35 protein-coding genes and 1 pseudogene (1 of these 36 only partly in view) are annotated in these 57,671 nt (G+C 42.0%); 14 read left to right on the forward strand and 22 right to left on the reverse strand.

Going from position 1 to position 57,671, the window contains the following annotated elements; all coding sequences use genetic code 11:
* The first annotated feature begins 781 nt into the window (after positions 1 to 781).
* A complete protein-coding gene (locus tag DP117_RS02330; RefSeq protein ID WP_169216725.1) occupies positions 782 to 1,087 on the forward strand; it encodes a hypothetical protein in 306 nt (101 codons plus the stop codon).
* An 808-nt stretch (positions 1,088 to 1,895) separates the two neighbouring features.
* Here the strand turns inward: DP117_RS02330 and DP117_RS02335 are convergent.
* The 11 genes and pseudogenes from DP117_RS02335 to DP117_RS02385 all read right to left on the reverse strand — a co-directional run bounded on the left by DP117_RS02335 (position 1,896) and on the right by DP117_RS02385 (position 19,363).
* Positions 1,896 to 2,867, reverse strand: coding sequence for an MvdD family ATP-grasp ribosomal peptide maturase (locus DP117_RS02335; protein ID WP_169216726.1), 972 nt, complete (start codon positions 2,865 to 2,867; stop codon positions 1,896 to 1,898).
* 174 nt (positions 2,868 to 3,041) lie between these two features.
* Entirely contained in the window at positions 3,042 to 3,365 is a 324-nt protein-coding gene (locus DP117_RS02340) for a microviridin/marinostatin family tricyclic proteinase inhibitor (protein ID WP_169216727.1), read from the reverse strand.
* A gap of 403 nt (positions 3,366 to 3,768) precedes the next feature.
* On the reverse strand, positions 3,769 to 4,092 hold the full coding sequence (locus DP117_RS02345) for a hypothetical protein (RefSeq protein WP_169216728.1): 324 nt from the start codon (positions 4,090 to 4,092) through the stop codon (positions 3,769 to 3,771).
* 199 nt (positions 4,093 to 4,291) lie between these two features.
* Complete coding sequence (locus DP117_RS02350) at positions 4,292 to 4,570, reverse strand: hypothetical protein (RefSeq protein WP_169216729.1); 279 nt, start codon at positions 4,568 to 4,570, stop codon at positions 4,292 to 4,294.
* A gap of 496 nt (positions 4,571 to 5,066) precedes the next feature.
* Positions 5,067 to 5,840 (reverse strand): peptidylprolyl isomerase, encoded by a 774-nt coding sequence (locus tag DP117_RS02355; protein ID WP_169216730.1) that lies wholly within the window; start codon positions 5,838 to 5,840, stop codon positions 5,067 to 5,069.
* Between the two features lie 90 nt (positions 5,841 to 5,930).
* On the reverse strand, positions 5,931 to 7,502 hold the full coding sequence (locus DP117_RS02360) for an HlyD family efflux transporter periplasmic adaptor subunit (RefSeq protein ID WP_169216731.1): 1,572 nt from the start codon (positions 7,500 to 7,502) through the stop codon (positions 5,931 to 5,933).
* A 126-nt stretch (positions 7,503 to 7,628) separates the two neighbouring features.
* The gene (locus DP117_RS02365) at positions 7,629 to 10,709 is read right to left on the reverse strand and encodes a peptidase domain-containing ABC transporter (RefSeq protein WP_169216732.1); all 3,081 of its coding nucleotides are present in this window, start codon (positions 10,707 to 10,709) and stop codon (positions 7,629 to 7,631) included.
* A 2,367-nt stretch (positions 10,710 to 13,076) separates the two neighbouring features.
* Positions 13,077 to 13,600: pseudogene (locus DP117_RS02370) on the reverse strand (HetP family heterocyst commitment protein).
* Positions 13,601 to 13,777: 177 nt separating this feature from the next.
* The gene (locus tag DP117_RS02375; RefSeq protein WP_169216734.1) at positions 13,778 to 14,437 is read right to left on the reverse strand and encodes a hypothetical protein; all 660 of its coding nucleotides are present in this window, start codon (positions 14,435 to 14,437) and stop codon (positions 13,778 to 13,780) included.
* Between the two features lie 2,215 nt (positions 14,438 to 16,652).
* A complete protein-coding gene (locus DP117_RS02380) occupies positions 16,653 to 19,106 on the reverse strand; it encodes a GH116 family glycosyl hydrolase (protein WP_211175868.1) in 2,454 nt (817 codons plus the stop codon).
* 65 nt (positions 19,107 to 19,171) lie between these two features.
* Positions 19,172 to 19,363 (reverse strand): hypothetical protein, encoded by a 192-nt coding sequence (locus DP117_RS02385; RefSeq protein ID WP_248277494.1) that lies wholly within the window; start codon positions 19,361 to 19,363, stop codon positions 19,172 to 19,174.
* A gap of 498 nt (positions 19,364 to 19,861) precedes the next feature.
* Between DP117_RS02385 and DP117_RS02390 the strand changes: the two genes are divergently transcribed.
* The gene (locus DP117_RS02390; RefSeq protein ID WP_169216736.1) at positions 19,862 to 20,047 is read left to right on the forward strand and encodes a hypothetical protein; all 186 of its coding nucleotides are present in this window, start codon (positions 19,862 to 19,864) and stop codon (positions 20,045 to 20,047) included.
* A 42-nt stretch (positions 20,048 to 20,089) separates the two neighbouring features.
* On the opposite strand, the gene DP117_RS02395 is transcribed toward DP117_RS02390, so the two are convergent.
* The 7 genes from DP117_RS02395 to DP117_RS02425 form a co-directional block, all read right to left on the reverse strand.
* The gene (locus tag DP117_RS02395) at positions 20,090 to 20,500 is read right to left on the reverse strand and encodes a hypothetical protein (protein WP_169216737.1); all 411 of its coding nucleotides are present in this window, start codon (positions 20,498 to 20,500) and stop codon (positions 20,090 to 20,092) included.
* A 397-nt stretch (positions 20,501 to 20,897) separates the two neighbouring features.
* Complete coding sequence (locus DP117_RS02400; RefSeq protein WP_169216738.1) at positions 20,898 to 21,443, reverse strand: GIY-YIG nuclease family protein; 546 nt, start codon at positions 21,441 to 21,443, stop codon at positions 20,898 to 20,900.
* Between the two features lie 183 nt (positions 21,444 to 21,626).
* A complete protein-coding gene (gene bcsA, locus DP117_RS02405; protein ID WP_169216739.1) occupies positions 21,627 to 24,224 on the reverse strand; it encodes a UDP-forming cellulose synthase catalytic subunit in 2,598 nt (865 codons plus the stop codon).
* Positions 24,225 to 24,331: 107 nt separating this feature from the next.
* Complete coding sequence (locus DP117_RS02410; RefSeq protein WP_169216740.1) at positions 24,332 to 26,743, reverse strand: cellulose biosynthesis cyclic di-GMP-binding regulatory protein BcsB; 2,412 nt, start codon at positions 26,741 to 26,743, stop codon at positions 24,332 to 24,334.
* Positions 26,744 to 26,907: 164 nt separating this feature from the next.
* The gene (locus DP117_RS02415) at positions 26,908 to 28,161 is read right to left on the reverse strand and encodes a glycosyl hydrolase family 8 (RefSeq protein WP_348982989.1); all 1,254 of its coding nucleotides are present in this window, start codon (positions 28,159 to 28,161) and stop codon (positions 26,908 to 26,910) included.
* Between the two features lie 131 nt (positions 28,162 to 28,292).
* Positions 28,293 to 30,674: a tetratricopeptide repeat protein gene (locus DP117_RS02420; protein ID WP_169216742.1), complete on the reverse strand. Its 2,382-nt coding sequence runs from the start codon at positions 30,672 to 30,674 to the stop codon at positions 28,293 to 28,295.
* Positions 30,671 to 32,728 carry a porin gene (locus DP117_RS02425; protein WP_339381262.1) on the reverse strand — a complete coding sequence of 686 codons (2,058 nt, stop codon included), beginning with the start codon at positions 32,726 to 32,728 and terminating at the stop codon, positions 30,671 to 30,673. The genes DP117_RS02420 and DP117_RS02425 overlap by 4 nt, the downstream gene beginning before the upstream one ends.
* A gap of 318 nt (positions 32,729 to 33,046) precedes the next feature.
* On the opposite strand from DP117_RS02425, the gene DP117_RS02430 reads away from it, so the two are divergent.
* From DP117_RS02430 to DP117_RS02455, 6 genes are all read left to right on the forward strand, one after another.
* Positions 33,047 to 33,805: a hypothetical protein gene (locus DP117_RS02430; RefSeq protein ID WP_169216744.1), complete on the forward strand. Its 759-nt coding sequence runs from the start codon at positions 33,047 to 33,049 to the stop codon at positions 33,803 to 33,805.
* 902 nt (positions 33,806 to 34,707) lie between these two features.
* On the forward strand, positions 34,708 to 35,013 hold the full coding sequence (gene rpsT / locus DP117_RS02435) for a 30S ribosomal protein S20 (RefSeq protein WP_169216745.1): 306 nt from the start codon (positions 34,708 to 34,710) through the stop codon (positions 35,011 to 35,013).
* A gap of 70 nt (positions 35,014 to 35,083) precedes the next feature.
* A complete protein-coding gene (locus DP117_RS02440) occupies positions 35,084 to 35,869 on the forward strand; it encodes a TatD family hydrolase (protein ID WP_169216746.1) in 786 nt (261 codons plus the stop codon).
* A gap of 704 nt (positions 35,870 to 36,573) precedes the next feature.
* Positions 36,574 to 39,900, forward strand: coding sequence for a DNA-directed RNA polymerase subunit beta (gene rpoB / locus DP117_RS02445; protein WP_211175869.1), 3,327 nt, complete (start codon positions 36,574 to 36,576; stop codon positions 39,898 to 39,900).
* Between the two features lie 154 nt (positions 39,901 to 40,054).
* The gene (locus tag DP117_RS02450; RefSeq protein ID WP_169216747.1) at positions 40,055 to 41,932 is read left to right on the forward strand and encodes a DNA-directed RNA polymerase subunit gamma; all 1,878 of its coding nucleotides are present in this window, start codon (positions 40,055 to 40,057) and stop codon (positions 41,930 to 41,932) included.
* Positions 41,933 to 42,106: 174 nt separating this feature from the next.
* Positions 42,107 to 46,192 carry a DNA-directed RNA polymerase subunit beta'' gene (locus DP117_RS02455; RefSeq protein ID WP_169216748.1) on the forward strand — a complete coding sequence of 1,362 codons (4,086 nt, stop codon included), beginning with the start codon at positions 42,107 to 42,109 and terminating at the stop codon, positions 46,190 to 46,192.
* Positions 46,193 to 46,228: 36 nt separating this feature from the next.
* Here the strand turns inward: DP117_RS02455 and DP117_RS02460 are convergent, their stop codons facing one another.
* Both DP117_RS02460 and DP117_RS02465 read right to left on the reverse strand, forming a co-directional pair.
* A complete protein-coding gene (locus DP117_RS02460; protein ID WP_248277495.1) occupies positions 46,229 to 47,686 on the reverse strand; it encodes an AAA family ATPase in 1,458 nt (485 codons plus the stop codon).
* A 428-nt stretch (positions 47,687 to 48,114) separates the two neighbouring features.
* The gene (locus tag DP117_RS02465) at positions 48,115 to 49,743 is read right to left on the reverse strand and encodes a cellulase family glycosylhydrolase (protein WP_169216750.1); all 1,629 of its coding nucleotides are present in this window, start codon (positions 49,741 to 49,743) and stop codon (positions 48,115 to 48,117) included.
* A gap of 952 nt (positions 49,744 to 50,695) precedes the next feature.
* Between DP117_RS02465 and hisD the strand changes: the two genes are divergently transcribed.
* The 3 genes from hisD to DP117_RS02480 all read left to right on the forward strand — a co-directional run bounded on the left by hisD (position 50,696) and on the right by DP117_RS02480 (position 53,106).
* Entirely contained in the window at positions 50,696 to 51,997 is a 1,302-nt protein-coding gene (gene hisD, locus DP117_RS02470; RefSeq protein WP_169216751.1) for a histidinol dehydrogenase, read from the forward strand.
* Between the two features lie 181 nt (positions 51,998 to 52,178).
* A complete protein-coding gene (locus DP117_RS02475) occupies positions 52,179 to 52,601 on the forward strand; it encodes a universal stress protein (protein ID WP_169216752.1) in 423 nt (140 codons plus the stop codon).
* 88 nt (positions 52,602 to 52,689) lie between these two features.
* Entirely contained in the window at positions 52,690 to 53,106 is a 417-nt protein-coding gene (locus DP117_RS02480; protein ID WP_169216753.1) for a GNAT family N-acetyltransferase, read from the forward strand.
* A gap of 29 nt (positions 53,107 to 53,135) precedes the next feature.
* On the opposite strand, the gene DP117_RS02485 is transcribed toward DP117_RS02480, so the two are convergent.
* Together DP117_RS02485 and DP117_RS02490 are read right to left on the reverse strand one after the other, a co-directional pair.
* On the reverse strand, positions 53,136 to 53,609 hold the full coding sequence (locus DP117_RS02485; protein ID WP_169216754.1) for a cobalamin biosynthesis protein: 474 nt from the start codon (positions 53,607 to 53,609) through the stop codon (positions 53,136 to 53,138).
* Entirely contained in the window at positions 53,581 to 55,263 is a 1,683-nt protein-coding gene (locus tag DP117_RS02490) for a hypothetical protein (protein WP_169216755.1), read from the reverse strand. Before DP117_RS02490 ends, DP117_RS02485 begins: the two co-directional genes overlap by 29 nt.
* A gap of 599 nt (positions 55,264 to 55,862) precedes the next feature.
* Between DP117_RS02490 and hpxO the strand changes: the two genes are divergently transcribed.
* The 3 genes from hpxO to uraD form a co-directional block, all read left to right on the forward strand.
* The gene (gene hpxO / locus DP117_RS02495; protein ID WP_169216756.1) at positions 55,863 to 57,020 is read left to right on the forward strand and encodes an FAD-dependent urate hydroxylase HpxO; all 1,158 of its coding nucleotides are present in this window, start codon (positions 55,863 to 55,865) and stop codon (positions 57,018 to 57,020) included.
* Between the two features lie 10 nt (positions 57,021 to 57,030).
* A complete protein-coding gene (gene uraH, locus DP117_RS02500) occupies positions 57,031 to 57,387 on the forward strand; it encodes a hydroxyisourate hydrolase (RefSeq protein WP_169216757.1) in 357 nt (118 codons plus the stop codon).
* A gap of 89 nt (positions 57,388 to 57,476) precedes the next feature.
* On the forward strand, positions 57,477 to 57,671 hold the 5' end (the start) of the coding sequence (gene uraD / locus DP117_RS02505) for a 2-oxo-4-hydroxy-4-carboxy-5-ureidoimidazoline decarboxylase (RefSeq protein WP_169216758.1). It continues 303 nt past the right edge of the window; the window shows 195 of its 498 coding nt (coding positions 1-195); it begins with the start codon at positions 57,477 to 57,479; the stop codon falls past the right edge of the window.

The raw sequence follows: 57,671 nt of genomic DNA on the forward strand, positions 1-57,671 counted from the left end.
GCTTTTCATACCATTTCTTTAAGAAGATGCGTTTAGCCTGCCTCTGCAGGCTTTCTTTGTGTAGCTCTTGGTAGTACGTTGTTAAGAGTTGTTGCGTGCTCCGATCTCTGCCTTGCCACTCTACCGCTCATCCCCAGAAAGCTAGAGATCCCCAGACACATCAGCCTCCCAACGCTGCGAACTGCCCTCTAGCCTTGCAGGTTGAGAGTGATAAAGTGCAGCCTCATATAAAATTAGTTTGATAAAAATTCTCAGAAAGTCTTCTTGTAGATGCAAGAGAACGCAGCAAGCTGCGCTCTAGGGTGACAAGTGGTGTATCAAGGAAAACAACAAATCAATAGCGATCTTTTGACAGAGTAGAGGCAGTTGCTGAATTGTTATCCATATTGTTTATGACTATAAGTAGCCGTCATGAACTGCTTACAATGAAATCATTGTCTTTTAGCAAAGCACAAATTAATGAAAAATGATTAAAAATAGGACGAATAAGAAGCCTGTTAAATAATAATAAATAATATTTATTCATCAATAAATAAAGTCGTTTGATTTAGTTTGAAATTTTCCTCTTGTGTAAAAAAGACGATACAATCAAATTAAAAAAAATATATAAATTTTTCGTAAATCGCTTGTAAAAATAGCTTCAAGATCATTTGCATTCTAGTAAAACTATAGCATTTACAATAAAAAGAAACTATACATTTACAGTGAAATATGAATCTAAAACTAAGTAATTATTGTTATAATATAGACAAGTTTTGTATGAATTTGATAGGTAAAGACAATGGTTGTTTCTGACTTAGAATTTTGTCAGTTAATAAAACTCGAAAGCAATATCATTACAGGAGGTGCATCGACTAGTGCTAGTACTCAAACGTACTCCTCTCAAGGATTTGGTTATGCACAGGGTGACGCTATTGCCTATGGAGATACTACTTTTTCTTCTGCCGATACTAACACCAATGTTGTGAATACTTCTACTTACTATTCTACCGTTTCCTTGGCAAATGCAAATGCTGTTGCTTGGGACAGTAATGGCAGTTCTAGGTCTTCAAGTACTAGTCATTCATACTTTTATGGTGGTGTGTAACCAATTCACAACACACACCAAGTTGATTTTACTCTGACCTAGTTTGAATCAGTGGTTCAGGTCTGTTCTAAGAAGTGTATCGTTGCACAGATACTAGTTTGAAAAATATTTGCTGTACATAGTTCCCCCTTGCTTTCTAGTGAGGGCAAGGGGCTTATGCTATATAGTAGTAAGCTTTTGAGCAAAGCTGACTAACATAAATAGATAACATACTGTTTAACAGTCTTAAATATGACTTGAGTGCAGACTGAAATTAACAGTATTTATATCAAAGTTATTGTAGAAAGATGACAGTAACTGACATGAAAATTAGAAACAATCTTCTTACAAAGCCTCAGTATAATTTTAGGAAGCACTGACCACTGAGGGTGACTTGGAACTCATAGTGAAACTCAAACAAATCACCATTGCTAAAAATAATGTAGCGAATATTTTGCCAATGCAGAAGCTGTTTTTATAACTGTTCCACCGCAAGCAACCAAATCATCTTTAAGCTTAGCCTTGGGTAAAGGTAAAAAAGACTTAGATCTACTAGCATAAAGTGAAGCTTCAGTTATCAGTTACTTTGATATAGACTTTTTTCTTTTGAGTTTATTGCTGATTTAAGATTAGTAACATTAATAGATAGTTCTATGATAGAAAAAGCAAGAGCAGCTGGAGATATATTTTTTGCATGAATTGACCTGACTAATTTCTTTCGTCCAATATAACTGCTTTGTTGTACTGGCTAATAATGAATAGTAAGTAAATGTGAATAAATCTCGTGTTTGCTGATTTTGTCTCTATGGTTAGTAGAATGAAGTGTATTTTAAGAAGTCAGCAGAACTTCAGCAATTGCTTGGGAAATGGGTAAACCAGGACAGCACTCTAGCCAGAAAAATTCTCCAACTGGGTTAACCTCTAGGAATACATGCCGCCCATCCGGCGTCAAAATGATGTCAATTGCTCCATAGTTTAAGCCGAAGTATGACATCAGTTGCAAAAGTTTCTTCTCCACGTCTTCTGGCAAGTTATAAAACTCCCAGGCGTTGAGTAAAGCAAGCCCTTGTCGTCGCCAGTCGTATTGAGCTTTCTGATTGCGTTGGGAGTTAACTGCTGCGGTGAACACACGCTGTCCTACAATTGTTGTGCGCAACTCTAGCGTCTTTGACAGTTTCTCCTGAAACGTCATTGGGCACAAACGCAGTCCTTCAAGATTTTCTAAATCTTCGTCTTTGACTAGATTGGTGAAAACAACTTGTTCCTGCCCTTTATCGTCATAGATAGCGAAAGAAGAAAGCATTTTCACAATCATTCCCTGTTCGCACTCCTGAGCAAATTGCTTCACTGCTTCTGGATTGTTTGTTGTTAAGGTGCGCGGGGTGTCTAAACCAAGTTCCTGTGCGACTTGCAGCTGTAGTTGCTTGTTTTCAGCCAGACGGATATTTGGCAGAGGATCCAGGTGAAATCCCTTTATACTGGTAATCATGCCTTGAATAGTGACGCGAGATTCCTGGATAGAGGCTTGTCTAAGTTGTGAGTCCATGACTCTAGGAATTCTTGAGCCAATGGCAATCCGTCGATACCAAACTGCAGATATCTCACTCAAATCAAGTTTTTGCTTATCAACTGTAAGAATGTTCTGTTTACATCCTTTGCTGTAATAAATATCTAGCTGAACTTCTGTCGGAAATTGGTCTGTGTTAAAACGAAATGCTTTTCTTCCTTGAGCTTGGATTGCGTTTATTACTAGAGGAATGCTCTCGTTATCTTGACTATGAGTAATGATTAAAACAGTCATCTAGTCATTGTCAGTAGAAAATCAATGGCAAAACTGTACTGAACCTCTTGCATAAATGTTTTTTGTCTCACGCAAAGCATGCCTTTTCGCGAAGCGTAGACACCCGGAGGGCGGCGTAACCGTTGAGTAGGGATGCAAAGAAGAGCACCCAAAAAATAAATGAGTGCAAAAAGTCTACTCTACAGTAACAGAGTAATCGTCATCACTGTTTGATGGGTAGTTTTGCGTGACAGTGTATTCATCATTGTCTGATGGATACTTTTTAGTGGCTATTTGACTAAAGCCATCTTCTTCATCTGATGGATACTTCAATGTATAAGCTATATTATCTGGGCTTTCATTATCTGAGGGATAAGCCAAGGTTGTTGCGTATCCAATACCCCCCTTAACTTCTTGCATTTCTTCTTCAGTCAAGTCCTCACAGAATTGTCCTTCTAAGTAGCGGGCGAAGAAAGGAACTACGTTTGCATTTAAAGCAGGCTTATTATTATCAGACATATTATATTAGTGCTCTCCCTTTTTAAGTAGATTCAGTAGATCACAAACTTTCACAAACTCAATGAAAAATCAGGGTTTCAGCTTAGATGAACAAAAAGCCAAACAGCATTTGTTAAGAGCGATTGCAAGACAGCAACAGACGCAATCATGCGTATCGCCTTCAGGGTAGTTAGCGGTATTGGCGCTCAATGCTGATTAAGGAATACTTTCTTGAAGTCCCGGTGTTTTACTGAAACCCTCAAACGGAAGGACTTCTAAAAAACTTTGTGATCTACTGAGACTGCAACTTAAGATAAAACGACAGAATTCACACCTATCGTTGTCTATTCAAGAAACACCAAAAAACCATTAAGTAGAAGCTTGACAGAACAGCTTAATAGTTTTTTCTTAAAGGCTAGTTAAATCAGATAGAGGCTGCTATTGAAAAAGCTGAAGAATACTTGGAGTTACCAAAACTACCTTGTTCTGTACCAGATACAACCATCCCAGTGTTGGTTCTCTTTAAAACTAAAGTTCCAACACTACCAGTTTCTTCATCAGAGTAGTAGCTTGTCTCATCGCTTTCAGTCACAGACTCTACTTCTTGCGTCAAACCATTTTTGTAAGTAGGACTTAACAAGCTTAATAGATAGGAATATCTTGAGAGGGACAATCCACCTTGTACTTGCCTATTACAAGGAAGATCTGTTTCAAAATAACTGAGATCAGAAATCTTGAATGCGCTCATAAAAAACCCCTTCAGATCAAAATATCGCTGAAAACCTTTTAAAGGTAAAACTTTTTAGAGGTTTTCAGCGATATAAACAACATTACCTCTCAATCGGTCAGTTGATTAACTTCCGCCTAAGACACATATGTATGAGAGGAAGAACTAAAGGTGGCATAATAGCCACCGTCTAAATCACAAGCTAAATCAGAAGTTGATCTTAGTTGCTTTGAGAAATTGATGTCGCGTTAGATTGAGAAGAGTATGGAGTGGTATAGGTGTAGCTCAAACCTTCAGAAGAAGAATCATTACCATATGCGTAAGCATCTGCTTCAGCAAAGGCAGAGTTGCCATATACATAAGAAACTGTATTAAATTTCTCATTGGTATTGACATACTTGTTGAAATACAGGTTTTCACTAGCATAGCGGTTAGTGATACCACCAACGATAGCAGCGCCTTCAACAACTTCCAATTGATTCAAATCTGAGATAATCATGGGGTTCATCCTGGGAATTAATTGTACTTTAGTTTTGGGAATTTTTTTGTAAGCTTTTTGTTTTCGCTTACATTTCTAATATACAAGATTAAATTTAAAAATCAATAGTTTTTTGCGGGTTTTTCGATAATTATTTTTTATGTTTTTTCGGAGTACAGATTATTTAATATAAATTCTATTTATCATGTTTTTCTCAAGTAATTAATCATGAAAAAATAGTCAACAGAAAATCATTTACATTGACTTTGATATTTTTTTTATGAAAACTTATTTAAGTAAGTGTATTTGCCATAAACACCTCATTTTATTGATGTCAAATATTTTTTTATAAAACAGATAACTTAATCAACATAAAAAAATCTTGCTGCTTGTCTTGAAAAAAGCAGTATCTGTTGTGTGGTAAGATAGAAGCCTTTATCTTCATTTTTTATCTCAGGAAGATCAGCGGCTATTAAAAATCAGAATGTTTTTTTGTCAAGAAAAACATGAAACTTGTTTATGCAGTTTTTTCAGATGCTTGAAAACTAGTATCTGAATGAAAATGAGTAGTTATTTCCATTGCCTCAATTTGTTGCTTTAACCAAATAGAAAACAATTCTTGTTGGATATTTGCTCGCAATTGCTCATCCAATATAGGTTGAATAATTTCTTCTACCCAAATGAAATAAACTCCTTTGGAAGTCGTAATTGGCTTGAGAATCTCTGGTGGATTAGCGGCAAAGACTGCAGCAGCAATCTCCGGTCGAAAATCTGTGCGACGTCGGACTCCTTGATATCCTACAGCACGTCGAAGTTCAGGAATTTGAATATACTCACGAGCAATTTCTTGGAAAGTTATTTCACCTTCTTGCAGCGAATAAAACAGTTCCAAAGCTAAGTCTCTGTCATTCAAGATGACTTCATAGGTGACAGCGGCAAAGTAATTGAGTTGATGTTCATAAAAAAACTGCTCAACTTTATCCGCAAAGAGATGATGAGCTAATTTATTGGCAAGTATATTGTTATGGATTAATGCTTTAAAGTCATCTAGAGAGAGATGATTTTTTGTGAGCCATTCCCATGTGTCTTGAGCTTTGACAAGTTTCTTCGCAAACCGTAGCCTATCTCCTTCTTGTTGAAGTTCTTCTTCTGAGACTTGAATGCCTGCTTGTTGGGCAGCCTCAGTCATAATTTTGTGAGTCGCTATAGTTTCTACAACACTACGCATTTGACAAGAAAGCTTAATACTGCGAATGATGTCTTCGCAAGAAATGGTCAAAGGTGTTGACATAACACGATTCTCCTAGGAATTTTGGATTTGAGATTTTTGATTGAGAACAAATAAAGTTTTGACTCTTGATTTTTGAGTCTTAACTTTTGACTAAACATCTAAACCGCCTTTGTGCAATTTCTTAAATGGATCTAGGATGAAGTCGATAACACGCCGCTGGCGGATAATGACCTCAGCAGTTGCAGTCTGTCCAGGCGTGAGTTGAATATGTTTGTCACCATTCTGGATATACTGCTTATCCAAAGCGATTTCTAACTCAAAGTTTTCTACATTACCTTGAGGTGTTTGGTTCACTTTGGAGTCTGGGGAAATCCAAGTCACTTTCCCTGACACGATGCCATACTCTTGGAAAGGATAGGCATCAAACTTGAGTTTGACAGGCATACCCACTTTTAAGAAACCACTGTGCTCGTTAGGCATTTGAGCTTTGAGGATGAGGCTGGCTTGTTTGGGTGCAATTTGAGCAACCCTTTGACTGGCTTGTAGTACGGCTCCTGGTTTGGTAACAGGAAACTCAAAAATGACACCATCAATAGGCGATCGCACGATTCGTTGCTGTAGCTGAATCTTGAAAGATGTGATTTGACTTATAGTTTGGGCAGTTTCCGATTGCACTGAGTTGATTTGTGTTTGCACTTCTTTGAGTTGTTCTTCTGTTTTGAGTTGTGCCAGTTGACCTGTATGAATTAAGCTTTGATAATTGCGTTCTTCTTCTTTCAAGCGAAGTTCAGCTTGTTGAATCTCAGACTGAGCTTGCTGAAGAGTCTTCTCATAACTGCTTTGTTGTTGTTTGACGCTAGACTCAGCTTGAGCCATATCAGAACGAGCTTGCACAAGGCGTTCGTAGTTTTCTTTGGCTAACTGTTCCACCTCCAGGAAACGATCTTGTGACATGACACCCTCTTCATAGGCTTTTTGATAGCGTGGAACTTTTTCCTGAGCAGCTTGGAAACGAACTTCTGCTAACTGATACGCTGCTTTGTTAGAGTCTAGAGCTTGCTGCTTCTGGTTGACTTCAGCCAGTTTTTCTTGTTTCTGTAAACTATAAACAGCTTTAAGAGTATTAAAGCTCTGTCGCGCCTGCTCTACTTGAGATTGTTTTGCTAATAGTTGAGCTTGATTTTGTTGTTGTTGAGTACGCAAAGAAAGCGCCACTTGATTTTTGAGTAGTTCTAAGTTTTGCTGCCGATTCTGTAGTCCGTCTAGCTTTGTCTGAGCTTGCTTGAGTTCAGTTTTTAAGACATCTGAGTCTAATTCCAACAGAACTTGACCTTTTCTGACAGTTTCGCCTTCTTTGACTTTCACAACAGTGACACTACCATCCACTGGACTATCCAATTTTTGGGTTGCACCTTTAGGTTCAATACGTCCTCTGGCGCTTCCTGTCTCATCAACTTTGAAGAGCATCGTCCAAGGTAACACAGTCGCTGCAAAGCCTACAAGCAAGTACAGTAAAGAGCGCGTCCAAACTTTAGGTAAAGCATCTAACAGTTCTTCGGTTCCGAAAAACCAATCTTGCCCCTCATTTGTTGCTTCTGTCTGATGAATTGAGTCAGAAGATTCTGCGAGTTGTTGTGAATCTTGTGAAGAACGGTAGTTTTTATGCTCATCCGGCTCCGATTTTGCAAGTGCGGATGACGGATGACGAGATGTATTTGGCATAGTTTTCAAAGGAAGTGAGCAAAGATAACCCAACCAGAGAACCCAACGGCACAGAGAGCTAGTTGCCGGGTGTGGTCGCTCCCAGACTACAGCACAGCTTCACTGTTAACTGATAACTGTGAAAGCTCAACCTGCATGAGCAAGTTGTTGCTGATTGAGGTAATAGTAATGTCCTTTTTTGGTGATTAATTCGTCGTGTGTTCCACTTTCCACCAAGACACCTCGATCTAAAACGAGAATTAAATCAGCGTTTCGCACTGTGGAAAGGCGATGGGCAATAATTAGACTCGTGCGTCCTTTGAGAATAGTTTTTAGGTTGTCCTGAATAATTCGTTCAGATTCTGCATCCAGGTTACTGGTAGCTTCATCAAAAATTAAGAATCGGGGATTACCCAACAATGCACGGGCAATAGCTAAGCGTTGGCGTTGTCCACCAGAAAGCATCCCACCGCCTTCACCGATTTGGGTTTCATAACCTAATGGCAGCTGCTGAATAAATTCATCTGCCCCAGCCAAGCGTGCTGCTTCGATAATCTCTTCTAAAGAGGTTTCTGGATGAGCAATGCTGATGTTTTCTCGAATCGTACCACCAAACAAAAAGGTGTTTTGGTCTACCACACCTATTTGTTGTCGTACCGACTTCAGAGATATACTGCTGAGATCGTGACTATCAATTAAGACCTTGCCTTCGGTTGGAGGATATAAACCCAAAATTAATTTTGACAACGTTGTTTTTCCAGAACCACTGCGTCCCACCACTGCGACTGTTTGTTCTGGCTGGATTTCAAAACTGAGATTTTGCAGAACGTTGATGTCGCTTTCTGAGTGATAGCGGAATGTCACATTATCAAAGCATATGTGACCACGTATACGACGCAAAGGCTTGCGGGGTTTATGTTGCAAATCTTCTTCTGGTTCTGCTTCTAGGACATCGTTAATGCGTTCAACAGAAATGATGATTTCTTGGAATTGATTCCACACTACCGAGAGTCGCTTGAAAGGGGCGATCGCTCTACCCATCAACATATTGAAGGCAATCAACTGTCCGATGGTGAGTTGGTTTTGAATGACTAACCATGCTCCATACCACAGCAATCCCGTATTCATTACGGTATCGATAACAGCACTAGTAATTTGCAAATTGTTGCCAATCACTTGTGCTTTAAAAGACTTTTTAATCAAGTTATTGAGCAGTTCTTCCCAATGCCAGCGCACTGTCTGCTCAATAGCCATTGAGCGGACAGAACGAATGCCTGTGAGGGATTGAATCAGATAGCTATTTTGTTCTGCTCCAGCATTGAAAATCTCTCTCGACATCCGGCGTAAGATATTTGTGGAAGCCACCGTCAGGATAAAAAATGGTGGTACAATCATCAGCGCCATTAATGCCAGACTCCAGTTGTACCAGAACATCAATCCCACATAAATAAACACTGTCAGCAAATCAAGAATGATTGACAGCGTTTCACCTGTCAGGAAGCGCTGGATTTTCTCGTTTTCTTGGATACGAGAAACAATGTCTCCGACATAGCGAGACTCGAAGAACGATAAAGGTAAGCGGAAGGTATGTTTAATGAAACCCACCAGCAGTGCAACGCTGACACGATTAGCGGTATGAGCCAAAAGATATTGGCGCACGCCATTAACCGCGATGCTGAATAAGCCAAAAATGACCAACCCTGCACCGACGGCGTGTAATGTAGAGACGCTACCCTGCACAATCACACGGTCTAACAACAGCTGGGTAAATATTGGCGTCACCAGCCCAAAGACCTGAATCACCAGCGAAGCACAAAAGATTTCCAGCAAAACCCGTGAGTGGGGTTTGAGTAACTCATAAAACTTCCAAAAGCTTGAGCTCTCTTCCTGGGCTTCTTTCAGTAGGACTGTGGGTTGTAGTAATAAGGCGTATCCAGTCCAATTTTCTTTGAATTCGGCGGGAGTGAGGACGCGTTGACCAATGGCGGGATCGCCTACAATGACTTGTTTTTTGTTTATTTCATAGACAACAATGTAGTGTTTGCCTTCCCAATGAGCAATTGCTGGCAGGGATTGTTCCGCGAGTTTGTCGAAGCTGGCTTTTACAGGTCGAGTTACAAAGCCAACACTTTCTGCCGCTGCGGCTAAGGCGCTGAGTGATGCACCAGAGCGGTTGACGTTAGTTAACTCCCGTAGCCGATTTATACTTAGGTGCTTGCCCCAATAGCGTCCAATCATCACAAGACAAGCAGCTCCACAGTCTGAGGAACTTTGTTGTGCATAAAATGGATAGCTTTTGGTGAGGCGTCCCCAAACTTGCCCTAGTTTAACTTTGGGAGTTGGAAAGTAAGCGCGTAATTTCTTTTGCTGGTGTTTTGACGCCGACTCGCGTTGGGGAAAGGGGATGACGTTTCCAGCAGGAGGAGCGATTCGTTCTGGTTTTGATTTGCTTGGACGTGGCTTTGGGTTTTCAATGACGGGTGGGCGTTGTTCGGGTTCAACGAACTCTGCCAATTGCTGCCAGTGTTGCAAAGCTGTTTGCCAATGCAAATCTCGAAGAATGTAAACAACGCTTTGCTGGGAAGCCTGCCAACTTCCATGATGTGAGTGTGCAACAATTTTCCCTGGTGTCAGACTTTCCCCATCTGTATGTTGCAGTTGTCCTTTGTGCAGGAACCACAACTTAGTATCTTTGGGTGGCGATATTTTCTCGTTGCTGTCTAGAGTATGCCGTTCAAATAGCGATAAGGCTTTTAGAATCTCTGGTACGTCTGATGGTTGGCACTCTATTTGCGAGCGATGCCTCCATTGCAATACTAAGTTCCACAGTTGAGCACGTTGCAATAGGCGTGAGCCAATACTGGGATATTTCTCTATCAATGCTTGCAGTATCTGTTGTTTGAGATAGCAAAGCTTGAGGTTGGTTGAAGCTTTGGCGATATATGGCACAAAGTCTTGTTCTGGAAACAAGCTGGCTTCTCCAAACAACGAGCCTGTACCGTAAGTCGTGATTAAGTTCTCCGCGCTATCCAACAGTCTGACTTTGCCACGAACAACGAGATATATTCCCGAAAGACTGTCTGTTGTTTGCCAAAACTGCTTTGTGGGGGCTGGTTCTACGATTTCTACCTGTGCTACGTACTCTGCCAGTTCCTGTGGTGAAACAGTTTGGTCAAAAACCACAGCAAGTTGTTGACACAGCTGCTGTTGTGAAAACTCTGATGGCATTAACTTTCCTCCAGCACAAGAATTAGTTTTTGGTCTGAACTAGATGAGTGGACCGTAAACTACACTCCCGTCGGATGACTAATTGCTTAGAGAAATGTCTGCATCTGTCAAAAGTATTATTCAAGCTTGCTAGAGCTTGCCCTTGGGTTACTAGGTATAGCATAATATTACTAGTTGCCGTCATAGAGGTAGAGTGGATGAATAAGTCTACTACAGCTGTTGCAAGTCTTGCGTCAAACGACAGACAGCTGCATGTTTAATTAGCCCTGGGAAGCTAATTAATCATGTACATGACGTGTAAGTGACCTTGGAAGTTGTCTCCCTATTGTTATGGGGTTTAGGGAGACTCTTTCTGGGTTAATGGACACTTTGGCTGATCTATCTTCTCTGACGAGAAGCCGCTAGGCGTCTACAGGTTTTATGGGATTAACCTGAATCGATCAGATAGCCAAGAGTTGCAGACACATCAAAAAATTAAAAAAGTTTTTATTTTTTCTTCAAATAAAAATTTTTCAAAGATTTGTTGACTAAAAAAGATTAGTGGAAACACGTGCTTAATTTTATGAGTAAACGGCAGTAAACATCCCTGAGTAAAAACACTTAAAAGCATGGCTGTTGAATCCTTTACGAACAACAGTATGTTGTTAACTTTACCTTGAGCAGTATACAACTATTTACTTTGCCACTAGCTCCAAAGAGTCTTTTTAAGTCTGCTGCAATAAAACCACTGTATCTCGAACCATATTAAGACTTGACGAAGACTTTAAGAAGAACTAGTGAAGTTATGGCAGTGCCAAGTTGTGAACTCTATGAAATTTTACCGAACTCTGTTTCAAGGAACTTCCAGCTAACAATAACTTTAAAAGATAGTTAACCTTGGTTTAAAAACAGTTTTAATACAGCTTGACAGTTGGATAACTAGAACCTAGTCAGCAAAGTTGATATTGCAGTTCACACTGACTGGCTAGCTTACTGCTAGTTTTCTGAAAATCAAGAGTATGAGTTGTCATACGCCTGAAGTTGCACAAAAACAACTTCCATCACTAAGGTAGCACACTCCTTTACATTGAAGTCCTAAGTCTTTAGATAGTAAATTTACATAGGTCTTGTCAAGAGTTTTTTATAAAAAATTCTTTTTTTATTTGTTCTTTTTAAAAACTTTATATTTGATTTATCAATTTATTAAATTAAGCTTTGTATCAAAAGTTTGATTTATGTAAATGTGTTAAGTTTTCTGTGATTTATTAATGATCTTAAATCATCACGAAATATGTATAAAGTAGTTAATGTTACAAAAACACTGATAATCAATCAAAATAGAAAAACTTGTCACAGTTAAAACTCCATAAAAATATAAATTTATCTTATGTAACTATCTAAAGTATGAATCTGTTTTCAAACTTTAGAAGTATTGACAAAATAAATACTTAAAAAAAGTCATATACTAATTAGATTGGATACATGATTGACCTAAAATTATTGTCAAATTTATCAACACTGATGTTGAGAGGTCTTTTTTTAGCTGTCTTTCCGCAGAAGCCCCACACTGTACTTGTACTCAAGTCAGTGCTGGGATGAACTATCGTCCTTTTCATTGAGAGGACCTACTAACAATGTGGGAGACTCTGGTGAGTCAAACTCTCATAAAATTTGAAAACAAAAACTGGAAGCTCAATCATTGTTTAAGCTTCCAGTAAGTTCTGCATAAATTGCAAGTCAACTTGCGTTTCGGACAGTCCTATTTTGGGAGGAATAGGATGACAATAATTTAAGAGAGAAGCGAAAAGGCTACAAATGTTACCAGCCAAGATAACAGCTTAGTGTTGCTTTTTCTTTTTCCAAATAGAAAGCTGTGTTAGTGTTGCTACAGTCCACCATAGATTAAGTAACAACCATAGATATTTGGATTGGACAAAAGACCACTCCAATTTTTCTTTGCTTAGACTTTTTAGGAAAAAGAACCACCATAAGCAACTTTAAAACTGTTGGTCTACGTGTAAGAGCTATCAATTCTACGAGGTACTGACGACTTCAGCAATAGATTTGACATAATATTACACTTAAGAATAATTATTTATGTATAACCATTTCTTAATCTCCTTGAGAACTAGCTTTAAGCATCAATCAATTTTTTGATGTTATTTATAATTTATACAAAGTAGATTGTATAAAAATGCCAAAATGGCATTTTTAAAATAAAAAGTTTTAATACAGCGCATTGCAAGTCATTGAGGTACAGCACTCTTGTCTAAAAGCCAGACAGAAAACCGTTTTTACTTCTGAATTCTGCTGTCATTATCAGTCAGTTGTCAATCAAAAAACCGCCATGCTGTAGAGATAAAATCAGCATGGCAGATACTAAGCCACTCAATGAAGTGTCTTTGCGAATCTATGAACTCCAGAAAAGTTACCAGAAGTTTTGTAATTGAATTCACAGAATTTTAGGGAAAAATATTGATTTGTTCTGGAGTTATTTCAGGATTGGTGGATTCATATTCGTGAACTTGTGTCGTTAACCACTGATCTAAATTTCCACTACGGGTTTCTCTTTTTTTCTTACCAACGACCTCAAGATAAGCTAAGTCTTTAATCTTACTGAGGCAGTTTGCTGGTGTCATCTGTCTTTCAGACTTTTTGTCGGGGGATATATTAGCAATTTTGATATTTTCGCTTTGCTGTTGATTTGACCTGCTGACATGAGAATTTTCTTTGAGCAATCGGTTGTAGGTGCGATACGGAATATAATGTAGAGGATTGTAGCCTGCAAAACGCAGCATGAGAACACAAGCCCAGGAATATTTACCAGCAAGAATCGCCTCGACGACTTGGTCAAATTGTTCTGGAGGAAGTTTTTTATCTAAGTTGTGACTAATAGACATATTTTGGTTCATGATCTTCATGTTGTGGTGGAAGTGAATGAGGTGTCAGTTTTTGGTTTTTTGTAGCTCAACTGCTTTTAAGCATTCTGACTGGAGTCAAATACAGCAACCTTGGTGTCCGCCCCGAGGACGGACACTACCTCAAAGAGCTGCTATTGGATATAACTAGTTGATAAAGGTTGCTACATTTCATTTTGTCCTGATCTCTAAGCTAGGTTTGTTCTCTTCTGCTTTAAGCCGCGCACGAGTTTGAGCAAGCATTCGAGTCCTAGCCATGAAATGTTTGATGTTGTTGAAGTGGATTTGATCGTCTACTAAATCTTGCTTTTGCACTTCAACTTTCGGAACTAAGAGTTCTGTGTCTAATTCTGCAACCACTTGACCTGTTTTGAACTCTTGAGCTTGTTTGAGAGCAGTATTAACGACTTCACTCAAACCTTGTAGCTGAATTTTCTGAGGCTCATCTGGTGCTATAAACTTTGCTCGAACATGGTTGACTTGTTCAATCTTTCCTGTCCACGTCCAAACAACAACAGCTGTAAAAAAAGTCATGCTCCTCAATGTGACTAGATGAGCAATGGTTGAAGGTAGTTGCTCAAGCAAAGCTTGTAAGGATATCGACCAATCGCCCGTATCTTTGTTTGTTATCTGAGGTTTTGTAACTGTATCAGTGTGTGTATTTGTAGCTGCTTCTGGTAAAGCTTCTTTGCTTGAAGTGACATGATTTTTGTAGATGAATGCTGTTTGAGAAACCAAATCACAGTCGGGATATAAATTATGAAAATTCATCCCAGTATTCTCTGTTTGGTTTAAGGTTTTGACTGCATTTGACCTGATGATGCTGTTCATGAGCTGTCCTGATGATCTCAAACCTGACTTTCTATTCAAGTCTTTTTGCTGCTAAGCCGGATGATGTTATGTCCTTATGAAATTCAGCAGCTAGTTTGTAAAAAAAAGCAATTTATACAGACGCACACTACACAACAGAGGGTTATGAAAGTTCCAAATGTTTTTAAAAACCACTCAGTTGCTGGGTGACTGATCGACTGTAACTTTTGCTTAGGATTGGCAGAGAATTGAATTCACTTTCTCTATGTTATATGTCTGACATGAAAAAGTCTCCTCTTGACTTTCAGTAGATGCAATTTTATCTTTTTCAAATTTCATTCTCTCCTAATTTAACTATTTATCTCTGTTACATGGCTATTCTAATTTTATACTCAAAAATTAGGAGTCATTAAGTAAAATCGCATACTTTTTAGGGTTGAAGAGAAAAAATGACCATTCCTAATAGTTAATAACAATATTCGTATTTATACTATTTTTTTGAGTAAATGTCATCTCCTAAATGAGAATTTATTAAGATTTTGACTAATGATGTTTTTATGTTTACTCAAGTATTATTCTGTTTACGTTTTGTCCCTTAATTTATGAAAATGTAGGGGGTAAGACCCCTCATTTTACGTGATTTTAAGGCTTTTGAGTTCCCAAGAGTTAGTTACTTTTTCAGTGTAACTAAATGTTCTCACCTTCTAAAAATATATCAGCAAAAGTAGCATTTAGACAATATTTACCAAAATTGAATCGTGAGCATAATTTTTACTGTTTCCGGAAAATGTCTAGTTTCCATTATGTTCAGTTGATATCCAAGTCAAGTCAGACTTTGATTTTAATAGGTGAGTGGAAATTCATAATGAATCTGTTATAGATTTCGCACAACTCTAATTTCTTTCATACTTACTTTTCATTTTGAAAGACACTTGTATGGTATAATTTTTAAGAATTTATCAGTAGCATGTCTTGGTGACAACAAAATCTCTGTTGAAAGTTACTAACAAAGAAAAAGTATTATATTGCAACTGTGTATCTTTCTTGAATTTTAAAAACATAAAAAACTTGTACAAGGTGTTCCTCAGTAGATTGAAAAAATACTTGCATTTCTTTGAAAATTTCACTGACACAGCTCAGTCGTTTTTCAAAACCGAGTAGGATATAGGACAATACGCTAACTGTTAGGACAATACGCTAACTGTATTGGGTTAGGAAGAAAAAAAGAAGATCGGTAATCTTTTAAGAAACACAGGGGTGTAGGGAAAAAAGGTGTTTCTTTGATTCGTAGCGGATAGCTACAGCCGCCAATCGGACGCTGACTGGAATGCACTTTTCTCAACAAGACCTAAAAAACTGGGTTTATGAACGGAATATTAAGGTTTTGAAATGTCATCATTCTCAAGAAACCTGGTTTTTGGTCCTGGTGCAAGATATCACTCATCTTAAGATCATCGAAGGGAGTAACAAAGCGATAAATTCTTCAAATATGTTCTAAACCCAAAGCTAATGGTAATGGCACGGCTGCAGGAGGTACACTCCCGCTACGGGTGAGTCTTAGAGGGCTGCGCATATCCTTATGACTAGTAAGTCCTGCTGCGGAGGCTTGCGCCAATGCGTAGCGTCTGTGGGCGGGTTTCCTACCGTAGGGAACTGACGAAAAACTGAGGATGCACAGAAATACGGCGTCATTATTTAAATCCCCGCGCATTTATTTATGGGGATGTATTTCTCGCTGCAGAATTCTGACAACTGATACCAAGCGTGAAAAATGATTAAGACATGAACCACTAAAAGCGATGATCTGTAACTCTTTGACAATCACGCGCTTGTACGGAACTGTGAAAGAGTGCTTTCTTTGCACTGGATCCAAAATCTAAAATCTAAAATGGTATGAGTTGTTCTTCAAAGAATTTTGAATTGAAATAAACTCATTAGCTGAAAACTTATCAGTAGTAAACATGACTCTACATTACTAGTTGTCTATGTATTTAAAGTGACTAGTATTGAGATTTTTCAACAGCAACTCCTCATCCTGATTTGTTAAACTTCAGCGTGAATCGATATATTTCAAGGTCAGTCCTAAATAATACTTCTGAAGTTAGTAGCTTAAGTCCGGAAAAGAGATGAAAAAATATTCTGTGACAGATAAAAACGAGTTGAATTGTTAGGTATAAAATCTTAATTTTGTATAGGAAATAGGGAGTCGAAAAAATCCCTAACCTGTCATTTATGACTAACTCATGAGCAAATAAATTGCCCAAATAGCCATAGCCCGGAGATAAGTACTAGCGCGGAAAGTCCCCACAGCAGTAATGGCTTCAGGTGTGCGGAATTGTAGCCCATTGTCATAAATTTGCTGCACCACAGCGTGTGCAATCCTAAAAGCCTCGTCCTTCATTCCCATTTGCACAAGAATTGCCGCCAACCCGAAATTTATTCCTGTCCAAATCTCCAACGGATGAGTTGCATTGGGATTTTCAGGAAAACCATCAGGGCGAACACCGTTAGCAGCACCAAAGTTGCCATGATGAAACTTGAGAAAGCAAGCATCGTACACAGTTTTTAAAGCAGAGAAGGCGCACTCAACAGGTACAATATCTGGCAACCCCAAAAGACGAGCATAGAATTGCCCACATAATTGATCTGCCATGACGACATCAGATCCACTCTCACTATCGAGTCGATAGTATTGCCCATTCCAGAGTTTTTCTTGGTAAATGGGGCGAGACTGTGCAAGCCAAGTTTCGTAGATAGACTTTTGTTGGACTAATTCTTCTGTGTTCTCAGAGTTTGTGCGGTTTAAGAGAATATCACAAATGGCGATCGCCGCCTCTATTGCTGCTAACCACAACCCACCACAATAGGCGCTGACTCCTATTAAACGCCAGTCATCAAAAGTTTGGTCTGGTGCGCCAGAATTTTCTGGAATCCCATCTCCATCTTTGTCAAACTTCTTGAGGTAGTCTAGAGTTTGCACAATCGCATTCCAACAATCTGTCAGAAATTCCACATCCTCAGCACCTGTTAGCAGAAAGTCTCGGTATACTTGCAACACAAAATCACAGCCTAAATCTTTCCAAAGGTTGCAATCTTGGTAACTTGTATAATTTGTTTTCTCCCAGACGTGTTCATTTGGCGCACCTAAGTCGTGAGGAGTTGCACCATATGCTTTACGGACTGCAATTGGACTTTCCACACTCATAGTATAGTAGTAGCCAATAACACGACGAGTCTCATCACAACTAGGTATTGCGCGTGCAAAAGCACGAATCACCGCTTTCTCCAGTTCTGGAAACAGCATCAACAGGGCAAAAGAACCGTAAAGCCGCACGTCCAAACTTTCATACCAGCGGTAATCTAAGCACTCCAACACAGCAAACTGACCAACAGGATCACTCTTTGTTGCTGCACTCCAGAGAGTTCCACCACTCGTGAGGTCGTAAAGCTCATTAAATAGAGCCATTTTAAACCAGTCTGGCAAGTCCTGACGGTCGAGAATTGGCTGTTGCCAAGATTGAATCTGTTGTTGCCAGTTTTGGTATTCTCTTAGGGCAGTGGATGCGATCGCCCAAGCATTCTGACCGCAGTGCCCAAAAAAGTCAGTATATCTGCGATCATATGTAACCCCGGCTGCAAATTCTGTGATTGGGAAATCCCACGCCAGCGCAAAGGGAATTTCGAGATTTTCGCCTGGTTGGAGAGTAAAACGTAGTGCAAGTGCGATCGCCAGTTGTTCATTTTGAACTGCTGGCGTATCGTCAACAGAATTAGGTAACGATCCATCTTGGGCAAAGCTTTGCCAGACATCCTCACCCGTGCCTATGGGATTCCAGCGGCTATGGTAAAACACTTCCACTTTAGGGTGTTTCCGCGTAGCAATACACCACTGTCCCTCTCCTTCTTGGACTGGTTCACTCACACCAATTTGATTCAACTCCCAGCCGATATATTCGGAATTTTCAACCAGTTGATTGAAATTATCTAGACTTTCGCCTAAACGTGGTTGATACTCATAAACTGGGCTTCCATCATCCCGCACCCTAACCTCAGGAGATTTCAAAGCATTAGTAAACCAGCCCACCATATTTTGCCAGGTAAGCATGATACTGAGAGTGATAGGTGCATGAGTCGGGTTGTGTGTAGTCCAGACAAACATTGCGACTGGGTAGCTTGTTTGTTGATAATTTCCCGCCCAAATCGGAGAGAATTGTTCGCAGGTTAACTCGGCTTGAAACACACCTTGATAAGCAAACCAGCTGCGAGGGTACAAAGCGTGATATGTTCCCGTTTGGGATGAGAAAGCTATTTCTCCCCTTGCTTCCTCATCTCCTCCTACTCTCCTACTCGCCGGATACCATTCCCATGTTTTGAGGCTTCCATCTTCAGGAGGTTGAGTACACAAAGCGTATGCTTGCGAGGATGCGCCGAAAGATTCAAATACACTGAATTGACAGGCGGGAATATTTTTGAAGACATGTTCACCGCCGTCAATGTGCCACAAATTAAAATCTCCTCGCGAGGAACGACCAATGCAACCTGCACCAAAGCCGCCCAAAGGCATACCGTGCCAAGGACCATCATCAATATTACTGGCGTAGCGGACTGTGTAAGGTTTGTCCCAGCCTAAACCGATGGGACGACTCCAAGTGCAAGAGGGAATAATCACGGAAGATGGTAATTTCATCATCGTTTGATTATACAACGTTGTGTGTATTCGTTCCTACATCCGTAAGTGATGCTCAAATCTCTGAGTTAATCTTGCTCTACGTCAACAATCACTCGTAAATCAGCTTCTGGCATCAGCCGCTGTAGAACTGTAAGATGACCATCAGCATCACTGCGGCTACGGAATCGATGAATCACAGTTCGCTCTTTTGGTGAAAACCATTGGACAACAGCCCAGGGAGCAAGTGCTGTACGGTATGTTTTAGTTTGTCGCTTCAACAAGAAAACCTCCTATGACATCCATCGATTGATGTCTGCTTCTTTTGTAATGTGTAGATACTGTCGTTGTAACCAGCAGATGCTCATTCCTAAACACAAGCCTAATCTCTGCACTTAGTGGTAACAAAACGCAAGAAAAAGGCTTCCCTTTACTCATGCAATTCATACTTGCGCGAACAAAGCGATTCGCATAGAAATTTCAGGAAAAAGTTAAGGAAAAAGCAAATATTTATGCAAGGCGCGAGTTGATAGCGCTTGCCTGATAATTATCTTCTCACTCACACAAAGAAGTGTTAATAATTTTGTTTTTAAACACTACAGTGTGAACATTTTCATGCTAATATATGCGTCAACAGGCTGAGCATAACCAACTTTGAAAACTTCAGGCAAAAAACACCAATCTAACTGATAAAAAGTTGCTCAATTGGTTGAATGTAAGTTTTCTTATAATTAGCAGTTGGCAACCGGGAAAAAAGCCTGGAATTTGATAACGCAACTATGCTAGCTCGTGAGCTAGGAGTTTTCTTTAAAACTCTTACTAGAGCTTTTCAAGCTTATGTGAATGGCATTCCCGACGAGTCACAATCAAGATGGTTCCTCGCCTTCAGCCTATCTACCTGCATCAAACAAAAGGGAATCCAATACCAACCAGAAAATGAATTCATAGCTGGTGAAAAAATATAGATTTTTTAGCCACTTGCAAATACAAACGCTCCAATGAACTATCTAAATAGATTCTAGACCTAGATCGCTTGTATAAGAAAGAGGGGTTTGAGCCCACATTTTCTGCAAAAACTCTGGAACGCTTGCTAAAGTCCCTAAATAATCTATCAACAGGGCGGAAATTGCCGCAAAATTTTGTTTCATGCTTTGCCAACCAGAGAATATGATTCCCGGTTGTTGGAGTCGCAAATCATTTGAGATAAAAATTTGCTTGTTTATAGGTTGAGGGAATGATGTTTGCAAGTTGCGAGAAAAAGGAATGTCCTTCATTGCAAAACCGCAATCCCACACAGATACTTTTTTGGTGAAATATTGATTAGCTGATGTCAACATTTCTTGGTAGAATCTACCGCTACCGCGTTCATCACTCATGTTCACATGATGCTCCCCGATGATCTGAATTCTCTTGTTCACATTTACATCCCTAAAAAAGAAGAACAGGAAAAAAGAAAGTCAATTCAAAATGTAACATCGTTACTAGTTAAATTCCGATAGGTGAAGTTGACCAAAGAAATCCCCAGGTGATAAGCCTGGGGAGGATGCAAACCATGAAAGCATAACATTTAGTACTGATTTCGAATCGTACAGTACTAGATCCGTCATTAACCGAAAAGAGGAGTTTTTGCTTTGTGAGGTGTGCTTTTTGGTGCAATAACCTATTAACAGCTACAATACTCCTCACAAAATCAAAGTAGTTGCCAAAATGCCAAATGAGGACAGAAAAAGGCAAGAGGACACATTTTTAAAAATGTGGGTAATGACCCCTCTACCCGATACCTCTACACTCAGTTAAACTAAATGTGCAATGGTCTTATTTCAAATCTAATAAGCCATTTTCTTTTAATTTAGGATTGAAGCGAATTTCTGTTTGTAAACCACGTAATTCTAAAACTGCTATGATTTCACCCTCGACTCGCCGTGCCACATTTTTAATGATTTTAGTTTGCATTATTTCATCATTTGTAGGATTGTTATAATTAGCCTGTTCTTCAGGCGTCATAACTGCTTTGACATCTATCGGCTGCGTCCATTTATCTTTATTATCTGCATTTCCAGCAGGAACACTACCATTTTCAACAATCCAATTCTGCTCAATATTTTCTAAAATTGTCCGGTTAGGACGTTCAATTGTTTGAGCTTTTACCCAATAACAATTTTGTGGTTGACGTACTAAGTGCTGTTTTAAACTGAGATAAACATCACGAGAATAGCCCACAAACTGTAACACTTTTTCTTGGTCAAAAATTGCGTATACTCCAATTTTTCCCTGCAATTGTTCAGGAAATTGACCGTGATCGTCAATATATGGAATGTACTCTAGATTGGCTAAAGGAATAATATCCGTTTCTGATGTCATAGATGAAGTTCAAAAATGAGTTTTGATAATTTTCCGCTTCATGCAAACCGGAAATGGTTATTAGTTAGTATACAGATAAACAATAAATGAACACAGACATTTCATCTGTGTTCATCTGTGATTCCAAATATCTTTTGTTCTTTAAACTGAGCGCAAGCTCATGACCTTGTGAATGATTACGCTTTACAACACTTGCAAAAGTTGCCTAATCTTGGGACTTTGGTGTTGCTTGAATTCTAGCGGGAAATTTAAATCAATAACAAGCTTGTTCTCTGTCTCTTCTTTGACCGCAGAAATTTCAGCAACCAACTTACTCGGTGAGGGATTCCCCTCGTCTCGACTCAAGAGCAAACCAACAAGTGGTTTCACATTTCGCATCTGGTGCAAGTCCTCTTGTCCAAGCAGCCTGTTACTGGATTTAGCTTTTTTGCTCCGCATTTCCAATCGTAAACCTGTTACCCCCAGTTCCGTAGCAATTCCAGGGAAGAAATGACCATCCCAGTAAAGTTCACCAACAGCGCTCACCTGTTTACGCACCTGGCTACGAGGAGTTGGTTTAATATCGCGTAAGGAGCGATTCAGACTAGTCGCAAGAAACCCAAGGGAAGCCGCTGGTTGGTCTATAACCTCCCGCTTCTGCGAATACCATTCTCGCACATCAGAGTACAAAATCAGGATTAAATTATCCATTTGGGCGCGGTTAGGTTTGACATAATCAATTGCCAAAAATACCTTAGAATCACTTATGGGAGAAATTCGCACAACCCTTGCTGTTAAGGAGACGCGAGTCGTAGAATCTCCCATAATTTCAACATCAACTTCATCCGATAAATTCGGCCAAGATTCTAAAGCAATCAACGCTCCAGTTTCTGAGATATTAACTGTTTCGCCCCTAAATGTTTGGTTATTAGCAGACACAAGGACACGAAGGCGTCGCTGCAAACGGTGAGAAGAACGGACTTGCGGCTGTTCAAAGCCAACCACTAATGCTGCTATGAGCAAAATCAAATTAAAACCTGACCACAAGGTGTTCACCAAGACTGCTTGCCAATCCTCTGGACGAAGCAGCAACCAGTAGGGAACCGCAAATAAGGAAGCAACAATAAGCGTTGTTACCACTATTAGACCACGCATTGACTGCCAGTCAAAAGTACGTCTGGTAACATTCACGCCTTTATCAGTGACGTTAAACGAACCAAGTTTGGGGTTAATCAGCGCCAACATCGTCACCCACCCCGCTTGGAAAGCCATAACAAATTCAAAAACTTCGTTCCAAAAAGAAAAACGGACACTTTTGTAAATAATATGGTTAGTGAATAAGGCCAGAAGAATGTGTGGTACAGCATATGCCAGAGTTTCCAAACCTAGACCTCGGATGGGATTGACACCAAACAATAAAAACAAGGTTGGAACAATTGCATACACCAGTCGGGGATATCCATACAAGAAGTGCGAAGTCGCACTAAAATAACAAATGCGTTGAGGAATCTTTAGTTTCAGCCAGGGATTAAACAGGGGGTTTTCCAATCGGAGAATCTGCGCCATACCCCTTGCCCAGCGCACTTGTTGACCAACATAGGAAGAGAACGTATCTGGCGCTAAGCCAGCGATCATGATTTTGTCATAGTAGACAGACTTGTAACCACGAGAATGCAACCGTAGTGCTGTGTGACAATCCTCTGTTACAGTTTCAACCGCAATTCCCCCAACTTCCAAGGCATGAGACTTACGAATGATCGCTGCTGAACCACAGAAAAAGCAAGCATTCCAAAAATCATTACCTTTTTGCAGCACCTTATAAAAAAGTTCATTCCCCACCGGAATTTTACCGCGAGTCAGCAAATTACGCTCGAAGGGGTCAGGATTATAGAACCAGTGAGGGGTTTGGACAAACGACACCTTTGGATCATAGAAAAAACCTACAGTGTGCATTAGAAATTGACGCGATGGGATATGGTCGCAGTCTAAAATCAAAACTAAATCACCCTCAGTTCTTTGAAAGGCGTTGTTGATATTACCCGCCTTTGCGTGCTTGTTGTTGTCCCGCGTCATGTGGATACAACCAATTTCTTCGCACATTTGCCGGATCTGTTCTCGCCTAGCCCGGAATGTTTCTCGACGAGGATCGTCTTCCTTGTACCTTTCTGGACGACCATCATCTAAGACATAAACCGTTTTTTTACCAGGAGCATAATCACAAGCCATTGAGGCTAACACTGTCTTGCGAACAATTTCAACATCTTCGTTGAAGGTGGGAATGTAAATATCAACATTGAACCACTCTTCTTGAGGAATGTTGGAAAGATCAACCGGCTGACGCTCTTTAATTTTTAAGGTCTGAAAATAAGCCAGTGTCAAGGTGAGAATAGCATACAGCTCTGCTGCGTACAGCACTACACAAAGAATGCTATTGAGCCAGCCATCAAAGTTCAGAGTGTAGCTTGTGCGGTAATACAAATAACGTAGTGTTGTTACCATACTCAGCCACGCCATGAACAAGTGATAATACTGGCTAATTTCAGGAGAAGACTCTCGCTCCTCGGCGTGCATAATCCATTGACCAAGTATCACTAGAAACAAGCCAATGACCGCCTGCTGCCAGATTCGTACCGGGGCAATCATGAGTGGAATTGACAGAAACAGAAGCAGCAAGACAAGCCACTTAAACTGTTTCATACCTAATTTTTCTAAAGTACGGTCAAAAAATCGAGGTGTGAGATCAACGAGCCATTTAGTTAAGTTGAAAGGCCCTCTTGGAGGCGAACTTGATGAAGAAGACATTTTTCGATTTTGGGGTATAAATTTTCAAATTGGGACTTGAAGCGCAGATCAACGGGTAAAACTGTCTGTGCTACCTACGTGTATCTGCGCAGAAAATAAAGTTACAATTAATTCCTGTCAATACTAGCAAGGCGCTTTAGATACAACTGGACAATTCCATAAAGTATGAGCGACAGACCTATAATACCAACAGGTAGTAGGAGCCAATTTTCTTGTAGCAAGCGCGATATTTTACTCAAAAAGTTAGTATTTTCCACACGAGCTTTTGAGGGAGCACTACGGAAAAACTCTAGTTGATAGTCGCTGGCATCGTAGGGAGATGGATTGCTCTTATCGCTACCAACAAGCACTGTGTCCTGTTTTAATTGGAAGAACAACGGGTCTTGCTTGACCACTTGCCGAACTCGCTCTAAACCAGTTTCTGTCTGAGATGTTAAAGCTAGAATGACTCGCTCATTGCTCCAAGGAGAGATAATTTGCTTAATCAAGCCTTGTGAATCCCGTGGAGTTTGAATTGTGCCTTGAGCTGATACGCGGGAGAATGCTTGACTCAAATTAAAGCCAGTGGACTTAAAGACTTCCGGAAAAGGAAACTTATCCCGTGTACCAATTCCGACAAGATGGTAACCCTTGCGAACTGAGTCAGGAATTGATTCTGGCGTATAAACCGGAAATTTGATGGCTTCTGCTTGACTCAACCGCCCTAGGCGTTCACTCAAGGCGAGCAAGGTGAGTATATCTGTATTAGATGGGTTTTGTGGCAAGACGATCGCCATTTTAGAGAGATCTTGAGGTGCAGCAAACGGAAAACCAAATTGCAACAACTTTAAATCTGGAAGTTGTACAGAAGGTTCCCGTTTTAAATCGAAGTTTGTTTCAGCATGAAGTGTACCTACTAATTGTTGATCTGCGGCACTCAGACATTTTTGTTTGTCAAACGGTTCTTTGGGATTCATCCGAAAGAACACTTGGAGTTTAGACTCAGAGTTCAACAAACTTGCTGGTAAATCCACTTTCAAAGTTTGGCGGGTTTCTCCAGAATCTGCAGTTAGACGTGTCCCCCCAATGTATCTACCGTCGAGTAACACATCAATCGCAGAAGTTCTCGGGTTCATTTGTGGACCATAGCTGTAAACCAAGTTCATGGTACTGCCACGCAAAAATCTGTCATCTGGTAAAGTGCGGAAATTAATTTCTACTGGCGGTGCTTCTGAACCACGTACAGTCACATCACTAAATGGTTCACCATTGATTGGAGTTCTAATATCGCTGAGTCTAAAATTATTGTCTTCAGGAATATAGCGAGGCCATTGTCGAGGTTCTGGCGGTGCCACATCTTTGACTTGATTGACAAAAATGACTGGACCTGTTCCCATTTTTCGCAAGTCTGGCTGCACCAAAAACTGTACTGCCTTTGCGACACCCCTTGGTCCATTACCAGTTGCAATTAAGACAGGTGTACCACCTTTTTCTTTAGTTCTCGTTGCAATCAATACCCCTGTATCTTCTGAGACGGGTCTTTTATTGATATCGAGAATTTCAGTACCACTAATAGAAAGAGGTAATTTCAAAGAGGTTAAAGCTGGCTGTTCGCTGGGAGTTCCAATAATCACCAACCGCTGTTCAGGTTTGACATTCTTAATATTAGAGACCAAGCTTGTCTGTATTGGGCGAAAATCTGCAAATCTACCAAATGCTGCTTGCAAACGAGCTGTTGTTGTCAACCAATTTTGACTCAGCTGATTTGGTTGCACGTAAACAATATTGTTCGTTTCTAAGCCAAGCTGATCAAAGAAAGGATAAGGATAGCGGCTAAAGTTGAGGGGAATTGGTTGCCGTTGGAAACCGAATATTAATTTAGAATCTGGCAGAATCTCCGTCCATAAATTGGGATCATGCGGATCAGTACATTGTTGTGAGGTATTTTGCTGAGCAACAAACTTAATTTCGTTGTAGTCTTGAAGCAACCTAGGGTTAATATTTATCCGTACTTCACTGATTTGGGACTGCTTGCTTTTGAGCGGTACGCTACCGACAGCAGTATCGTTGATCAGGACCGTCAGGTTAGAACGATTAGCATACAGTGATGGTGAGTGCTGAAACCGAATTAAAGCTTGAAGCTTTTCAACTTTCCAACCACGAGGACGGTTAAAGCCAAGACGACCTTCTCCATTAAGTCCTCGTAAGCGCATCCGATTACCGACAATTGGACTGCGGCTAAAGTCTAGGGTGTACGGTATCAGATTCTTCGGCTCATCAGCCTCGGATTCTGTCTCTTCGCTTTCGTCTTCGCTGTTAGCGTTGCGTCTAATTGCTTGAGCTAACAAGAGAGTTTGCTGTTGTCCAGAATACTTTGGTTGCTGAGAAATTTCACGGTATTGTTGTGAATTTTCGTGTGGCAAATCGTCTTCTTGATTACGAGCTTGAGCGCTTTGTAATGAGTTCGGAACCAGTAACAAGCAGAAAGTAAAAATAATTGCTTTTGTACTGACTTTAGAAAGATGAAACAACGGCTTCATATGACGGTGTGATGACTAGATATAGTGGGAAAAGTTTTGGCCTTTGGTTGTAATTTGTGTGAGTTTTTTTAGCGATATATACAAATTGGAATTTTGTTATTTATATAACTCAAAACTGAGCACAATGATTGATTATTTTTTGAATAATCAATCAAAATCTTTGGCTACTTCGCTTTCAAGAGTTGCTGGGGAATGACAGAAGGAGACAACAGACCTAACCAAGCCAAATTCTGTGTATAATAAGCAGACTTATCATCCCAAACTCCTTGTTTGTATTGAAGTAAAATTTTTTTCTCAAGTAACTCCTTTGCTAGTCGTGGTTCTACTACTTCCCAAGCGGCGTAAAGCATAGCGTATTGTGCTGTTGATTCATAATCGACTAATCCTTTGCCTTGTAAGTCGATGCGTGCTGGTAAACGGGATCGCTCGCGCCACTGCTGTTGCAGATATCTACTGTTTGTTTGGAGATAGCGTCGGGCTTGTGGTGAATTAAACCACGCCGCATCCAGCGACAAGCGCCACCAAATTCGATAAGCATCAAAACCATACACAGTCTGAAGTTGGCTTGTCTGTGGCAAGGGTTGATATTTTCCTGTTTTGGTATCTTGAGCAATCCAATCGCTTGGTAACCCGACAGCAGAAACTGGCGCAGATTTTTCTAAGACTTCATAACTTGTATTGACTAAACTCAACCAATCATGTTGTGGATCAACTTGAGCAAATAGCCGAAAAGCATAGGGAGCCAAGTAAGAAGGATTGAGGTAAATGGTAGAAGCATTGGGAACAAATGCCCCCGTGGGACCAGGTAGCAAATAGAGCTTACCTTCGTGTCCTACCATAGTGGAAAGATTCCACAAATCTTGCAGTTTCGCTTTTGCCAAATTTAGATATTCAGGACGATTCCAACGCCTTGAGGCCAGAATCAAGGCAGTAATCGCATCAATATCGCTATCACTGGCAAAGTTATTATCGATAGTACCCCAGTTCCCATCTGCATTTCGTCCCCATTTCCATGCCCACAAGTTGTCTGTCCGTTTGCCATCCACTTGTCGTTGGAGGTTGTTTTCTCCCCAGTTCAAAGTTAGAGCAAAAGTTGCAGGATCATTGATTAGAACTGCTCGCAGCATCGCATATGCTTGACCTTCACTGGTAGAGCGATCGCCTGCTTCATAATCGATCACTCTACCATCACCCTGAATAAATCTCTTCCGGTATATTTCCCAGCTTTGAGCCAGTAACTCTCGGTTCCGAATACTTTTAGGTAAATTCGCGATGGTTGTTGAGTTACTTTCGCTACTCTTTAAAGGCATTGCTGTTGTTACCGGATTCCTGCCATCCGATACTTTTGTCTTTATTATTGAGTATCCTAAATGACAGGAATTGAGAACGACCATACTAACAATAACTGCTAATTTCACTAGATGCCGCATGCTTAAAAGAGGACAAAGACGGACAAAAAGGAGGTTTGGAGGTGGGGAGGTGGGAAGGTGGGGAGGTGGGGAAAGTCATTTTTCTCACCTCATCGTCCAATCACACCAGCTCATCCTCTTCATTTTCCTCTGCGCTCATAGTTCTCCCAAGAGGGCTGAAAGCCACGTCTTAGCAAGAAATCTTCTTGTATTTGCTGCCTCTGACGGGACACTTCAGCATCGCTTGTGCCTTGGGATATTTGTTCTAGTTCGAGTTGCTCAAGCTGTGCCAGCGCTGATAGAGGCTGATCAGTAATAGCACTTAAGCCAGCAAGGGCGCGACGTGCATCTTTATCTTGTGGTTTCTGTGCTACAACTTGAGAGTAAATTTGCTGTGCAGAATCAAAACGCCGCTGTTCAAAACGAATTCCCCCTAAAGCGGCAAGAGCATCTATATTATCTGGTTGCTGTGCCAAGATATTTTCATAAGCCTTGCCAGCCATATTCAAATCACCAATTGCTCGCGCCAAATCTCCCTGTAACTGATATGTGTTCGCGTCTTTAGGGAGGCGAGCAATTAACTGTTTGACTCGTGCTTGTGCTTCAGTAGGATTACGTTTTGCTATGACTTGTACGAGACGCAGTTGCACTGGTAAATAGCTTGGGTCAACTTGAACTAAATAATTATACAGAGGTTCACGCTGTGGTTGAGCTGGCAATGTTCCAACTAAACTAAAAAGTTCTGGAGGTGCATTCGTCGCAGGTTGTGTGGCTAACCAATTATTGAGAACTGCTTGCGCTTCTTGCTCAGAAATCTTCTTGGCTTGATAGGCGATACTGGTTCGTCCTAACTGAGTTGTCAAATTTTGCGGTTGACGGATGATCAATTGATCATAAATTGCCAAAGCTTCATCAAACCGTCTTTGTTGTATTCGCACACCTGCTAGTCCACGTAAAGCACCATCTATAATGTCATCACCTCCTGACTTAGCTGCTAAGACAGCTTGGAAACGTTGAGCGCTGGCTTCTAAGTTGCCCTCTCGTCGCTCAATTTCTGCTGCTAGCAACTGAGGTGCGAGACTTTTGGCTCCTTCAGGTGTTGCTGTGTAAGCTGCCAAAGCTTGTCTTGCTCCATTTGTATCATTCAGTTGTAGAGCAATCTGAGCTATCCGAAAATTTAAAAATGGTACGTTCACCCTTGGTAAAAGACTTTGATAGAGAGGCAGAAATTCTGGATCAGGAGCATCAACGTCTGATATTGCAAGAGCTATCTGTTGCAATTGCCCTGCATCTGAGGGTAAAGGGTCAATTGCAGCGACCAAACGCCTTTTGAAGTCACTTTTGGTAAGTTGTCCCAATTCATTTTCTAGGACTAACTGCCGCACTACCAAACTTTTATCATTCGGGAACTGTGGAGCCACTTGACGATAAAGTTGTAATGCTGCTTGCTCTTGTTGAGGTAAGCCAGTGAAGACATCAGCGGCTTCTCGCAACAAAGTGGGCGAGGGATTGGGAGAGTTGGCGATCGCCTGACGATAGAGAGTCGCCACTTGTTGTGCTATGTCAGGGTTATTGCTTGATGAGCGAATCTCATTCAAGGAACGTGCTAGAGGTAAAATCGCCTCTGGTCTGTTTTGTATAGGCTCCAATACTGCAAAAGCTTGCGCTGACTGTTGATTGGCAACATACGCCTTAGCAAGTTCAGCACGTGTCTCAATGGCTAGTTTGTCGAGACTCTTGGAACCTTGTAACTGTCCTTCCAAAATTTGTACTGCTGCTTTTGGATTACCTGTTTCTCGCAAGCTACTCGCGTAGGCGACTGCAGCAAATCCAGTGATCGGCTTACCACTGACTCGATAGCGGTTGAACAGTTCTAAAGCTTTTTGGTAATTGCGGCTATAACTGTAAGCTTGAGCTGCTCCAAGGATAGTTTCTGATGTGGGATTGTTTTCCAAGATTATTTCATAGTCTTGGACCGACTCGCTCACCCTTCCTTGGTAGGTGTACAATAAAGCCCGGTAAGAACGGGCTTGTACGTCGTTGGGATTAAGTTTTAACAAAGTGTTGAGAGCTTCAATCCCCCGTACTTGCCACTCTGGGCGATAAGTGCCCATGATCCCAACAATTTTGAGCGCACCTTGGTTGTTGGGATCTTGCGCTAGCACTTGTTGATAAGCATTCCAAGCTTCGTTAATACGTCCAGCGCGGTTATAAGAAATTGCTAACCCAACTTTGGCTTGTAGAGACTGCGGATTTTGCTTTAATGCTTGTTCAAAGGCTTTGATAGCATCATTAACCCATCCTTTTTTGAGGAGATTGTAACCGCGTTGCGTCGCTGACGAAGACTTTTGTGCTTGGACAGGAGCAATGTTATTCAACGACGGGATATTGACTATATAAGTCAAAACAAAAAACAAAGCAGTCACCAAAACAAGATCAGAAAAACTTTTCGTTGTCATCTGTTGAACACTCGGTGCCTGTGTTAAGCAGAGATTGGTATTGTATTTATGTTTTTGACTCATTGAGATCTTCTCCCTCTTGGAGTCACATCAAAATCTGTCAGCACTCTCACACCGAGCACTGTTTCCTCAAAACTATCTCGTCCTTGAACCGTAAAACCTAACCGGAGATTAGGAAGGAATTTAAAATCGTAAAAAAGTTCTAACACGTCTGGGTTATCTCCACGACGCAAGCTTTCGTTTGTTAAACCACGTCCGTAAGCTAAACCCAAGCGGTCATCTGGGGTAAACAAATCCAAAAAGCTGAGTCCTAATGAGTAGGTATCTGCCCCTTTGCCTAAATCGCGGTTTTCGTAGCGCCCATAACGTCCAAAAATACCTAATTTCAAGTTGGGAACAAAAACTTCAGCATTCAGACCGTATGCTTCTTCGCGATCATCTTTTTGGGGTCCAAAGATTGTGCCTTCTGTATTCCTAGCAATCCCAAAGCTTTCAGGGAAACTATCACGAATACCAGCATCGCGATCGCTCGCATAAGTTCCACGAATAATCGCATTTCCGTAACGTACAGCGACTTCTCCGGCAAATCCGTCCAAAGTGAAGTCACTTATTTTATTGGACGACGAAAAAACTGCTGCTTTCGCTTCAATATTATCAGTCACACTCCAGTTCACAAGTAACCCAGCGCGAGAAGCTATTCCCGTTGCTGACAACGCCGGATTTGTCTGGAAAACCGAATTAAAAAATTGACTTGCGCCATCTTTGGCAAAGCTGTTCCGGTCAAAATAAGATGTCAAATCTATTTGACCCAAGACAAAACGGAGATTAGGTACTCCTCCTATAGAAGTTGCCAGAAAAAGTTCGTTGATGTTCAAACCCTCTCCACGAGAGTCAACAAGAATGTTGTCTCCACTCACAAAATCTAAAGTTGCTCCAAACAACAGTTGCGGGCTGACTGGATAAACTCCTGCAACTCGTGCCCGTGCAGCAGCATCATCTCCTTGAGTGATGTAAACTCCTTGAATCTGTAAAGAAGGTTCTTGCAAAGCACTGCTTCTAATAATCGGGCGACTTCTATCCACTGGTTGTGGAGTATTTAATGCTGCTGCTGACAATGACGGTGTTGAATCCGTGGGAATTGCGGGAGTTGCGGGAGCTTGGATTTGTGCAGTTGGTATTCCTTGGGGAACTGCTACCGACGAAACAGCTTGACAATTCAGGAGTTGGTTAGAACTTGAAGTGGAAGTTCCAAAGGCTGATGGAGATGTGACAACTTGGCAATTCAGGAGTTGATTGAAGGTTTGCGCAGGAGTGTTTGGAACTGATGACACCGTTGTCGTTTGGCAGTTTAAGACTTGATTAAAGGTTGGTGCTGCGGTACCTGAACCTGGTGACGACGATACAACTTGGCAGTTGAAAGACTGGTTAGAAGTTTGTGTTGCAGGAGCACTTGAAACTGATGATTCCGGTATTGATTGAGCATTGAGAAGTTGATTTGTTGCTCCCACACCATTCGTGTTATAAACCTGTGACTGTATTTCTGTTTGAGAGTTGATGGGTGGATTGAATGTTGGTGTAGGAGTTCCTGGAAGTGGTGGTAAAGGAGCTTGTTGTATTTGAGATTGAGAATTGAGAAGTTGGTTAAAAGTCGGTGTTGATGGTGCTGTAAACTCTTGCGTTGTTGTACTACCAAAAGTTCCTGGAAGTGGAGCGGTTTGAATACTCGGTTGTCCTAGACTTGTCGCTCCAGAAAATTGACGAATTTGTTCCTGGGCATTTTGTGCCATCACATTCGGACGAGGTGAAACCGATTTCGCTGGTGCTTTTGGAACTTTTCCAGGTGTTTTCTCTTGGAGAAAACCTCTTTCCAACTGTTTTATGTCATCTGCTGGTGTTTCCTGTCTACTTTGGAACGAAGGTTTTCCTCCAACTGCGACTGCTACGCCAGTGACTTCTCCTGAACTCAGGGGTGGTGGAGGGACTGTTTGGGACCTCGGTTTTTGTCGTTTGCTGGGCGCAGGTGACTTGGGGACTTGTAGTAATTCCCCTAACTGGGCATTGCTCGAGTGTTGAACATGTGGATTTTTTTGAGCCAAACATGCATTATTCACTGCCATGATCCAAAAAATGGAGATTGAGGCAGTCTTAAGCAGAAGTAAAGCTCGTTTCCACTGTTTTGACAGAGTAAATTTATAACAATCCAATACTGTGAGCTCCATTAGTCTAGCTGATAAACAACTAAAATTTTGTGTTAGTGAGATGTCGCCACTTTATCAAAAACTGTGGGTATTTTAACGAAAATCTGCAAATTTTTTGATTGTTAATTTGCTTGGTCAAAAAGTGGTGAAACTTTTTCTTGTTTTGGTCTAAGTTTTCAAAAATAAGTGAGAATATAACCTATGTTGTTTTTCGTTGGTATAAATACCTGATTTTCTATGTTAAATCCAATTTTCAATCAAATTTGCCGAATTTTTTTCAGTTTATCGGCTAAAACCACCCTCACAGGTCTTTCTTTACTCCTCCTAACACTCAGTTCTGGCTGTAATCAAAAAGCACAAGAAAAAGTGCAACTAGAAATCACAAGCGTAGAACCCGCAGGGGGTAATGGCTTATACAACGTCTCAGGCAGTACAAATTTACCTGATTCGAGCCTAATTGCAGTCGCAGCAGTGCGTTACTTAATCCCTATAGGAAGACAGCAAGCAGGAGTTTTAAACGATGAAGCAAACAATAATCGCTCAATTCTCGCTCGCCAAATTGTTGAAGTTAAGCAGGGACAATGGCAGGCAAACCTTAATCTTTGGCAAGTAGCACCCGATGGTCGTTTTCAGGAAGCTTGGCAAGCGTATCAAAAACAGATGAAACTGCGTCCAGATAGCAACGTCACATTTCTTGCGACCTTTGAGCGTGGTGAGCAGTTAAGGAAATCAAACTTGCAGCTTGAAGGTAAACAGCTTCGCTTTACCAACGAAGGTGAACTTTATCTACAAGCAAATCAAACTTCACCGATATCTTTACCTGTGGGAAAAACAACACCTCCTCGTGAAAAACCACAAGAATTGAATTACATCTTGGGAAAGCCGTCTGTGATCCAGATCAAAACACCAGCTTTAAGTTCAAACACTTCGTTTTTGCGTTCAGCTAAATTCAGACAAACTAATGCACCCCTAAAACCTTCTGAATTTTTACGCTAATCAAAGATATTCGGACAAATCAATACACCCTTAAGACCTTATTAATCTTCCACGCTGAAAAAGAGCGCCTGACTTTCTCAATAACTTGACTTCATAAGTGTTTGGAGAGTCATGAGTATATCCTAAGTCTATCTGGCGCTTTTTTTTCAGCAATTATTTTTGGCTGTATAAGTAAGACCACTTTCTTTTAGATGTGTTTTTTATCGCTTTTTGCAATTTTGTAAATCTGTTTACTAATTTCGCATGAAAGTGATGACTTAAGTCAAGTACTTTGTGTGTACCACCAATGAAATACAAAGAGAAATCATTAAATTTTTGGTAAATTAGAAAACTTCCTTTGACATTAAATCTTTAGCTCACGAAAATACGTACTGAGTATAAAATTATTCACACCAAGACTGTCATTCATAACCTAAACTTTGATTTTCCTAAATGACAAGAAATAATTTTACAAACCCTACTCAAACAAATGACAACTTAAACAAAGATCCTAATTTTAAATAAAAAATAAAAATTGCTTTACAAAAACTACTGACCATTCATAACAACAAACTTCAAAAGCAAAAGAAAGCTTTTTCCTTTGAAGTGTCTTACAGTCTTTAATCACTCTAGTCAGAGTAAAAATAAAATCTTTATCGTCGCTTCGCTCCGTCAAGTGTAGGGTGTAGGGTGTCTCTATTCGCCTATACCCCGTTCAGCGTTCGGAGCAACCGGGTTTAAAACCCCACCGTCTTTTACGGTGTCCACAATTGGTTGGGGTTTGAATACCAATACATTTGATCCCTACACCCTGTTCAATTCGTGAAATTTTTCGCGCTTCACCCTAACATTTGCAACAATGATGCTATATTAGTAAGTCTAGTAGTGTGTTTATGTATTAATAGTCTTTTTTGGAACTGACTGTGGCGAATACAAAGTCTGCTCTCAAGCGCGCCGAAATCGCAGAACGTAACCGACTGCGTAACAAATCTTATAAATCGGCAGTGAAGACCCTGATGAAAAAATACTTCGCTGCGGTAGAAGTATATGCGGCGAGTCAAAGCCCGGAATCTAAGCAAGAAGTGCTTGCTCGGATGTCGGAGGCTTACAGCAAAATCGACAGAGCCGTTAAAAGGGGTGTACTTCATCCTAACAATGGAGCAAGGAAAAAGTCAAAATTGGCTCAAAGGCTCAAAGCACGTACACAACCAGCAGCAACTGCACAATAGTCGATAGTCTTTAGTCTTTGGAGCCTCCTTGTGGACTAAGGACTAAAGACAAAAGACATAAGGATAAGGAATGCAGCTCTTTGACACTCACGTTCACGTTAACTTTGACGTTTTCCACTCAGATATAGAGGCAGTGCGATCGCGCTGGCAACAAGCAGGCGTCGTACATCTAGTACACTCGTGTGTAGAACCATCTGAGTTTAAGAGCATTCAAGCTCTGGCTCACCGTTTTCCCGAAATCAGCTTTGCTGTGGGGTTGCATCCTTTGGATGCAGCCAAATGGCATGCACAAACAGCAGATGAAATCGTTTATTTAGCTGGTTGTGACTCTAAAGTCGTAGCGATCGGGGAAACGGGGCTGGATTTTTACAAAGCAGAGAACGACGAGCAACAGCGCCAAGTCTTTGAGAGACAGCTTCTGATCGCCACTGAACTCAACAAACCCGTGATTATCCACTGTCGTGATGCAGCACGAGAAGTCAGAGAAATCCTGGAAAAATGGAAAAACCTCAAAGGAGAAAGTGTGCGGGGTGTCATGCACTGTTGGAGTGGAAGCCCAGAAGAAACACAATGGTTTGTAGATTTGGACTTCTACATCAGTTTTAGCGGAACAGTGACATTTAAAAACGCGAAACAAATTCAAGAATCAGCCGCGATGGTGAGGAGCGATCGCTTGTTAATAGAAACAGATTGTCCTTTTTTATCACCAGTCCCAAAACGAGGCGAACGGCGTAACGAGCCTGCATACGTTTTCTACGTAGCCGAACAAGTAGCCAGATTACGGGGAGAAACGGTTGATGCGATCGCAACTCTCACCACCCGAAATGCCTGTGAATTGTTTGGCATAACAATATAGAACATCTCCCCTAGTGCACAAACTCATCAAATAAAAAACTCAAACTCTAGGAGGACTAAAATATGGTAATATTATTCCCTGCAAAACAGACTTGCATAAGCCATAATGGTTAAAGAAGCAACTATTGAATTTGACACTTGAGTAAAGCTAGCAAATTAACCATCCTCGTATCTCTACAACCGGATGTTATTGTTTCATGACAACTCCAATTTTGTTGTCATGTCATCTAGACCTATTCTCTAAGCAGTAGTTTCATATTTTCCTTATAGAGAATTGTTAAACAAATTACCTTGTGAGCACCACCCACCAAAACCAGCCATCCATAAACAGAGCCGGCTCAGGGGATTATTCTCTCCTGAGCATAAGGATATTATTTCCAGAGTATAAACTCTCTCATTGAACGAGAGATAGTTCTGTACAAACCAAAACAGTTTGAAATTGCATAGGTGTAACGCGCTTTTTGAGGGAAAGTGAGGAAAACAAAACAAACAAACAAAAAGTTATACCATTTTATTTCGGTAAAGAAGTCAATAGCTGGTAGAAATTGGCAGCATTTCGTTCCACAATGGGTAATTACCCCCTTGTCAAAATCCATCTTTCCAGCTTTAATTGCTCCGTTTGCCCACACCCGTTCGTGAGTAGGCGGTGTAAAGAGAAGTTCCCACACACCATGAAGTAAAACTTAGGTTGACAAAGGTAGAGGCATGACAAACGAAACAATGATGGAACCCGCCTTTTTGTTGCCCGACTTGATAGAAATCCAACGTTCCAGCTTTCGTTGGTTTCTAGAAGAAGGACTGATAGAAGAACTGAACTCCTTTAGTCCGATCACAGATTACACAGGTAAACTAGAGCTGCACTTTTTGGGTCAAAATTACAGGCTCAAAGAGCCAAAGTACTGTGTAGACGAAGCAAAACGGCGGGATAGTACCTACGCGGTACAAATGTATGTCCCCACTCGTTTGATTAATAAAGAAACGGGAGAAATTAAAGAACAAGAAGTTTTTATTGGGGATCTGCCTCTGATGACTGACCGAGGCACGTTTATTATTAACGGTGCCGAGCGAGTGATTGTCAACCAGATTGTGCGATCACCAGGAGTGTACTACAAATCAGAAATTGACAAAAACGGGCGGCGTACCTATTCAGCGAGCTTAATTCCTAACCGAGGAGCTTGGCTGAAATTTGAAACAGACCGTAACGACTTGGTTTGGGTGCGTATTGACAAAACCCGCAAACTGTCAGCACAAGTCCTGCTAAAGGCTCTTGGGTTATCAGACAACGAAATCTTTGACGCTTTACGCCACCCAGAATACTTTCAAAAAACCATTGAAAAAGAAGGGCAATTTTCCGAAGAAGAAGCCCTGATGGAGTTGTATCGTAAACTCCGTCCTGGTGAACCGCCCACAGTGTTAGGAGGACAACAACTTCTCGACTCGCGCTTCTTCGACCCCAAACGCTACGATCTTGGTCGTGTTGGGCGTTATAAGCTCAACAAAAAACTGCGCTTGCAAGTGCCAGAAACAATGCGCGTCCTGACTCCTCAAGACATTTTGGCAGCAGTAGATTACCTGATAAACCTTGAGTTTGATATTGGTAACACGGATGACATCGACCATTTAGGCAACCGCCGAGTCAGAAGCGTAGGGGAATTGCTGCAAAACCAAGTACGAGTCGGTTTAAACCGCTTAGAACGTATTATTCGGGAAAGAATGACCGTATCTGATGCGGAAGTGCTGACCCCTGCTTCGTTGGTAAACCCCAAGCCCTTGGTCGCAGCTATCAAAGAATTCTTTGGGTCTAGCCAATTGTCTCAGTTTATGGATCAGACAAATCCTCTGGCAGAACTGACCCACAAACGCCGTTTATCAGCACTAGGTCCAGGAGGTCTAACCCGTGAACGTGCAGGTTTTGCAGTACGGGATATTCACCCATCTCACTACGGACGCATTTGCCCCGTGGAAACTCCAGAAGGTCCCAACGCGGGTTTGATTGGTTCTTTGGCAACTCATGCTCGTGTCAATCTGTACGGCTTCTTGGAAACCCCCTACCGACCAGTCGAAAACGGACGCGTGCGGTTTGACTTAGCACCCGTGTACATGACCGCAGATGAAGAAGATGATCTACGGGTTGCTGCTGGCGACTTGCCCGTTGATGAAAATAGTGACATCATCGGGCCGCAAGTGACAGTACGTTATCGTCAGGAATTCTCGACAACCACGCCAGAGCAAGTGGACTATGTGGCAGTTTCACCTGTACAAATTGTATCTGTTGCTACTAGCATGATTCCATTTTTGGAACATGATGACGCGAACCGCGCCCTGATGGGATCGAACATGCAACGGCAAGCAGTCCCCTTATTGAAACCAGAGCGTCCTTTGGTAGGAACAGGTTTAGAAGCTCAAGCAGCAAGAGACTCAGGTATGGTGGTTGTATCGCGTACCGACGGAGATGTGACATACGTAGATGCAACAGAAATTCGTGTGCGTCCACGGACACTTCCCTCAGCAGACGGAAACAAATCCAATCCGGCAGAAATTAGATACCCCATTTCTAAGTACCATCGCTCCAACCAAGATACCTGTCTCAACCAAAAACCTTTGGTGTACATGAATGAGCGTGTAGTCGCTGGTCAAGTGCTGGCGGATGGTTCTTCCACCGAAGGAGGCGAACTCGCACTGGGGCAAAATATCGTCGTCGCCTACATGCCTTGGGAAGGGTACAACTACGAAGACGCAATTTTGATTTCGGAACGGCTGGTACAGGATGATATTTACACCTCAATTCACATTGAAAAATATGAAATTGAGGCAAGACAAACAAAGCTGGGACCAGAAGAAATTACCAGAGAAATTCCCAACGTAGGGGAAGACGCCTTACGCCAGTTGGATGAACAAGGAATTATTCGCATTGGGGCGTGGGTAGAATCTGGGGACATCCTCGTCGGAAAAGTGACACCGAAAGGTGAATCTGACCAACCACCAGAAGAAAAGCTCTTACGGGCAATCTTTGGTGAAAAAGCACGGGATGTCAGAGACAACTCCCTGCGAGTGCCTAACGGTGAAAAAGGACGCGTCGTCGATGTGCGCTTGTTTACCCGTGAACAAGGTGATGAACTCCCACCAGGGGCAAACATGGTCGTCCGAGTCTATGTAGCGCAGAAGCGTAAAATCCAAGTTGGCGACAAAATGGCAGGACGTCACGGTAACAAAGGCATTATTTCCAAAATATTGCCATTAGAAGATATGCCGTACTTGCCAGATGGCTCACCAGTAGACATTGTTCTCAATCCTTTGGGCGTACCCAGCCGGATGAACGTTGGACAAGTGTTTGAGTGTTTATTGGGTTGGGCTGGTCATAACCTAGGAGTGCGGTTCAAACTGACTCCCTTTGACGAAATGTATGGCGAAGAGTCATCCCGCAGCATTGTGCATGGCAAATTGCAAGAAGCACGAGATGAAACAGGTAGAAACTGGGTCTTTAACCCAGATGATCCTGGAAAAATCATGGTGTACGACGGTCGCACCGGAGAACCCTTTGACCGAGCAGTCACCGTCGGTGTGGCGTATATGCTGAAACTGGTTCACCTGGTTGACGACAAGATCCACGCCCGTTCCACAGGTCCATACTCGCTAGTCACGCAACAGCCCTTGGGTGGTAAAGCACAACAAGGTGGTCAGCGGTTCGGTGAAATGGAAGTGTGGGCGTTGGAAGCCTTTGGTGCAGCTTACACCTTGCAGGAATTACTCACCGTCAAATCAGACGATATGCAAGGACGCAATGAAGCCCTCAATGCGATCGTCAAAGGCAAAGCAATCCCTCGACCTGGAACACCAGAATCCTTTAAAGTGTTAATGCGAGAACTGCAATCGCTAGGCTTAGATATTGCCGTGCATAAAGTAGAGACGCAGACAGACGGTAGTTCTTTGGATGTCGAAGTCGATTTGATGGTAGACCAAGGAAATCGCCGTACTCCCCCACGTCCAACTTATGAATCCTTGTCACGCGAGTCAATGGAAGACGAGGAATAAACAAAACAGTACACAGTTATCAGTTATTTAGTACACAACTAATAGCTGGTAACTGATAACTCACTACTGACAACCGAATACTCACACTAAACTCACGGGGTTGATAACCCGTGTTCCAACAGAAGTCATAACTTACTAAACAGTTTAGACAAAGATGAGAGCAGCCCAGAATAATCAGTTTGACTACGTTAAAATCGGCTTGGCATCACCAGAACGTATTCGGATCTGGGGTGAGAGAACTTTACCAAATGGTCAGGTTGTTGGTGAAGTTACAAAGCCAGAAACTATAAATTACCGTACTTTAAAACCGGAGATGGATGGCTTGTTCTGCGAGCGCATCTTTGGTCCGGCTAAAGATTGGGAATGCCATTGTGGTAAGTATAAGAGAGTTCGTCACAGAGGAATTGTGTGTGAGCGCTGTGGCGTAGAAGTGACTGAATCACGAGTGCGCCGCCATCGCATGGGTTACATTAAACTCGCCGCACCTGTCGCTCACGTTTGGTACCTCAAAGGCATTCCCAGCTATATCTCCATCCTGCTAGATATGCCCTTACGGGATGTGGAGCAAATCGTTTATTTCAATTCCTATGTTGTTCTTAGTCCCGGCAATGCTGAAACTTTAACTTACAAACAGTTACTGAGTGAAGACCAGTGGCTGGAAATCGAAGACCAAATTTATAGCGAGGATTCTACACTTCAAGGGGTAGAGGTTGGTATTGGTGCAGAAGCCTTGTTGCGATTACTCGCCGATATCCACTTAGAAGAAGAAGCTGAATCCTTGCGGGAAGAAATTGGTACCGCCAAAGGTCAAAAGCGGGCAAAGCTCATTAAACGGCTACGGGTGATTGACAACTTCATCGCCACTGGTTCTAAGCCTGAGTGGATGGTTATGGCTGTGATTCCTGTCATTCCCCCAGACTTGCGTCCGATGGTACAACTCGACGGTGGACGGTTTGCGACGAGCGATTTGAATGATTTATATCGCCGAGTCATTAACCGCAACAACCGTTTGGCACGCCTGCAAGAAATTTTGGCTCCTGAAATTATTGTTCGTAACGAAAAGCGGATGCTGCAAGAAGCAGTGGACGCTTTGATTGACAATGGTCGTCGGGGACGCACGGTTGTAGGAGCAAACAATCGACCACTGAAATCTTTGTCCGACATCATCGAAGGTAAACAAGGACGTTTCCGGCAAAACTTGCTCGGTAAACGAGTTGACTACTCCGGACGTTCTGTAATTGTTGTCGGACCAAAGCTTCACATCCACCAGTGCGGGTTACCACGAGAAATGGCGATTGAGCTATTTCAACCATTTGTCATCAATCGGCTGATTCGTAGCGGAATGGTGAATAATATCAAAGCTGCGAAAAAGTTGATATCTCGTTCTGATCCAAGTGTTTGGGATGTCCTAGAAGAAGTGATTGAAGGACACCCTGTTCTACTTAACCGTGCGCCAACGCTGCACCGTTTAGGTATTCAAGCTTTCGAGCCAATCTTAGTAGAAGGAAGAGCAATTCAGCTACACCCACTCGTTTGTCCAGCATTTAACGCTGACTTCGACGGTGACCAAATGGCGGTACACGTACCTTTGTCTTTGGAATCTCAAGCAGAAGCACGGTTACTCATGCTGGCGTCTAATAACATTTTGTCACCAGCAACTGGTAGACCAATTATTACACCCAGCCAAGACATGGTGTTAGGGGCGTATTACTTAACAGCAGAAAACCCCAATGCGACAAAAGGCGCAGGGCGGTACTTTACTTCTCTTGATGATGTCATCATAGCTTACGAGCAGAAACAAGTTGAGCTACATGCCTATATCTACGTGCGATATGACGGTGAAGTAGAGACAAGTGAACCAGATACAGAACCTGTTGAAGTCACACCCAATGACGATGGTAGCCGGACTTTGCTATATAAGTTCCGTCGAATCAGAGAAGATGCTCAGGGAAATATGATTTCCCAGTATATACGGACAACAGCAGGTCGCGTTATTTACAATAAAGCAATTCAAGAAGCGATCGCTAGTTAACTGCTACGTAGACTCAAGAGTCAGAAAGTCCAAAATGATAACAAGTTTTTGACTAATGACTCTTGAGTCAGGATCCACCACCAACGGGAGAGCCAGTCGCCTAGACGCACCGAAAGCCGTCTTTCGTGCTGGCTCACTAAGGACTCATGACTAATGACTAAGGACTAATGACTCATGACTAATGAAAAAATGGTTTTTCGCAATCGCATCGTTGACAAAGGTCAACTGAGGAACCTTATCTCTTGGTCGTTCACCCATTATGGTACGGCGCGGACAGCAGTCATGGCGGACAAATTAAAAGATTTGGGATTCCGCTACGCAACGAAAGCAGGGGTTTCCATCAGTGTTGATGATTTGATGGTTCCTCCTTCCAAGCGATCGCTTCTAGAAGCTGCTGAAGCTGAAATTCGTGCAACAGAAGAACGCTACCAACGTGGAGAAATTACCGAAGTTGAGCGATTCCAAAAAGTGATTGACACTTGGAACGGAACTTCTGAAGCTCTCAAAGATGAAGTTGTCAGTTATTTTAAGAAGACGAATCCCCTGAACTCTGTGTACATGATGGCATTTTCGGGGGCGAGGGGTAACATCTCCCAAGTCAGGCAATTGGTAGGGATGCGGGGACTGATGGCAGATCCTCAAGGGGAAATTATTGACTTGCCCATCAAAACAAACTTCCGCGAAGGATTGACCGTCACCGAATACATTATTTCATCTTATGGTGCCAGAAAAGGTCTTGTAGATACCGCACTGCGGACGGCTGACTCTGGTTATCTCACCCGCCGCTTGGTAGACGTATCTCAAGATGTGATTATTCGGGAATTTGACTGCGGTACCACCAGAGGAATTCCCTTGCGGGCAATGACAGAAGGTGGAAAAATCTTAATTAACCTTGCCACACGCTTACTCGGACGAGTCATTGGCGAAGATGTCATACATCCAAAGACAGGCGAAGTTATAGCAGCACGGAATACACCTGTTTCTGATGAGTTGGCACGCAAAATTGATAAGTCGGGAGTTCAAGAAGTTGTTGTGCGATCGCCACTCACCTGTGAAGCCGCGCGTTCTGTCTGCCAACACTGCTATGGGTGGAGTTTGGCACACGCCAAGATGGTGGATCTGGGTGAAGCCGTGGGTATCATCGCAGCACAAAGTATTGGTGAACCAGGTACTCAGCTAACGATGCGGACCTTCCACACTGGTGGTGTCTTCACTGGTGAAGTAGCGAAACAAGTCCGTGCTGAAAGTGATGGTACCATCCGTATTCCTCGTAAATTGCGAACAAGACCTCACCGCACCCGCCACGGGGAAGACGCTCAGTATGTGGAAGCCAACGGTAACATTACTTTAGAAGTTGCAACAAACAACGCTGGCTCTTCAACAACTCAAGAAATTCCTGTGACCCAAGGTTCAACACTTTATGTAGTTGATGGGCAGCAAATCAAGAAAGGTCAGTTGTTGGCAGAAGTCGCAATCAGTGGACGGACAACTCGTGTTAATACAGAGAAAGCGGTAAAAGATGTTGCCTCTGACATAGCAGGGGAAGTCAAGTTTGCCGATGTTGTGCCAGAACAAAAAACTGACCGTCAAGGTAACACCACAACAACAGCAGCGCGGGGCGGATTGATTTGGATTCTGTCAGGGGAAGTTTATAACTTACCCCCTGGAGCAGAGTTGGTAGTCAAGAATGGTGACACAATAGAAGCCAACGGTGTCTTGGCAGAAACCAAGTTAACAACTTTACATGGCGGTGTTGTCCGCTTACCAGAAGCGACCCCAGGCAAAGCAACACGGGAAATTGAGATTATCACTGCTTCTGTGGTCTTAGACCAAGCAACAGTGACAGCACAAACCGCTCAAGGTCGCAACAACTACTTAGTCACCACTGGAAACAACCAAGTCTTTAACTTGAGAGCAACCCCAGGCACAAAAGTCCAAAATGGTCAAGTGGTCGCTGAATTGATTGATGACCGCTATCGCACAACCACTGGAGGATTGCTAAAATACGCCGGTGTAGACGTTCAGAAAAAAGGTAAGGCAAAGCAGGGTTACGAAGTCGTGCAAGGAGGAAGTCTCCTCTGGATTCCTGAAGAAACCCACGAAGTGAACAAAGATATCTCCCTGCTGATGGTAGAAGATGGTCAGTTTGTCGAAGCTGGTACCGAAGTCGTCAAGGATATCTTTTGTCAAAACAGCGGCGTGATCGAAGTCACCCAGAAAAACGACATTTTGCGGGAAGTGGTCGTTAAACCAGGAGAACTGCTGATGGTGGATGACCCAGAAGCAGTCATGGGCAAAGATGGTACTTTTGTTCAAGCTGGTGAGGAATTGTTAGGGCAAGTCGTCACAGAGTTGCGCTACATCGAGTATGTGGAATCACCAGAAGGCCCAGGACTATTAAGCCGTCCGGTTGTTGAGTTTGCAGTACCCAACAATCCTGATGTGCCATCAACCACATCAGTTAGTCAACAAACGAGTCGCTCAATTCAATTGCGGGCAGTACAGCGTCTGCCTTATAAAGATTCTGAGCGTGTTAAAACTGTCGAAGGTGTTGAATTGCTCCGAACCCAACTGGTATTGGAGATTGAGCAAGAAGGCGAACAAGATCATAACGCTTCCCCGTTAGCAGCAGATATTGAATTGGTTACCGATATCGATGACCCAGAAATTCAACGCTTACAGCTGGTTATTTTAGAATCGTTGGTGCTTCGTCGGGATATCGCTGCTGACGCAACCCAAGGCAGTACTCAGACAAGCTTAGAAGTCGAGGATGGACAAACAATACTACCAGGCTCAGTGATAGCACGTACTCAAATCTTATGTAAAGAAGGGGGTATTGTGCGGGGTGTGCAAAAAGGAACTGAGGCAGTTCGCCGCTGTTTAGTGTTGCGCCATAGTGACATGACTAAGACGAATCTAAATGCTCCACCCAAAGTTAAAGTTGGTGATTTGGTAGTAGAAGGCGTAGAACTTGCTCCTGGAGTCTTTGCTGAAGAATCTGGGCAAATCGTGGCTGTGCAGAAGGGCGAAGGAAAGGCGCAGAAGACACAAGGAGAAGTTGCGCCTACAGAGGAATCAGCACTCACCGCTGCAAACTACTCTGTCACACTCCGAGTTGGTCGTCCTTACCGCGTCAGTGCAGGTGCTGTGTTGCAGGTAGACGATGGCGATTTGGTACAGCGTGGTGACAACTTGGTGTTGTTAGTCTTTGAACGTGCCAAAACTGGAGACATCATTCAAGGTTTGCCTAGAATTGAGGAACTCCTTGAAGCTCGTAAACCAAAAGAAGCGTGTATTCTAGCACGTCGTACTGGTGAAGTCAAGGTCGTTTACGGCGATGGTGATGAAGCTATTGCAATAAAAGTTATTGAATCCAGTGGGGTGGTTAGCGATTATCCCCTTGGACCTGGACAAAACTTGATTATTCCAGATGGATCGCAAATCACTGCAGGACAAGCATTAACTGATGGACCTTCCAATCCTCATGAAATTTTGGAAATCTTCTTCAATCTAGGTTCTGAAGACGGAATCTATGCCTGCGCCAGCCATGCCTTGCAAAAGGTACAGACGTTCTTGGTGAACGAAGTGCAATCGGTGTATCAGTCCCAAGGTATTGATATTGCTGACAAGCACATTGAAGTGATTGTCCGCCAGATGACTTCAAAAGTACGGATAGATGATGGTGGCGACACAAGCATGCTCCCCGGAGAATTGGTAGAATTGCGCCAGGTTGAGCAAGTTAATGAAGCAATGGCAATCACTGGTGGTGCGCGAGCTCAGTACACCCCCGTACTACTGGGTATTACCAAAGCATCATTGAACACTGATAGCTTTATTTCTGCTGCATCCTTCCAAGAAACAACACGTGTCTTAACTGAAGCTGCGATTGAAGGTAAGTCTGACTGGTTGCGCGGCTTAAAGGAAAACGTGATTATCGGACGACTGATTCCCGCTGGTACCGGGTTTAATGCCTATGAAGAACCTGGTGCGATCGAAGACTATGTTACTGATATGAATAGCAGTGTCTTGGATGAAGTTGACGATCCATTAGATATGGTGTTGGATGATCGTACAGCCCGAAGCTATCAATTAGATTCTCCCACTCTTGGAGCAGATGGATTTGGTACCAGACGTGGTTCAGAAAAGTCGATTTTGGATGAGGATGATTTAATTCTTTCTTCTGATAGCGAAACCGACATTGATGATCTTGTAGAAGACGACTACGATGAAGACGATGATTATGACGATGACGACGAGTAGTATTTAGTCTGCTTAGTTATCTATAATTTAGTAACCTCACCTCAACTTCTCTACTAACTTAGGAGAAGTTGGGGTGAGATTTTTTTGGCTAACCATTGGTATTTCAATCATAAACTTTGTAGCTTTTCCCAAAATTGATTGTTTTTTGGCTTCAGGAATCAAAGAATAAGCAGCTTGTCGTACTCGGTCATGTACAAATTTGTATTGAGGTAATTTAGAATTAGCATTTGGTAGCTGTTTAGGCTCTTGATTAGAGATAATTCCTGACGAAGGATTCTGAGTGAGCAATAATTTGTCATTAACAACATCAACTTCAAGTAGAATTAGCCCTTCAACTAACGCCGTCCACAAGTCACCAGCTGTATCTACTACAGATTTTTGATAAACAATGCTAAGAGTATTTAAATCAAAAGAGTTACCAATACAAGCAGCCAATTTCAAGAGTTTTTTAGTATGTGTTGGTAACTTCTCCATTTGAAGTATCATGAATTCTACAACATCATCTGTTAAAGCTAAAGCTTTTACCTTAGTCAGATCACACTGCCAATGACCAGTATCAACATGGAATTGAATCGCCTCTTCATAGTACAAAAATTTCAGGAATCGATGAATCAAGAAGGGGTTGCCTTTCGTTTTTGCAAATACCATTTGATTGAGAGGAATAGCAACTTTTTCTGCACAACAAAGAATATCAGCAATGAGACTATTTGAATTAGCTTGATTTAATGTTTCTATATTAATAGAATGAATTCTTGCTTTTGTTTTTCTAATTTCATTTAGTGTTAAAGAAAGCGGATGAGTTCTTGAAAATTCATTATTCCGATAAGCACCAAGAATAAGTAAACCTCCTTCGGTATCGTCATCTCTTTTCTTATCCTCTAATAGAGAATAAGACAAAGTAAGATTTTTAAGATTGATATCACTGCCACTCATGAAGAATTGAATAAAGTTTAAAGAAGCTGCATCCGCCCAATGCAAGTTATCTAGAAAGATAACCAAAGGATGCTCTTTGGTGGTAAAAATTTGGATGAATTTTTTCAAGAAAAAATTGAAACGATGTTGAGCCGCAATTCCAGAGAGTTCATTAACGATAGGTTGCTTACCAATAATAAGTTCAAGTTTAGGAAGAACATCAATTATAATTTGAGCTTGCTCACCTAATGCTGATAAAATTTTAGCTTTCCACTGTTGAATTTCAGCATCCGTTTCAGTTAGTAATTGTTCGATTAAATCCTCAAGGGCTTGTATCAACCCTGACAAGGGAATATCACGTTTCAATCTGTCAAATGTCCCTTCGATAAAGTACCTATGCTGTTGCGCGATAACTTTGTGAACTTCGTTGACGACTGCTGTCTTGCCCACACCAGGGACACCAGCTACTAATATCATTTCAGTTGTCCTGCTACCTTTGACTCGCGCAAAAGCAGCAAGTAGGGTTTCAACTTCATGTTGGCGACCATAGAGTTTTTCAGGAATAAGGAAACGGTCAGACATATTCTGTTTTTTTAACCTATCTTGAAAGCTAGGATATTTACGCCGTAGAAGTTTTATAGCAACTTGTTTGTGGTCTTGTTTTTTGATTCCTCGATATACCAAGGTTTTGCTGCTTGCATGAATTTGCTCAAAAATTTGATAACTAGTTAGTTTCAGCATTACTGCCTTACCTTTACATCATTAATAACTTTATTTAAGGTTATTATTCCCTACCTGTGAGTGATAAGACGCACAAGCCAGAGCATCCCAATGCATGCAAAAAGACTGACGAATAGAAGTCGCTTCGCCAGCAATATCATTTATTCACGGGGTTTTCTTTTTACCACAACCCTATTCCGCCACGGCTGGACCTCGCGGCGTTAGTCCAGAAGACACGCTACGCGCTTCGGTTCAAAGGCATGCTTTTTACTTGGTTGACTGTAATCTTTTCACCTTTGACTCTTGACTCTGACTTTCGTTGGCTGATAGTCTGAACCTAGTTTATTCGCACAAAAACCAAGGTCGCGTACTTGATTTGGCTCAATAATCTGTCCCCAATCTAGAGGTGTGACAACATACTGCGTTGCTCCTTGAGGTCTAAAGTTACCATTCCAAGAGTTATTAATTGCAGCCTGTTTCATCTGAAATGTCATTTGCCAATTGTTAGCCTTGGTATTACCCTGATTCATAATTTTGAAGCTGACACAAAATCCCGTTTGCCAATTTGCATAAATGTCATAACTTACTGTTAGTTCAGGATAAGAGGCGGAAAAACGTGTAAGAGGAGATAAGAGATTCTGTGATGGAGAGATAGAGGAAGGAGTTTTCTCCATACCCTCTTCCATCTGCGCGGGTGCTACTTGAGAGACATTAACTGGTAGTAATTGGGACAGTAATTGCTGCTTAGGAATATCAATACTTTGCCAATCATCTAATAAAATACCACCTGTATCAGCACTGTTAGGATTCCAACTCCAGTAGGCAAAACTCAAGTTTTTCTGTTTGATATATTTCACAAATTCGTTTTGCCAAATTCCTTCTTTAGAATTTGTATCTACTTTCCTTCCACCAAACTCACCAATAAAAATAGGTGCCAGAGTTTGACTAGAAATATAGTGAAATCCTATTTGCCAGCGATTGACGAGATCTTTAGGAAACTTTGGATCCGAAAACCAAGGCTGATCTGCAACTCCTGGACCGTATTCATGGGGTGAATAGACAAGCTTGTTGCGACGAGATAAACGCACTGGGTAGCGTTTCACTCCTTCTAAATTACCACCGTGCCAGTGGCTGGGCAGTTTTTGTGTCGGAACATTCTTTTCTATCCCTTCGACAACAATCAGCCAGTTAGGGTTAACTTCAAGAATCGCATTACCTGCTCGTTCTGCTGCAAGTCGCCAGTCTGTTGCTAAATCGTTAGTACCCCAGCTTGCTTTTCCGTGAGGTTCGTTTTTCAGGTCTGCACCAATAACGTTGGGTTGATTCTTATACCTATTGGCTAACATTGTCCAGGTATTAATCCAATCTGCTTCTGTGAACTTCTCGTTGTACCATAATTCGGAAATACGTTTGTCATTCAAACAGTGATTATCCAGTAGAATCAGTAACCCTTGACGTTCAGCTTCCTGAACAATTAAGTCCATAACCTCTATTGGAGTTTTCCCTTCAAAATCTTTGTTATTACCGATACTGAAATCAATACCGCTGATATTAAGCGAACTTAAAGCTTCCAAAGAATATGGCAAGCGAATCAGGTTATATCCGAGTGTGCTAATTTGTGCCAGTATATCTTTATAATCTCGCTTCCACAAGCCGTGCGGTGCATGCGTTTCTGTTTCCATGCCAAACCAGTTCACACCTAGTAGCAAGACTTGGCGACCTTTGGCATCGATAATTTTTGCACCACGAGTTGAAAGTGGTAATTCCATAATCATTTCAGTATTCATCTGATTTACCTGGCTTCGAGCAGGCAAATTAGCAACTATACTTAGAAAAAAAACTACTGTAGCTACTGGTGCTATAAGTAACTGGTGATTAAATTTTAAGTTTTTCCGTTTCTTTTTATAGAAATATTGCATACTATGGTTTCCTTGGAGTCGCTTTGGTGAGGTCAATACTTACTTATCACGTTGACCGGACTTTAACTTATTCACGGTGAAAAAATTTCTAAATACGATCACCCAAAACATCTTGCCAAACATCAGAAGAATCTCAAGCGTAAACACTAAAAGCTAGCACGCAAACAAAAGGCAGCCTATGTCTTCGACACGGGCTTTGCCGAACAGCCGAAGGCAAGGCTGGGTAGTTCACCATACGCTAATAGCTTACTAGAACACCGAACATTGACACTCTGCGGTCGCGCATACACGCAGATTCTTGCATCATAGGGATCCCGGTGCCTCAAGTTTGTTCTTTACTCTAGAAAGGTGCTATAGTTAGAGACTACGCCAAAAAAAAATTGACAAAACATTTATCAATTAAAAATCCTTGTTGAAATTCCTAAATTTTAGTTAAGAAAAGGTTATGATAAGTGAACATTGTCAATGTAGTTCCTTCCTAGGAGAAATCTATTGCTCTCAATAGGATGATATGAACGGTTAGAACTCAAAAGTGAACATACAGCAATTAGGCACATCGCTTCTGTAAATATGTTGGTAAGTCAAGTCAAAAATGAGTAATAATCATACTCATATCCTACTTAGACTCGAAAAACGGGATGAATAAGCATATAGTTGACCGGCTGTAAACTCTGGGAGTTAGAGTCATACCTGAGATTGGGAACTGGCACGCCTACTCGCTGGTACTAATAGCAAATTTGGCTCTCCCGGTGTTAGGTCAGCCAAAAGGCAAGTCAAAAATCATCATTTTGTTGCCTTCTGACACAAACCATGTGCCTAAAGCCGTGGAAGTATCAAAAAAATCCAGGTTAAGCTAGAGAAGAGAGTTAAGTTCGCTTGATACTCTTTCGGGTAAAGAGCAAAACTCATTCTCACCGCAGGAATTTTCTCAAGTTGGCATTGTCCTTACTCCATGCTGCGAATCATTACTCAGCAGGCAGACGTTAGAGCAGAACTACAACGGATCTGCGATCGCACCCATGATGAACAGGTGCTTCACAAAGAGGCAACAGTGCGGGAAGTGTTGCAAGCAGTGAAGCGCCAAGGCGATAACGCTGTACTGCATTACACAACCGAATTCGATAAGCAAACCCTCAAGCCAGATGAACTGCGCGTGACAGGCTCAGAACTGGATGCAGCCTACCAACAGGTATCAAAGGAATTGCTCCAGGCCATCAGGCTTGCTTGCCGTCAAATCGATACATTTCACCGCCAGCGAGTCCCCAAAAGCTGGGTACAATTTGGCGATGATGATGTCGTGTTAGGCAAGCGCTACACACCAGTAGACAAAGCAGGGTTGTATGTACCGGGTGGTCGCGCCGCTTATCCAAGCACGGTATTGATGAATGCAATTCCGGCAAAGGTAGCAGGTGTACCGCATGTGGTCATGGTCACACCACCAGGAACAGACAAAGCAATTAACCCAGCAGTGCTGGTAGCAGCACAAGAAGCTGGAATCCAAGAAATTTATCGCGTCGGAGGCGCACAGGCGATCGCCGCTTTAGCCTATGGTACAGAAACGATTCCTAAAGTTAATGTCATCACAGGACCAGGTAATATTTATGTCACTTTGGCGAAAAAACTTGTCTATGGAACTGTAGGCATCGATTCGTTAGCCGGACCAAGCGAAGTCCTCATCATTGCCGATGAAACCGCAAATCCTGTACACGTTGCCGCTGATTTGTTGGCGCAAGCAGAACATGACCCGATGGCAGCAGCAATTTTGCTGACTACGGATGCAGCTTTGGCAAAAAATGTACAAGTAGCATTGGAAAGGCAACTTGTGAACCACCCAAGACGCTTGCTGACAGAAAAGGCGATCGCTCACTACGGTTTGATAGTGATTGTCGAATCCCTAGAAGCAGCGGCCCAACTCTCAAATGAATTTGCCCCCGAACACCTAGAATTAGAAGTAGAAGATCCTTGGGAGTTACTACCACTGATTCGGAATGCGGGTGCCATCTTTTTGGGATATTCTACACCAGAAGCCGTAGGAGATTATTTGGCTGGACCGAACCACACCTTACCAACTTCCGGTGCTGCGCGTTATGCCTCAGCATTGGGAGTCGAAACTTTCATGAAACATTCTAGTATTATTCAATACTCCCAAACTGCTCTAGAAAAAGTAGCTGGTGCAATTGATGTGCTAGCAACAGCTGAAGGCTTACCTTCTCATGCTGATTCTGTAAGACGCCGAGTCCAAAAGGAAGAGTAATTTTGAATTTGAATTATTAATTTTTTCCTCAAACATTAGGGAAAATTCAGCCTATGGGTTACAAATGAAAATTTAAGGCTATACAAAATTATGTCCAAAAATTGGATATAGTTAGTGTAGCCATGAATTCTTCTTCACCCGTTACTTATGTAAAAGGTCTACTCTTGTGGAGACGACATCGGTGCTAAAGACTATTTTGGTTGCTTTGGATGATTCAGAACTTGCAGACAGAGTCATTCAGACTTTACAAGAATTGGTACTGTCAAAAGATAGCAAAGTCATTCTCTGCCATGTATTTGCTCCATCAGAGTCAGAGATGGAATTACCCGCCGACCGTCCTCACCCAGAGTCACCAACGTCTTCTTATTTTCATATTGAAAAACAGCTTCAATCTTACCAGACACTATTACCAGTTGAAAGTCATTTAGAATTTGTCACTGGTGATCCAGCAGAAGAGATTATTCGCCTTGCAAATATTTACAAAGCTGATTTAATTATTATTGGCAGTCGCGGGTTAACTGGTCTCAAACGAATTGTCCAAGGTTCTGTTAGTTCTCAAGTGGTAGAAGAGGCAAATTGCTCAGTTTTGGTAGTCAAGCCGTGATGAGAGGTGATTTATCCCACCTTTTTGATCATTTTTAAACCAGACGGCAAACCCAAGTACTCGTACGGTTGACATGGAAATTGTTGAAATGACAATCGAACACTATGATGCTGTGCTTGAGTTGATGAGGCAAACTCCTGGTGTAACCGTTCGTGCAGCCGATTCTAAACAAGCAACTGCTCGTTATCTAGGACGTAATCCAGGGTTAAGTTTTATAACTCTTGATCAACATGAAGTCATTGCGTGTGCTATGTGCGGGCATGACGGTAGACGTGGTTACTTACAGCATGTCATTGTCCTGCCCAGTTATCGCAAGCGTGGAATTGCTTCTCAACTTGTTGAACGCTGTTTGTCAAAACTTGAGTCGATTGGTATTTTCAAGACTCATATTGATGTGTTTGTTGATAATGACCTTGCTAATCAATACTGGGTTAAACATGGGTGGGTCAAGCGTAATGACATCAATCGTTATTCCTTCAACCGGAGTCCAGATGTAAATGCCTAGCTTGCCATGCTTTAGTGATTGAGCAGTGATTAAGCAAATTGCATTTTAACAGCAACAGCGATCGTTACCGCTCCCGGTTGTCCCTCCAAGCAGAAAATTTGTTTAGGAACGACTAACCTTACCCCTAATCCTAAGGTCATTTCATTTTGGAAAGACTCAACAAAGGTAAAGTCAGAAGCTGCACACAAAGCAGCCGCCTCCGCCACGCTACAAGTTCCCACTTGTTTTCCAACCACTTGAGATGGGTTAGGGACAGAGATTTTGCTTAGAAGATCACAAGGAAAAGTTTTTAATGACAAGTTATACTGATGACAAAGTTCCACTAAACCATTTTCTTGAGATTTACTATCAATTGTGGCAAAACCTGCGATCGCACTTTCTGCCAGTTGATTTTCTCTAAAAACTTGCCCAATAGCCTTTTCCATCAACTGTCTTGAAGTTCCCTTAGTGCATCCAATCCCCACCCACAAAACCTTATGGTTGCTTGCTACTTCGTTGATCATTTCCCTGATTTGATGGCTGGTTAGTTACAGGAGTAGTACCTCCATCAGATGGCAAAGAACTTGAACCACTTCCCCTAATAACTCCCCGATAAATAGTTGATCCTACAGTTTTGAGGCTAAAACCCCAACCTTTGGGTAAATTGTTATCACCATCATTTTGTCCAAAATCAACGTAAATGCGTGGTGGGACAAAATAAGTAACTCCATTACCTCCCAATTCATCTGCTTTTGCCATTATTTGATCAACACTTAAGTCAAATTCTTCATAACTGTTGAACCTGCGTTGTAGTTGTTTTTGTACAAAAGCAATGAACTCGCGAACGGCTTTCACTTTTGGATCATTTGGCGCAGGAGAAACAGAGAAAAACTCTACAGGAAGTCTAGAGATAACACCTTCTCGCTGAGGAGGTTGTGCAACGCTTGGAGGTTTGATAAGACCTAATTGCCTGAGAATCAAAGGTTCTAGGTATCCAAACATTTGGGCTTGCGCTTTGGCAATTTTAGTATTATTGACATCCTGTTGACGCTTCAGTAGCGTACGGAAGGCACGGCGCAAGACTTGAGAAAGTGTGAAAGGAGGGAAGGGAATGCTGTTAGGTGCAGGTGGTTGTCCATTCCTTGTCATCAGAACGTCGAGAGGTGGCAAGTCCTCAGGTACGACTGGCATTTGGATGTTAAAGTCTTTAAATTGGGGGTTAGCGCTAGTTTTGCTGAGGATGTTTTCTTTTCTGCTGTTTTGTTTATCTCGAATTTTGAGTATTTCTGTTGCTTTTGCTTGATCACCATCCAATAACAAAGTCAACCCTTGCTTGTTAAACGGGTAAACAGGAGTATTCAGACAGATATAGATAAACTCGGCACAATATGTTTTATTTTCTGAATTATTGAGGAAATCAATTGCCTTTTGTGAACCGAGGCTAGCGAGGGCGCAGTTTTGCAAAAATTCTTTGAGAGTTGGGCGATCGCACACGCGAGTTGGATCGCTTCCATTAAAATCATTTTCTGAGAATTTGACAAACGGATTCATTAAAGCCATCCAACAGATCATAGTGTCGGTATAACCACGTGCCTGTTGTGGCGTCACAAACTCCGGAAACACTAACCGCTGGGCTACTGCCATATATCCATTGTGTCCATATAGCCCGTCATGATAGCTGTCTGGTTCATTGAAGCTACCAAACGCTTTCACTCTACCATTCCATAATGCAGGTACAATCGCACCAGAATGATGTCCTTCATTTTTGATAAAAATTTCTACTAAGTCAGACAACTCATCACTCTTTGGTGGATTGCGGAGGTCAATAGCCTTCCCGTATCGGTCTTTATTGTATTGATAAGTACAGATTAGTAAACCGTATTTATTAAGAAACCGTACAATATCTTCATGTCCAGAAACAGTCTTTCCATTCGGGTCTGTGATTTTCTGTTCGTCCGCGATACCGATAAACCCTGGAACCTTTATTGTTTCCACATCAAGAGTCGTCTGATTATCTATGATGACTTGCTTGTGGAATAACCGCCTCATGTCCTTGACTGGTTTGCCTTGCTTATCATCTGGACTTTTCAATTGATTAAAACTAGCCAAATCTACATTTTCGGCAGACCATAAAGGCAGACTATCATCTGTTTGCTGTAAATTGTTGTTTTCACTCATATGCTGTATTTTGAATCATAGTTAATCAGGTGATACCTGTATAGCACAAGCAGATCAGGTACCAAGATTAACTACATCTATAATGGTTCTAATTCGGATAAAATACAAGTTCATCTGCTTCAAAAGCGTTATATATAAAGACTTATTAACTTGCTTTGTTCCTACCCTGAGGATTACGGACGACCTATCAGCTACTGGACTTGTCGAGATTCAAGGGATAAGGCAACTGAGAGGATCGTAACGTGAAAACCCTGATTATTGACAACTATCTAATTCAGCACAGACAAACAGCAACAGCAGAAGTTTGGTTTGAATGGATCAGACAACAGATTGACCAGCTTCCTCCCTGTCGCCAATTGTTCCTGAGAAAAAACAGACCCTTGTTATCTTCCGATTAAGCCGATCTCAACATCCAATAACAGAGTTAATCCTTGCTTGTTAAACGGGTAAATAGGAGTATTCAGACAGATATAAATAAACTCGGCACAATAGGTTCTATTTTGTGAATTATTAAGGAAAGCAATTGCCTGTTTGGAACCGAGGCTAGCGAGGGCGCAGTAAAAACAAGGAATTAGGTTTAATGATGGGTGTAGCCAAAAATGGATAACTTGAAGGTCGTAATTATTGGAGCCGGGATGGGGGGCTTGGCGACTGGCATTGCCTTGCGTCAGGTAGGATACTCTGTTGAGATATACGACAAAGTCAGCGAACTGCGCCCAGCCGGGGCGGGTATCTCAGTTTGGTCAAACGGTGTTAAAGTCCTCAACCGTCTGGGTTTGGGCAAAGAGATTGCCCGCATTGGCGGAGTAATAGATCGCACGGTGTATTACAGCCACACGGGTGAAAAACTCACCGATTTCAGTTTGCAGCCCTTGATTGATCGCGTCGGACAACGACCATATCCTGTGGCACGAACCGATTTGCAGAAAATGTTGCTTGATGCCAATGCTATTGAAAACGTCCAACTCAACTCGACCTGTGTTGCTATTGAGCAAGATGCCCACAGCGTTACTGCCATTTTTGCAAATGGACGCAAAGCTACAGGAGATGTGCTAGTTGCGGCAGACGGAGCGCACTCGATCATTCGTAACTATGTTCTGGGTTATGATCTCAAGCGGCGCTATGTGGGTTATGTTAATTGGAATGGTTTGATTAGCGCAAGTGAAAATCTGGCTCCCAAGAATAGCTGGGTGATTTATGTGGGTGAACACAAACGCGCTTCAATGATGCCTGTCGGTGGCGATCGCTTCTACTTCTTCTTTGACGTGCCGTTGCCCAAAGGTACTGTTAGCACCGACTATCGGTCAGAATTGACTAGCTTCTTCACAGGTTGGGCAGATCCTGTGCAAACACTGATTCGGTGCTTGGATCCGCTCAAAACCAATCGGCTAGAAATTCACGACATCGAACCCTTACAAACCCTAGTACGCAATCGAGTTGCTCTGCTTGGCGATGCCGGACATAGCACTGCTCCCGACTTGGGACAGGGCGGTTGTCAGGCAATGGAAGACGCCCTAGTACTGGCTACGTATTTGCAAACCACCAACATCAGCGTCGAAGACGCCCTTAAGCGCTACGAAGCTGCACGTAAAGAGCGCGTTGCCGACATAGTTTTGAAAGCACGAAAGCGAGCCGATATGATCCACGGAAAAGATCCACAAAAGACCCAGCAGTGGTATGAGGAACTCAAACATGAAGATGGTACGGACATTATTAATGCCATCTCGAATACAATTCTAGCAGGGCCACTGCACTGAAGGATGAAGGATGGGAAAACTGACGACTCACGTCTTAGATACCGCTCACGGGTGTCCAGCCGCGAAGATGTCCCTAGAATTGTGGTCGGTGGATGTTCAATCTGGGCAAAAAAACTTGCTCAAAACCACCGTGACGAATGCAGATGGGCGTACAGATAGCCCGTTGCTGGCAGATGGCGAGCTAACAGTTGGGGTGTATGAGTTGGTTTTCAAGGTGGGCGAGTACTTTGCTCATACAGATACTCTACCCGATCCGCCGTTTCTCGATCGCATCCCGATACAATTTGGCATTGCTGACCTTTCTGCTCATTATCATGTGCCTTTGCTTACCTCGCCTTGGTCTTACAGTACTTACCGGGGAAGCTAACTTGATTTTGGATTGGCGATTTTGCGAAAAGTTTGAGCGGAGGTTTCCTCCGATCAAAGCTTTTCAAGACGGATTTTGGATTGGTAGAAATGTCTTATTCGCTGTCTGAACTTAATCAAATTAACCAAGATGAATTTGTCGCCGCATTGGGTACGGTGTTTGAAGATACACCTGCCATTGCTCAAAAAGCCTGGGACAAGAGACCATTCGCTGATGTGGTAGCACTGCACCATTCTATGGTCGAGGTAGTAAAAACACTTACTAAAGATGAACAATTAGCACTA

Origin of the sequence: Brasilonema sp. UFV-L1, assembly GCF_012912105.1 — a bacterium.
In the GTDB taxonomy this organism is placed as follows: domain Bacteria; phylum Cyanobacteriota; class Cyanobacteriia; order Cyanobacteriales; family Nostocaceae; genus Brasilonema.

What these genes read in the sequence shown, in the direction of transcription:
- DP117_RS02330 (WP_169216725.1), top strand. Translation starts at nt 782, where the DNA reads ATGGTTGTTTCTGACTTAGAATTTTGTCAGTTAATAAAACTCGAAAGC.
- DP117_RS02335 (WP_169216726.1), bottom strand. Translation starts at nt 2,867, where the DNA reads ATGACTGTTTTAATCATTACTCATAGTCAAGATAACGAGAGCATTCCT.
- DP117_RS02340 (WP_169216727.1), bottom strand. Translation starts at nt 3,365, where the DNA reads ATGTCTGATAATAATAAGCCTGCTTTAAATGCAAACGTAGTTCCTTTC.
- DP117_RS02345 (WP_169216728.1), bottom strand. Translation starts at nt 4,092, where the DNA reads ATGAGCGCATTCAAGATTTCTGATCTCAGTTATTTTGAAACAGATCTT.
- DP117_RS02350 (WP_169216729.1), bottom strand. Translation starts at nt 4,570, where the DNA reads ATGATTATCTCAGATTTGAATCAATTGGAAGTTGTTGAAGGCGCTGCT.
- DP117_RS02355 (WP_169216730.1), bottom strand. Translation starts at nt 5,840, where the DNA reads ATGTCAACACCTTTGACCATTTCTTGCGAAGACATCATTCGCAGTATT.
- DP117_RS02360 (WP_169216731.1), bottom strand. Translation starts at nt 7,502, where the DNA reads ATGCCAAATACATCTCGTCATCCGTCATCCGCACTTGCAAAATCGGAG.
- DP117_RS02365 (WP_169216732.1), bottom strand. Translation starts at nt 10,709, where the DNA reads ATGCCATCAGAGTTTTCACAACAGCAGCTGTGTCAACAACTTGCTGTG.
- DP117_RS02375 (WP_169216734.1), bottom strand. Translation starts at nt 14,437, where the DNA reads ATGAACAGCATCATCAGGTCAAATGCAGTCAAAACCTTAAACCAAACA.
- DP117_RS02380 (WP_211175868.1), bottom strand. Translation starts at nt 19,106, where the DNA reads ATGATGAAATTACCATCTTCCGTGATTATTCCCTCTTGCACTTGGAGT.
- DP117_RS02390 (WP_169216736.1), top strand. Translation starts at nt 19,862, where the DNA reads ATGCTAGCTCGTGAGCTAGGAGTTTTCTTTAAAACTCTTACTAGAGCT.
- DP117_RS02400 (WP_169216738.1), bottom strand. Translation starts at nt 21,443, where the DNA reads ATGACATCAGAAACGGATATTATTCCTTTAGCCAATCTAGAGTACATT.
- bcsA (WP_169216739.1), bottom strand. Translation starts at nt 24,224, where the DNA reads ATGTCTTCTTCATCAAGTTCGCCTCCAAGAGGGCCTTTCAACTTAACT.
- DP117_RS02410 (WP_169216740.1), bottom strand. Translation starts at nt 26,743, where the DNA reads ATGAAGCCGTTGTTTCATCTTTCTAAAGTCAGTACAAAAGCAATTATT.
- DP117_RS02420 (WP_169216742.1), bottom strand. Translation starts at nt 30,674, where the DNA reads ATGAGTCAAAAACATAAATACAATACCAATCTCTGCTTAACACAGGCA.
- DP117_RS02425 (WP_339381262.1), bottom strand. Translation starts at nt 32,728, where the DNA reads ATGGCAGTGAATAATGCATGTTTGGCTCAAAAAAATCCACATGTTCAA.
- DP117_RS02430 (WP_169216744.1), top strand. Translation starts at nt 33,047, where the DNA reads ATGTTAAATCCAATTTTCAATCAAATTTGCCGAATTTTTTTCAGTTTA.
- DP117_RS02440 (WP_169216746.1), top strand. Translation starts at nt 35,084, where the DNA reads ATGCAGCTCTTTGACACTCACGTTCACGTTAACTTTGACGTTTTCCAC.
- rpoB (WP_211175869.1), top strand. Translation starts at nt 36,574, where the DNA reads ATGACAAACGAAACAATGATGGAACCCGCCTTTTTGTTGCCCGACTTG.
- DP117_RS02450 (WP_169216747.1), top strand. Translation starts at nt 40,055, where the DNA reads ATGAGAGCAGCCCAGAATAATCAGTTTGACTACGTTAAAATCGGCTTG.
- DP117_RS02455 (WP_169216748.1), top strand. Translation starts at nt 42,107, where the DNA reads ATGACTAATGAAAAAATGGTTTTTCGCAATCGCATCGTTGACAAAGGT.
- DP117_RS02460 (WP_248277495.1), bottom strand. Translation starts at nt 47,686, where the DNA reads ATGTCTGACCGTTTCCTTATTCCTGAAAAACTCTATGGTCGCCAACAT.
- DP117_RS02465 (WP_169216750.1), bottom strand. Translation starts at nt 49,743, where the DNA reads ATGCAATATTTCTATAAAAAGAAACGGAAAAACTTAAAATTTAATCAC.
- hisD (WP_169216751.1), top strand. Translation starts at nt 50,696, where the DNA reads ATGCTGCGAATCATTACTCAGCAGGCAGACGTTAGAGCAGAACTACAA.
- DP117_RS02480 (WP_169216753.1), top strand. Translation starts at nt 52,690, where the DNA reads ATGACAATCGAACACTATGATGCTGTGCTTGAGTTGATGAGGCAAACT.
- DP117_RS02485 (WP_169216754.1), bottom strand. Translation starts at nt 53,609, where the DNA reads ATGATCAACGAAGTAGCAAGCAACCATAAGGTTTTGTGGGTGGGGATT.
- DP117_RS02490 (WP_169216755.1), bottom strand. Translation starts at nt 55,263, where the DNA reads ATGAGTGAAAACAACAATTTACAGCAAACAGATGATAGTCTGCCTTTA.
- hpxO (WP_169216756.1), top strand. Translation starts at nt 55,863, where the DNA reads ATGGATAACTTGAAGGTCGTAATTATTGGAGCCGGGATGGGGGGCTTG.
- uraH (WP_169216757.1), top strand. Translation starts at nt 57,031, where the DNA reads ATGGGAAAACTGACGACTCACGTCTTAGATACCGCTCACGGGTGTCCA.